General features: G+C 66.9%; 65 protein-coding genes and 1 tRNA gene (1 of these 66 only partly in view). 39 read left to right on the forward strand and 27 right to left on the reverse strand.

The genetic code is table 11. The features are described from left to right. Positions 1-553, forward strand: a 553-nt coding sequence (locus tag VSO01S_RS06150; RefSeq protein WP_218002319.1) for a hypothetical protein, incomplete at its 5' end; no start/stop codon positions are given. A gap of 27 nt (positions 554-580) precedes the next feature. Here VSO01S_RS06150 and VSO01S_RS06155 read toward each other — a convergent pair. Continuing rightward, positions 581-2,275 (reverse strand): magnesium transporter CorA family protein, encoded by a 1,695-nt coding sequence (locus VSO01S_RS06155; RefSeq protein WP_068640923.1) that lies wholly within the window; start codon positions 2,273-2,275, stop codon positions 581-583. 148 nt (positions 2,276-2,423) lie between these two features. On the opposite strand from VSO01S_RS06155, the gene VSO01S_RS06160 reads away from it, so the two are divergent. The 10 genes from VSO01S_RS06160 (at position 2,424) to VSO01S_RS06205 (ending at position 10,445) form a co-directional block, all read left to right on the forward strand. Further along, positions 2,424-3,110, forward strand: a complete 687-nt coding sequence (locus tag VSO01S_RS06160) for an RraA family protein (RefSeq protein WP_068640924.1) — start codon at positions 2,424-2,426, stop codon at positions 3,108-3,110. A gap of 29 nt (positions 3,111-3,139) precedes the next feature. Continuing rightward, entirely contained in the window at positions 3,140-3,811 is a 672-nt protein-coding gene (locus tag VSO01S_RS06165) for an amino acid ABC transporter permease (RefSeq protein WP_068640925.1), read from the forward strand. A 13-nt stretch (positions 3,812-3,824) separates the two neighbouring features. After that, entirely contained in the window at positions 3,825-4,478 is a 654-nt protein-coding gene (locus VSO01S_RS06170) for an amino acid ABC transporter permease (RefSeq protein WP_068640926.1), read from the forward strand. Positions 4,479-4,520: 42 nt separating this feature from the next. Beyond that, positions 4,521-5,321, forward strand: a complete 801-nt coding sequence (locus VSO01S_RS06175; RefSeq protein WP_068640927.1) for a transporter substrate-binding domain-containing protein — start codon at positions 4,521-4,523, stop codon at positions 5,319-5,321. A gap of 42 nt (positions 5,322-5,363) precedes the next feature. Beyond that, the gene (locus VSO01S_RS06180; protein WP_068640999.1) at positions 5,364-6,128 is read left to right on the forward strand and encodes an amino acid ABC transporter ATP-binding protein; all 765 of its coding nucleotides are present in this window, start codon (positions 5,364-5,366) and stop codon (positions 6,126-6,128) included. A gap of 21 nt (positions 6,129-6,149) precedes the next feature. Beyond that, complete coding sequence (locus VSO01S_RS06185) at positions 6,150-6,908, forward strand: sugar phosphate isomerase/epimerase family protein (protein WP_068640928.1); 759 nt, start codon at positions 6,150-6,152, stop codon at positions 6,906-6,908. Then, complete coding sequence (locus VSO01S_RS06190) at positions 6,905-7,870, forward strand: sugar kinase (protein ID WP_068640929.1); 966 nt, start codon at positions 6,905-6,907, stop codon at positions 7,868-7,870. The genes VSO01S_RS06185 and VSO01S_RS06190 overlap by 4 nt, the downstream gene beginning before the upstream one ends. Positions 7,871-7,876: 6 nt before the next feature. Continuing rightward, a complete protein-coding gene (locus tag VSO01S_RS06195; protein ID WP_068640930.1) occupies positions 7,877-8,869 on the forward strand; it encodes a 2-hydroxyacid dehydrogenase in 993 nt (330 codons plus the stop codon). 49 nt (positions 8,870-8,918) lie between these two features. Continuing rightward, a complete protein-coding gene (locus VSO01S_RS06200; RefSeq protein ID WP_068640931.1) occupies positions 8,919-9,980 on the forward strand; it encodes a LacI family DNA-binding transcriptional regulator in 1,062 nt (353 codons plus the stop codon). Between the two features lie 96 nt (positions 9,981-10,076). After that, positions 10,077-10,445 carry a nuclear transport factor 2 family protein gene (locus VSO01S_RS06205; protein WP_084241710.1) on the forward strand — a complete coding sequence of 123 codons (369 nt, stop codon included), beginning with the start codon at positions 10,077-10,079 and terminating at the stop codon, positions 10,443-10,445. Positions 10,446-10,466: 21 nt separating this feature from the next. On the opposite strand, the gene VSO01S_RS06210 is transcribed toward VSO01S_RS06205, so the two are convergent. Both VSO01S_RS06210 and VSO01S_RS06215 read right to left on the reverse strand, forming a co-directional pair. Further along, positions 10,467-11,345 carry a phosphate/phosphite/phosphonate ABC transporter substrate-binding protein gene (locus VSO01S_RS06210; RefSeq protein WP_153305147.1) on the reverse strand — a complete coding sequence of 293 codons (879 nt, stop codon included), beginning with the start codon at positions 11,343-11,345 and terminating at the stop codon, positions 10,467-10,469. A 119-nt stretch (positions 11,346-11,464) separates the two neighbouring features. Continuing rightward, the gene (locus VSO01S_RS06215; RefSeq protein ID WP_068640933.1) at positions 11,465-11,899 is read right to left on the reverse strand and encodes a hypothetical protein; all 435 of its coding nucleotides are present in this window, start codon (positions 11,897-11,899) and stop codon (positions 11,465-11,467) included. Positions 11,900-12,049: 150 nt separating this feature from the next. Between VSO01S_RS06215 and VSO01S_RS06220 the strand changes: the two genes are divergently transcribed. Beyond that, the gene (locus tag VSO01S_RS06220) at positions 12,050-12,463 is read left to right on the forward strand and encodes a group II truncated hemoglobin (RefSeq protein WP_068640934.1); all 414 of its coding nucleotides are present in this window, start codon (positions 12,050-12,052) and stop codon (positions 12,461-12,463) included. A gap of 20 nt (positions 12,464-12,483) precedes the next feature. Then, positions 12,484-13,713 (forward strand): NAD(P)/FAD-dependent oxidoreductase, encoded by a 1,230-nt coding sequence (locus tag VSO01S_RS06225; protein WP_068640935.1) that lies wholly within the window; start codon positions 12,484-12,486, stop codon positions 13,711-13,713. Between the two features lie 15 nt (positions 13,714-13,728). Here the strand turns inward: VSO01S_RS06225 and VSO01S_RS06230 are convergent, their stop codons facing one another. Next, positions 13,729-14,391 (reverse strand): Smr/MutS family protein, encoded by a 663-nt coding sequence (locus VSO01S_RS06230; RefSeq protein ID WP_068640936.1) that lies wholly within the window; start codon positions 14,389-14,391, stop codon positions 13,729-13,731. A 58-nt stretch (positions 14,392-14,449) separates the two neighbouring features. Then, positions 14,450-15,127 (reverse strand): RadC family protein, encoded by a 678-nt coding sequence (radC, locus tag VSO01S_RS06235; RefSeq protein ID WP_068640937.1) that lies wholly within the window; start codon positions 15,125-15,127, stop codon positions 14,450-14,452. 65 nt (positions 15,128-15,192) lie between these two features. Here radC and VSO01S_RS06240 point away from each other — a divergent pair, with 65 nt between their 5' ends. Genes VSO01S_RS06240 through VSO01S_RS06250 form a run of 3 tightly spaced genes read left to right on the forward strand, consistent with a single transcriptional unit; the run spans position 15,193 to position 17,589 of the window. Next, positions 15,193-15,657, forward strand: coding sequence for an FKBP-type peptidyl-prolyl cis-trans isomerase (locus tag VSO01S_RS06240; protein WP_068640938.1), 465 nt, complete (start codon positions 15,193-15,195; stop codon positions 15,655-15,657). Between the two features lie 16 nt (positions 15,658-15,673). Beyond that, positions 15,674-16,636, forward strand: a complete 963-nt coding sequence (gene ispH, locus VSO01S_RS06245) for a 4-hydroxy-3-methylbut-2-enyl diphosphate reductase (RefSeq protein ID WP_068640939.1) — start codon at positions 15,674-15,676, stop codon at positions 16,634-16,636. Beyond that, positions 16,633-17,589, forward strand: a complete 957-nt coding sequence (locus VSO01S_RS06250; RefSeq protein ID WP_068640940.1) for a threonine/serine dehydratase — start codon at positions 16,633-16,635, stop codon at positions 17,587-17,589. The genes ispH and VSO01S_RS06250 overlap by 4 nt, the downstream gene beginning before the upstream one ends. Before the next feature lie 146 nt (positions 17,590-17,735). Here the strand turns inward: VSO01S_RS06250 and VSO01S_RS06255 are convergent, their stop codons facing one another. Then, the gene (locus VSO01S_RS06255) at positions 17,736-18,137 is read right to left on the reverse strand and encodes a VOC family protein (protein ID WP_068640941.1); all 402 of its coding nucleotides are present in this window, start codon (positions 18,135-18,137) and stop codon (positions 17,736-17,738) included. Between the two features lie 81 nt (positions 18,138-18,218). Between VSO01S_RS06255 and serS the strand changes: the two genes are divergently transcribed. From serS to VSO01S_RS06295, 9 genes are all read left to right on the forward strand, one after another. Then, complete coding sequence (gene serS / locus VSO01S_RS06260) at positions 18,219-19,550, forward strand: serine--tRNA ligase (protein ID WP_068640942.1); 1,332 nt, start codon at positions 18,219-18,221, stop codon at positions 19,548-19,550. Between the two features lie 63 nt (positions 19,551-19,613). Then, a tRNA-Ser gene (locus tag VSO01S_RS06265) sits at positions 19,614-19,704 on the forward strand. 164 nt (positions 19,705-19,868) lie between these two features. Continuing rightward, entirely contained in the window at positions 19,869-21,245 is a 1,377-nt protein-coding gene (locus VSO01S_RS06270; RefSeq protein ID WP_068640943.1) for a tyrosine-type recombinase/integrase, read from the forward strand. 478 nt (positions 21,246-21,723) lie between these two features. Next, positions 21,724-22,035 (forward strand): helix-turn-helix transcriptional regulator, encoded by a 312-nt coding sequence (locus VSO01S_RS26625; RefSeq protein ID WP_245684128.1) that lies wholly within the window; start codon positions 21,724-21,726, stop codon positions 22,033-22,035. Between the two features lie 120 nt (positions 22,036-22,155). Beyond that, positions 22,156-22,389 (forward strand): hypothetical protein, encoded by a 234-nt coding sequence (locus VSO01S_RS06275; RefSeq protein WP_068640944.1) that lies wholly within the window; start codon positions 22,156-22,158, stop codon positions 22,387-22,389. Further along, entirely contained in the window at positions 22,386-23,987 is a 1,602-nt protein-coding gene (locus tag VSO01S_RS06280; protein WP_068640945.1) for a DnaB-like helicase N-terminal domain-containing protein, read from the forward strand. Before VSO01S_RS06275 ends, VSO01S_RS06280 begins: the two co-directional genes overlap by 4 nt. A gap of 124 nt (positions 23,988-24,111) precedes the next feature. Further along, positions 24,112-24,576: a hypothetical protein gene (locus tag VSO01S_RS06285; RefSeq protein WP_153305148.1), complete on the forward strand. Its 465-nt coding sequence runs from the start codon at positions 24,112-24,114 to the stop codon at positions 24,574-24,576. Between the two features lie 23 nt (positions 24,577-24,599). Next, positions 24,600-24,968, forward strand: a complete 369-nt coding sequence (locus tag VSO01S_RS06290; RefSeq protein WP_153305149.1) for an HNH endonuclease — start codon at positions 24,600-24,602, stop codon at positions 24,966-24,968. A gap of 198 nt (positions 24,969-25,166) precedes the next feature. Next, positions 25,167-25,406 (forward strand): hypothetical protein, encoded by a 240-nt coding sequence (locus tag VSO01S_RS06295; protein WP_153305150.1) that lies wholly within the window; start codon positions 25,167-25,169, stop codon positions 25,404-25,406. 177 nt (positions 25,407-25,583) lie between these two features. Here VSO01S_RS06295 and VSO01S_RS06300 read toward each other — a convergent pair whose 3' ends face one another. Further along, complete coding sequence (locus VSO01S_RS06300; RefSeq protein WP_068640949.1) at positions 25,584-26,033, reverse strand: carboxymuconolactone decarboxylase family protein; 450 nt, start codon at positions 26,031-26,033, stop codon at positions 25,584-25,586. Positions 26,034-26,189: 156 nt separating this feature from the next. Continuing rightward, positions 26,190-27,107 carry a sigma-70 family RNA polymerase sigma factor gene (locus VSO01S_RS06305; RefSeq protein WP_068640950.1) on the reverse strand — a complete coding sequence of 306 codons (918 nt, stop codon included), beginning with the start codon at positions 27,105-27,107 and terminating at the stop codon, positions 26,190-26,192. Between the two features lie 230 nt (positions 27,108-27,337). On the opposite strand from VSO01S_RS06305, the gene VSO01S_RS06310 reads away from it, so the two are divergent. The 5 genes from VSO01S_RS06310 to VSO01S_RS06330 are packed head-to-tail and all read left to right on the forward strand — an operon-like array spanning position 27,338 to position 29,730. Then, positions 27,338-27,625: a hypothetical protein gene (locus VSO01S_RS06310; protein WP_068640951.1), complete on the forward strand. Its 288-nt coding sequence runs from the start codon at positions 27,338-27,340 to the stop codon at positions 27,623-27,625. Then, on the forward strand, positions 27,622-28,755 hold the full coding sequence (locus tag VSO01S_RS06315; RefSeq protein WP_068640952.1) for a hypothetical protein: 1,134 nt from the start codon (positions 27,622-27,624) through the stop codon (positions 28,753-28,755). The genes VSO01S_RS06310 and VSO01S_RS06315 overlap by 4 nt, the downstream gene beginning before the upstream one ends. Before the next feature lie 9 nt (positions 28,756-28,764). Then, positions 28,765-29,223 carry a hypothetical protein gene (locus VSO01S_RS06320; RefSeq protein ID WP_068640953.1) on the forward strand — a complete coding sequence of 153 codons (459 nt, stop codon included), beginning with the start codon at positions 28,765-28,767 and terminating at the stop codon, positions 29,221-29,223. A gap of 58 nt (positions 29,224-29,281) precedes the next feature. Next, positions 29,282-29,473: a hypothetical protein gene (locus tag VSO01S_RS06325; RefSeq protein WP_068640954.1), complete on the forward strand. Its 192-nt coding sequence runs from the start codon at positions 29,282-29,284 to the stop codon at positions 29,471-29,473. Next, complete coding sequence (locus VSO01S_RS06330; protein WP_068640955.1) at positions 29,470-29,730, forward strand: sigma factor-like helix-turn-helix DNA-binding protein; 261 nt, start codon at positions 29,470-29,472, stop codon at positions 29,728-29,730. Before VSO01S_RS06325 ends, VSO01S_RS06330 begins: the two co-directional genes overlap by 4 nt. Before the next feature lie 5 nt (positions 29,731-29,735). On the opposite strand, the gene VSO01S_RS06335 is transcribed toward VSO01S_RS06330, so the two are convergent. From VSO01S_RS06335 to VSO01S_RS06350, 4 genes are all read right to left on the reverse strand, one after another. Beyond that, positions 29,736-30,491, reverse strand: coding sequence for a DUF1828 domain-containing protein (locus tag VSO01S_RS06335; protein ID WP_068640956.1), 756 nt, complete (start codon positions 30,489-30,491; stop codon positions 29,736-29,738). Continuing rightward, positions 30,488-30,958, reverse strand: coding sequence for a hypothetical protein (locus tag VSO01S_RS06340; protein ID WP_153305151.1), 471 nt, complete (start codon positions 30,956-30,958; stop codon positions 30,488-30,490). Before VSO01S_RS06340 ends, VSO01S_RS06335 begins: the two co-directional genes overlap by 4 nt. Before the next feature lie 78 nt (positions 30,959-31,036). Next, complete coding sequence (locus tag VSO01S_RS06345) at positions 31,037-31,285, reverse strand: hypothetical protein (RefSeq protein ID WP_153305152.1); 249 nt, start codon at positions 31,283-31,285, stop codon at positions 31,037-31,039. Positions 31,286-31,624: 339 nt separating this feature from the next. Next, complete coding sequence (locus tag VSO01S_RS06350) at positions 31,625-32,128, reverse strand: Lrp/AsnC family transcriptional regulator (RefSeq protein WP_068640959.1); 504 nt, start codon at positions 32,126-32,128, stop codon at positions 31,625-31,627. 91 nt (positions 32,129-32,219) lie between these two features. Here VSO01S_RS06350 and VSO01S_RS06355 point away from each other — a divergent pair, with 91 nt between their 5' ends. Next, on the forward strand, positions 32,220-35,840 hold the full coding sequence (locus VSO01S_RS06355; RefSeq protein ID WP_068640960.1) for an indolepyruvate ferredoxin oxidoreductase family protein: 3,621 nt from the start codon (positions 32,220-32,222) through the stop codon (positions 35,838-35,840). A 125-nt stretch (positions 35,841-35,965) separates the two neighbouring features. Next, positions 35,966-36,313: an antibiotic biosynthesis monooxygenase gene (locus VSO01S_RS06360; RefSeq protein ID WP_068640961.1), complete on the forward strand. Its 348-nt coding sequence runs from the start codon at positions 35,966-35,968 to the stop codon at positions 36,311-36,313. 34 nt (positions 36,314-36,347) lie between these two features. On the opposite strand, the gene VSO01S_RS06365 is transcribed toward VSO01S_RS06360, so the two are convergent. Both VSO01S_RS06365 and VSO01S_RS06370 read right to left on the reverse strand, forming a co-directional pair. Next, positions 36,348-37,085 (reverse strand): hypothetical protein, encoded by a 738-nt coding sequence (locus tag VSO01S_RS06365; protein WP_068640962.1) that lies wholly within the window; start codon positions 37,083-37,085, stop codon positions 36,348-36,350. Positions 37,086-37,202: 117 nt separating this feature from the next. Continuing rightward, positions 37,203-37,916, reverse strand: a complete 714-nt coding sequence (locus VSO01S_RS06370) for an autoinducer binding domain-containing protein (protein ID WP_068640963.1) — start codon at positions 37,914-37,916, stop codon at positions 37,203-37,205. Positions 37,917-38,213: 297 nt separating this feature from the next. Between VSO01S_RS06370 and VSO01S_RS06375 the strand changes: the two genes are divergently transcribed. After that, on the forward strand, positions 38,214-38,618 hold the full coding sequence (locus VSO01S_RS06375; RefSeq protein WP_068640964.1) for a DUF4902 domain-containing protein: 405 nt from the start codon (positions 38,214-38,216) through the stop codon (positions 38,616-38,618). 59 nt (positions 38,619-38,677) lie between these two features. Next, complete coding sequence (locus VSO01S_RS06380; RefSeq protein WP_068640965.1) at positions 38,678-39,271, forward strand: acyl-homoserine-lactone synthase; 594 nt, start codon at positions 38,678-38,680, stop codon at positions 39,269-39,271. Positions 39,272-39,362: 91 nt separating this feature from the next. On the opposite strand, the gene VSO01S_RS06385 is transcribed toward VSO01S_RS06380, so the two are convergent. Next, the gene (locus tag VSO01S_RS06385; protein WP_068640966.1) at positions 39,363-39,659 is read right to left on the reverse strand and encodes a hypothetical protein; all 297 of its coding nucleotides are present in this window, start codon (positions 39,657-39,659) and stop codon (positions 39,363-39,365) included. 155 nt (positions 39,660-39,814) lie between these two features. Between VSO01S_RS06385 and VSO01S_RS06390 the strand changes: the two genes are divergently transcribed. From VSO01S_RS06390 to VSO01S_RS28145, 3 genes are all read left to right on the forward strand, one after another. Then, the gene (locus VSO01S_RS06390) at positions 39,815-40,048 is read left to right on the forward strand and encodes a hypothetical protein (protein WP_068640967.1); all 234 of its coding nucleotides are present in this window, start codon (positions 39,815-39,817) and stop codon (positions 40,046-40,048) included. 292 nt (positions 40,049-40,340) lie between these two features. Then, positions 40,341-40,523, forward strand: a complete 183-nt coding sequence (locus VSO01S_RS06395; protein WP_068640968.1) for a hypothetical protein — start codon at positions 40,341-40,343, stop codon at positions 40,521-40,523. Between the two features lie 11 nt (positions 40,524-40,534). Further along, entirely contained in the window at positions 40,535-40,657 is a 123-nt protein-coding gene (locus VSO01S_RS28145) for a hypothetical protein (protein ID WP_281179807.1), read from the forward strand. Between the two features lie 14 nt (positions 40,658-40,671). On the opposite strand, the gene VSO01S_RS06400 is transcribed toward VSO01S_RS28145, so the two are convergent. From VSO01S_RS06400 to VSO01S_RS26630, 5 genes are all read right to left on the reverse strand, one after another. Next, entirely contained in the window at positions 40,672-41,175 is a 504-nt protein-coding gene (locus VSO01S_RS06400; RefSeq protein ID WP_068640969.1) for a CinA family protein, read from the reverse strand. Positions 41,176-41,248: 73 nt separating this feature from the next. Beyond that, positions 41,249-41,704: a VOC family protein gene (locus VSO01S_RS06405; protein WP_068640970.1), complete on the reverse strand. Its 456-nt coding sequence runs from the start codon at positions 41,702-41,704 to the stop codon at positions 41,249-41,251. A gap of 24 nt (positions 41,705-41,728) precedes the next feature. Then, the gene (locus VSO01S_RS06410; RefSeq protein WP_218002320.1) at positions 41,729-42,493 is read right to left on the reverse strand and encodes a DUF899 domain-containing protein; all 765 of its coding nucleotides are present in this window, start codon (positions 42,491-42,493) and stop codon (positions 41,729-41,731) included. Positions 42,494-42,527: 34 nt separating this feature from the next. After that, positions 42,528-43,007 carry an SRPBCC family protein gene (locus VSO01S_RS06415; protein ID WP_068640971.1) on the reverse strand — a complete coding sequence of 160 codons (480 nt, stop codon included), beginning with the start codon at positions 43,005-43,007 and terminating at the stop codon, positions 42,528-42,530. After that, positions 42,890-43,357 (reverse strand): ArsR/SmtB family transcription factor, encoded by a 468-nt coding sequence (locus VSO01S_RS26630; RefSeq protein WP_084241712.1) that lies wholly within the window; start codon positions 43,355-43,357, stop codon positions 42,890-42,892. Before VSO01S_RS26630 ends, VSO01S_RS06415 begins: the two co-directional genes overlap by 118 nt. 88 nt (positions 43,358-43,445) lie before the next feature. On the opposite strand from VSO01S_RS26630, the gene VSO01S_RS06420 reads away from it, so the two are divergent. After that, on the forward strand, positions 43,446-44,693 hold the full coding sequence (locus VSO01S_RS06420; RefSeq protein ID WP_084241713.1) for a formylglycine-generating enzyme family protein: 1,248 nt from the start codon (positions 43,446-43,448) through the stop codon (positions 44,691-44,693). Between the two features lies 1 nt (position 44,694). Beyond that, positions 44,695-46,131, forward strand: coding sequence for a surface-behavior sensor histidine kinase ShkS (gene shkS / locus VSO01S_RS06425; RefSeq protein ID WP_245684125.1), 1,437 nt, complete (start codon positions 44,695-44,697; stop codon positions 46,129-46,131). 81 nt (positions 46,132-46,212) lie between these two features. Here the strand turns inward: shkS and VSO01S_RS06430 are convergent, their stop codons facing one another. From VSO01S_RS06430 to VSO01S_RS06460, 7 genes are all read right to left on the reverse strand, one after another. After that, complete coding sequence (locus tag VSO01S_RS06430; protein ID WP_068640973.1) at positions 46,213-46,818, reverse strand: response regulator transcription factor; 606 nt, start codon at positions 46,816-46,818, stop codon at positions 46,213-46,215. A gap of 85 nt (positions 46,819-46,903) precedes the next feature. Next, positions 46,904-48,235, reverse strand: a complete 1,332-nt coding sequence (locus VSO01S_RS06435) for a tryptophan--tRNA ligase (protein ID WP_068640974.1) — start codon at positions 48,233-48,235, stop codon at positions 46,904-46,906. Positions 48,236-48,248: 13 nt separating this feature from the next. Beyond that, positions 48,249-48,920: a site-2 protease family protein gene (locus VSO01S_RS06440; RefSeq protein WP_068640975.1), complete on the reverse strand. Its 672-nt coding sequence runs from the start codon at positions 48,918-48,920 to the stop codon at positions 48,249-48,251. Between the two features lie 43 nt (positions 48,921-48,963). Next, on the reverse strand, positions 48,964-49,599 hold the full coding sequence (locus VSO01S_RS06445; protein WP_068640976.1) for an L-threonylcarbamoyladenylate synthase: 636 nt from the start codon (positions 49,597-49,599) through the stop codon (positions 48,964-48,966). A 20-nt stretch (positions 49,600-49,619) separates the two neighbouring features. After that, positions 49,620-50,549: a DMT family transporter gene (locus VSO01S_RS06450; protein ID WP_068640977.1), complete on the reverse strand. Its 930-nt coding sequence runs from the start codon at positions 50,547-50,549 to the stop codon at positions 49,620-49,622. A 19-nt stretch (positions 50,550-50,568) separates the two neighbouring features. Further along, complete coding sequence (locus VSO01S_RS06455) at positions 50,569-51,423, reverse strand: 3',5'-nucleoside bisphosphate phosphatase (protein ID WP_068640978.1); 855 nt, start codon at positions 51,421-51,423, stop codon at positions 50,569-50,571. Between the two features lie 89 nt (positions 51,424-51,512). Then, positions 51,513-52,167: the 3' portion of an AI-2E family transporter gene (locus tag VSO01S_RS06460; protein ID WP_068640979.1), read on the reverse strand. The gene runs 416 nt beyond the window's last position; 655 of the gene's 1,071 nt are visible here — the last part of the coding sequence; its start codon lies off the right edge, out of view — the gene reads right to left on this strand; it ends in the stop codon at positions 51,513-51,515.

Genomic DNA, 52,167 nt, shown 5'->3' on the forward strand with positions numbered 1-52,167 from the left:
TGCGCCCGCCGCAGCGGGTCCTGGCCCGGGGCCGAGTGCGGAAGCGGGTGTGGGTCCGGGTGCGGGTGCAGCGACGGGTGCAGCGACGGGTGCGGCCACGGCCACCGCCGACGCAAGTGCTGCAACGGCCACGCCGCCGCTCGCGCCGCCGCCGCTGACGCCGCCCGCGCCGGACGTGTGCAAGGGCGCATTGGTCTACATCCAGGTGTACGGCCAGTCGGCGCGCGAACAGGCGCGCGCCTTCCGCAAGCCATGGCGCGCGCTGGGCGCCACCGTGCCGCCGGTGGAAGACGTGCTCGAAAGCTCGCGCGCCGCCGGCCGCGCACCGCCGGCAGGCCACCGGCAGCCCACCATCCTCTATCACGATGGCGCGCAGATTCCGTGCGCCGAGGCCATGGCGCGCACGCTGCTGCCGCCGGTCACGCGCTGGGCGGTGCGGCCGCTGGGCGACTATGTGCAGGCCACCAGCGGCACCATCGAGGTGTGGCTGCCGCGGCCGGTGCCCACGGCATCGGTGCGCGCGCCAGGCAGCGGCACGGCCGAGGGCTACTGAGTGGGAGCGTGCCGACGGGCTGCGGGACTACTCCGCCCCGCGCCGCCACACGTTCACGAACGACGCGAACTTGCCGCGCAGCGTTTGCCGGTCGTCCGACAGCGCGTCGATGAAGTCCGACAGGCGCTTGGACTTGATCATGGTGTAGACCGTGAGCCAGGTGGTGAGCGCGCCCACCACGGCGAAGTAGGCCAGCTTCCTGCCCAGCGGCGCATCGGCCTCGGCCAGCAGGTTCATGCCCAGGAAGCCGGTGGTGATGGTGCCGATCAGCCCGAACAGCGTCACCACCGTGAGCCGCACCACCGTGTTGGCCTGGCGGCGCAGGCTGTCGGCATCGAGGTAGGTGTTCATGTCGCCGATGCGCTCGCGTACCTCTTCGTACAGGGCGTCGGTGCCCAGGTGGCGCGCGCACAGGTGCGACAGCGCCTTCACCTGCGCCTGCTGCGAGATCTCGTGGAACCAGTAGCGGTGCGTGAAGCGCAGGAAGCGCTCGAAGCTGGCGCGGATGGCCCGCTTGAAGCGCTTGACGCTGCTGGTGCTGCGGATGTCCAGGCGCTTCAAGGCCTCCACCAGCTGGTCGGAGAACATCAGCAGCGAGGCCTTCTGGAAATGCGCGATCAGGAAGAGCAGGAAGTGCTGGTGCCTGAACTGCGCCAGCACGCCGCGGTCGCGGCAGCCGTAGAACTCGGAGCGCGCATCGCCCACCACGATGAGCGCGTGGCCGTTGCACAGGTAGCGCGTGTTGGGCGCGGCACCGGCGTCCATCCAGAAGCGGTCGTAGCAGTAGCGGGCCTCGAAGTCGGCCAGGTGCTCCTCGCCGTAGGGAAGCTGGCCCTGACCTTCGGCCGCGCCGGTGACCAGGCCCAGCCGCACGAAGTCGGCCCGCGTGAGCTTGCGCGGATCGTCCAGCGCCAGGTAGGCCATCATCGGCATGCGGTAGTACTCGATCTGCCGGTAGCGCAGCGCGCCGGGCTCGTCGGTGTGCTCGGCCACCAGCGGCTGCATCACGTAGGCCCAATGCGATGCGGTGCGCGGCGCACGGTGCGTGGCCACGTGCCGCAGGAAGGCCTCGCGGTCCTGGGCGTCGGAGCGCGCCAGCACGCGGCCCTCGGCATCGAGCCATTCCGAGCTGCTCATGCAGTGCAGGGCGGCGCCGCTCGCGTCCCAGCCGGCGGGGTAGGCGCGGCCGCATCGATAGAGCATCTCCTGCGCCTGGGCCAGGGAGAGGTCGTTGCCGGCCAGCTCGACGTTGAGGATCACCACGTCCACATCGAAGAAGAAGTACAGGTCGATGTGCACCACCTCGAGCGTGATGGGTGCGTCGCCCGCGCGCGGCACCACGCGCAGCGCGGCGATGTCATGGCGGCGGAACACGCGCAGGGGCGACTCGATGACCGGGTCGGCGCCCGAGGCGCTCCGGTTGGCCCGGCCTTCGCCGTACAGGAACTGCTGCACGTAGGGCAGGAAGCTCACGAACTCGTTGTAGTGGCGTTCGTGAAAAGCGTCGCTGCTGCCGGTGTATTCGTCGACCACCTCGCGCCAGGGCGAGGCGTCGCCCAGCTCGCGCATCAGCTCGGAGGCCGGGCGCCCCTGCCGTTCTGCGTTCTGGCCGTGCATGAGCCGCAGCGGCCACAGCAGCACCTGCCGCAGGTGCCTGACCTGGGGAGCTGCCGTCTCTTCTTGCTTTGCTTCGGGCAGCGCCTGTGCGATCACGCTTTGCATCGGGCCAGTGTAGGCGTCCAATGCACGGGCTGCGCATCGGGGACAGCCGGTACGTAGAATCCCTAGGTTGGCTGAAACCGGTTTCAGCTACAGTCCGTGCCAGCGTCGAAGAGGCGCTCAAGGTATTTGGACGAACCGGAGACAAGCCATGTGGAAGGATGACGACGAGCTGTTCGGCCTCATGCGCCAGCGCCTGTTTCCGGCGGTGGTGGGCGACATCCTCGACGGCATGGGCTACCTGCGCCAGTTCCTGCATCCGCAGATCAAGCCGGTGGAGCCGCGCATGGTCATCGCCGGCCGTGCGATGCCCGTGCTCGAGACGCTGTGCTTCGACGCCACCAGCGAGCAGGGCAAGTCGGAGGTTGCGCGCATGCCCTTCGGCCGCCTGTTCGAGGCGCTGGACGACCTGAAGCCCAACGAGGTGTACGTGGCCACCGGCTGCGCGCCGCAGTTCGCGCTGTGGGGCGGCCTGATGACCACGCGCGCCATGCATTTGAAGGCTGCCGGCGCGGTGCTCGACGGCTATTCGCGCGACACCAACGAGGTGCTGGAGCTGGGCCTGCCCGTGTTCTCGTACGGCGGCTATGCGCAGGACCAGGGTCCGCGCGGCAAGGTGGTGGACTGGCGCATCGGCGTGGAGATCAACGGCGTGCGCATCAACCCCGGCGACATCGTCTTCGGCGACCGCGACGGCGTGCTTGTCATTCCGCGGGAGGCCGAGGAAGAAGCCATCCGCAAGGGCCTGGAAAAGGCAAGCACCGAGAACCGCGTGCGCGACGCTATCAACAAGGGCATGAGCACCGTAGAGGCCTTTCGCACATTCGGCGTGATGTAGCGCCTGCATTTTTCTTTCTCTCGTTTTCCATGAACTACCAGTTCCAGTTCGACGCGGTGTTTGCCGCCTGGCCCCTGCTGCTCAAGGGCACGTGGATCACCATCCAGCTCTCGCTGGTGGCCACGCTGCTGGGCCTTGTCGTGGCCATCGTCTGCGCATGGGGCAAGACCTCGGGGCCGGCGCCGCTGCGCTTCGTGATCAACGCCTACATCGAGATCATCCGCAACACGCCCTTTCTGGTGCAGCTGTTCTTCTTCTTTTTCGCGCTGCCGGCCATCGGGCTGCGCTGGTCGCCCTACACCGCGGCGCTCACCGCCATGGTGGTGAACCTGGGCGCCTACGCCACCGAGATCATCCGCGCGGGCATCGAGTCCATTCCCAAGGGGCAGATCGAGGCGGGCAGGGCGCTCAACCTCAAAGGCTGGGAGATCTTCCGTTTTGTCGTCATCAAGCCCGCGCTCAAGGCCATCTACCCGGCGCTCACCAGCCAGTTCATCCTGCTGATGCTCAGCTCGGCGGTGGTGTCGGTCATCTCGGCGGACGACCTCACCTCGGTGGCGGCCAACCTGCAGTCGCAGACCTTCCGCAGCTTCGAGATCTACATCGTGGTGGCAGCCATCTACCTGGCGCTGGCGCTGGCCTTCTCGGCGCTGTTCAAGCTGATCTACCAGCGCGCCTTGAATTACCCCGACCGTCGATAGGAGCCGAATCATCATGCGTACCTTCGGCTATCCCGAATTCCTCTTCATTCTCGAAGCAGCCAAGTGGACGTTGGCGCTGTCGGCCATCGCCTTCATCGGCGGCGCCATCCTGGGCCTGGTGATCGCGCTGGCGCGCACCTCGGACAACCGGCTGGCGCAGGTGCTGTCCACCGGCTTCATCCAGATCTTCCAGGGCACGCCGCTCTTGCTGCAGCTGTTCCTGATCTTCTTCGGCGCACCGGTGATTGGTTTCGACATTAACCCGTGGATCGCCGCGGGCGTGGCGCTGGTGCTCAACAGCGCGGCCTTCCTGGGCGAGATCTGGCGCGGCTGCATCCAGGCCATTCCGCGCGGGCAGACCGAGGCGGCGCACGCGCTCAATCTGAGCTATGTGAACCGCATGCGCGACGTGGTGCTGCCGCAGGCCTTCAAGATCGCGCTGCCGCCGACCGTGGGCTACGTGGTGCAGATCATCAAGGGCACGTCGCTGGCGGCCATCATCGGCTTCACCGAAGTCACGCGCGCCGGGCAGATCATCAACAACGCCACCTTCCAGCCGCTGCATGTGTTCACCACCGTGGCCGCCATCTACTTCGCGATCTGCTGGCCGCTGTCGCTGCTGGCGGCGCGCATGGAGCGCAAGCGGGCACGCGCGCTGGCTCGCTGAACGATTTCCCTTTCTTCCAACTTCCTAACGGAGACGATTGACATGACCGCATCGATCATCACGCGCCGTGGCGCAACCGCCGTCCTCGCCGCCCTCGGCCTGGGTGCTGCTCTCTTCAGCTCGGCCGCTTCGGCGCAGAGCCTGGCCGACATCAAGAAGAAGGGCGAGGTCACCATCGGCATGCTGGTCGACTTTCCGCCCTACGGCACCACCAACGCGCAGAACCAGCCCGACGGCTACGACGCCGACGTGGCCAAGCTGCTGGCCAAGGACTGGGGCGTGAAGGCCAACATCGTGCCCGTCACCGGCCCCAACCGCATTCCCTTCCTGCTGACCAACAAGGTCGACCTGCTGGTGGCTTCGCTGGCCGTCACGCCCGAGCGCGCCAAGCAGGTGACCTTCTCGCAGCCCTATGCGGCCGCCACCATCGTGCTGTACGGCAAGAAGGGCGCCAACATCAAGAGCGCCACCGACCTGAAGGGCGTGCGCGTGGGCGTGGCCCGCGCCAGCACGCAGGACGTGGTCGTGACCCAGTCCGCGCCCGAAGGCACCGAGATCCGCCGCTTCGACGACGACGCCTCGGCCATGCAGGCGCTGATGTCCGGCCAGGTCGATGCCATCGGCTGCTCGGTCACCGTGGCGGCGCAGATCGCCAAGCGCGTGCCCGCCGGCACCTTCGAGGAGAAGTTCACCCTCAAGCAGCAGGCCATGGGCATCGCCATGCGCCCGGGCCAGGACGACCTCCTGAAGAACGTGAACGAGTTCGTGCAGAAGAACACCGCCAACGGCGAGCTGAACAAGCTCTACCAGAAGTGGCTGGGCGCCGACTTTCCCAAGTTCTGACCCGTTAGCGAAAAGACGACTGAGCGAGAAGCCGCAATGACGATGACTCACACCCTTGGCACCGACATCATCCAGATGGAAGGGGTCAACAAGTGGTACGGCCAGTTCCAGGTGCTGACCGGCATCAACCTGTCGGTGCGCACCGGTGAGCGCATCGTCGTGTGCGGCCCCTCGGGCTCGGGCAAGTCGACGCTCATCCGCTGCATCAACCGGCTCGAGCAGGTGCAGCAGGGCCGCATCGTGGTGGACGGCATCGACCTCACGGCCGGCGGCAAGAACGTGGACGCGGTGCGCGCCGAGGTGGGCATGGTGTTCCAGCAGTTCAACCTGTTCCCGCACCTGACCATCCTGCAGAACTGCACGCTGGCGCCGATGCGCTCGCGCGGCCTGTCGAAGGCCGAGGCGGAAGAGGTCGCGATGAAGTACCTCACCCGCGTGCGCATTCCCGAGCAGGCCAACAAGTACCCCAGCCAGCTCTCGGGCGGCCAGCAGCAGCGCGTGGCCATTGCGCGTGCGCTGTGCATGACGCCCAAGATCATGCTGTTCGACGAGCCCACCTCGGCGCTGGACCCGGAGATGGTCAAGGAAGTGCTGGACACCATGATCGGCCTGGCCGAGGACGGCATGACCATGCTGTGCGTGACGCACGAAATGGGCTTTGCCCGCAGCGTGGCCGACCGCGTGATCTTCATGGCCGACGGCAAGATCGTCGAGCAGGCGCCGCCGGAAGAATTCTTCAAGAATCCCAAGGACGAGCGCACGCGCCAGTTCCTGGGCCAGATCCTGAGCTCGCACCACCCCCACTGAAACGCGTCGCAAGGAGCCGCCATGCCGCCTGTCCTGATCTCACTCACCGCCTACGGCGCCGCCGAAGTCGGCCGCCACGGCCAGCCCTGGTTCGCACGACTGGCCAGCGAAGCGGGAGCGGATGCCGTCGAGGTGCGCGGCGAACTGCTGCGTGACGACGGACTGCACGAAGAACTGGCCCTGCTGGCGCCGTTCACCGCCGTCTATTCCGAGCCCCTGCTGCTGTGGACGCCGGACGGCGAGCTGGACACGGGCGCGCTGGAGCGCGGCATCACGCGCGCCACGGCGCTGGGCGCGCCGCGACTGAAGATGTCGATCGGCGGCTGGGCGCGTGCCTCTGGCGATTCGCTCTTCGAGCTCAAGTCCATCCTGGCCGAGCACCCGGCCGTCGAACTGCTCATCGAGAACGACCAGACCGAAACCGGCGGCACACTGGGCGCGCTGCAGGCCTTCTTCGCCGCGGCCGATGCCGCGGGGCTGCCGCTGCCCATGACCTTCGACATGGGCAACTGGCATTTCGTCGGCGAATGCCCGCTGCGCGCCGCCGAGGCGCTGGCCTCGCGCGTGCGCTACGTGCATTGCAAGGGCGTGCAGCGGCTGCCCGCCAAGTGGGTGGCCGTGCCTATGGTCCAATCCGTGGCGCCGTGGCGCGCGGTGCTGCGTGCGCTGCCCGCCACCGTGCCCCATGCCATCGAATACCCGTTGATGGGCGACGACCTGCTGGCCGTCACCCGCGAAGAAATCGCGCACCTCCGGCGCCTGCGCGCCGCCGCCCCATGACCCGACTCTCTGCCGACCCTTCCGCCTTCGACGTTGCGTTGTTCGGCGAGGCCATGCTGCTGCTGGTGGCCGACCAGCCCGGCCCCATCGAGAACGCGCAGGCCTTCCACAAGCGCACCGCTGGGGCCGAGACCAACGTGGCCATCGGCCTGTCGCGCCTGGGCCTGAAGGTGGGCTGGGCCAGCCGGCTGGGCACCGACTCCATGGGCCGCTCGCTCATCGCCACCATGAAGGGCGAGGGCATCGACTGTTCGCACGTCATCTGCGACGAAACGCAGAAGACCGGCTTCCAGTTCAAGGGCCGCGTCACCGACGGCAGCGACCCGCCGGTGGAATACCACCGCAAGGGCTCGGCCGCCAGCCACATGGGCCCGCAGGATATTGACGAGCCCTGGCTGCGATCGGCGCGCCACCTGCATGCCACCGGCGTGTTCCCCGCCATTTCGGCAAGCGCGTTGCAGGCCGCGGTCAAGTCCATGGAAGTGATGCGCGCTGCCGGCCGCACCATTTCCTTTGACACCAACCTGCGGCCCACGCTGTGGCCATCCACCGAGGTGATGCGCGAGCAGATCAACCGCCTGGCCGCCATGGCCGACTGGGTGCTGCCCGGCATCGAGGAAGGGCTGCTGCTTACCGGCCACGACCAGCCCGAAGCCGTGGCGCGCTTCTACCGCGAGCGCGGCGCCAGCCTGGTGGTGGTCAAGCTCGGCGCGGCCGGTGCGTACTACGACGGCGAGGACTGCGGCACCGGCTTCGTGGCGGGCTTTCCGGTCGCGAAGGTCATCGACACGGTGGGCGCGGGCGACGGTTTCGCGGCCGGCGTGGTCAGCGCGCTGCTGGAAGGCAAGCCGGTGCCTGAGGCCGTGCGCCGCGGCGCCTGGATCGGCGCCCGCGCGGTGCAGGTGCTGGGCGATACGGAGGGACTGCCCACGCGTGCCGAACTCGACGCCGCAGGACTCTGAAGCGACATGAGCGACAAGAAGAAGGTCCTGGTCTTCCGCGAACTGCCCGACGACCAGCTCGCCCGCCTCATCGCCGTGCACGACGTGACGGTGGCCAACCCGCGCATCGCGGCGCAGAAGGCCGCGTTCGATGCGGCCCTGCCCGGGGCGCAGGGCCTGATCGGCTCCAGCTACCCCATCGACTCGGCGGTGCTCGCGCGCGCGCCCAAGCTGGAGGTGGTCTCCAGCGTGTCGGTGGGCGTGGACAACTACGAGCTGGCCGCGCTGCATGCACGCGGCATCCTGCTGTGCCACACGCCCGGCGTGCTCACCGAGACCGTGGCCGACACGGTGTTCGCCCTGCTCATGGCCACCAGCCGCCGCGTGGTCGAGCTGGCCAACCTGGTGCGCGAAGGCCGCTGGAACAAGAACATCGGCCCCGAGCTGTTCGGCCGCGACGTGCATGGCAAGACCCTGGGCATCCTTGGCTTCGGCCGCATCGGCCAGGCCCTGGCCCGGCGCGCAGCGCTGGGCTTCGGCATGCCGGTGCTCTACCACGCAAGGCGCCCGGTCGACCTGGCCGCGCAGGCGCCCGAACTGGCGGGCCGCGCGCAGCACGCCAGCTTTGCCGACTTGCTGGCCCGGTCCGACATCGTGGTGGCCATGCTGCCGCTGTCGGAGAGCACGCGCGGCCTCATGAATGCCGACGCCTTCGCGCAGATGAAGCCGGGCTCGATCTTCATCAATGGCGGACGCGGCGCCACGGTGCGCGAAGACGCGCTGCTGGCCGCGCTGGACAGCGGCCACCTGCATGCCGCTGGGCTGGACGTGTTCGCCACCGAGCCGCTGCCGCTGGATTCGCCGCTTCGCACGCATCCGCGCGTGACGGCGTTGCCGCACATCGGCTCGGCCACGCACGAGACGCGCCACGGCATGGCGGTGCTGGCCACCAGCAACCTGCTGCAGGCCCTGGCCGGCGAGCGGCCGGCTGCCACCTACGACACCGGCGCAGGCGCATGACGCCTGTCCCGGCAGGCCCAGACAGACAACAACAAGGGGGGAACCTGCAATGAGCACACGCACTTCCGTGCAACGCCCGCCGGGCCGCGCCACCATTGCCGACGTGGCGAAGAAGGCGGGTGTTTCCAAGGCCACCGTCTCGCGCTTTCTCAACCATCGCGAGCGGCTGCTGAGCCCCGACATCGCCGCCAAGGTGGAGGCCGCGGTGGCCGAGCTGGCCTACGCACCCAGCCCGATGGCGCAGGCCCTCAGCCGAGGCCGCTCGCGCCTGATCGGCCTGGTGGTGGCCGACGTGAGCAACCCCTTTTCGGTGGCCGTGCTGCGCGGCGCCGAGAAGGCCTGCCAGCAGGCCGGCTACCTGCTGATGCTGTTCAACCTGGGCAACGACGGCAGCCGCGAGCGCGAAGCCATCGATGCGCTGGCGCGCTACCAGGTGGACGGCTTCATCCTCAACACCCTGGGCCGCGGCGCCACGGCGGTGGATGCCGATGCGCTGCACGGCAAGCCGTCGGTGCTGGTCGACCGGCGGCATCCCGGCATGCGCGCGGACTTCGTCTCGCTCGACAACCCGGGCGCGATGCTGGGTGCCTGCGAGCACCTGGCGGCGGGCGGCTACAAGGAGCTGCTCTACATCTCCGAGCCCTCCAAGGGCGTGAGCTCGCGCCGCGAGCGCATTGCCGCTTTCGGCGACTGCGTGAAGGCCCAGGGCGCGCGCATGGCCGGCGAGGTGTTCGAATGCCATGACGACTCGCACCCCGACGCCCATGCCGAGCTGGACCAGGCGCTGCTGGCCCTGAAAAAGCGCGCCGTGCGCGGCCGGCGTGCGGCGGTCGTGGCCGGCAACTCGGTGGTCACGCTGCGCGTGGCGGCGGCCATGACGCGGCTGGGCTGGACTTTCGGCTCCGACCTGGGCTTCATCGGCTTCGACGAAACCGAATGGGCCTCGCTCGTCGGCCCCGGCCTCACCACCATCGCCCAGCCGACCGACGACATCGGCCATGCCGCCGCCAGCTGCCTCATCGAGCGGCTGCAGGGCTTCGAAGGGCCGCCGCGCCAGCTGCTGCTGCCGGGGCAGCTGATCGTGCGCGGGTCTTCGAAGGGCCAGCCCTAGCGTGGCGCGCATTCATTACGGAATGCAACGAAAGAACTAATTTCCAGAGGGCAGTCGCATAATCGCCGCGCATTGACGCAAGAACAGGGAGGCGCAATGGAAGAGCTATTGGCCGCTCGGGCCCGGTGGATCCGGGCCTACTTCGATGGCGACGTCGACATGCTCGACAAGCTGGAGGCAACCGACTTCAGCTCGACCTGCAGGCTGGGCAACCAGACCAAGAAGGAGCAGCTCGAAGGCATCACCTCCGCGGTGCGTGAAGGCTGCTGGTTTGCCGATGGCAGCACCGGCGAGGACCTGGAGCGCCACATCCACCTGCTGGGCGACATCGCCCTGGTCCACGGCGTCATCCGCACCGAGGCCTTCGGGCAGTTGCCGCCCTCGGTGGCCTCCACCGAGGTGTGGCAGCGCGCCGGGCCGCATTGGCGGGTGCTGCGGCTGCACTTCAGCGCGGCCAGGCGCTGAAGCGGTGCGGGTGGTGGCCGCTCAGACGCCGAGCCAGGCGGTGAGCGTCTTTTCCACTTCCGCCGAAGGCGCCACGAATGCGCTGTAGCCCGAGGCCGCCAGGGCCTTCCTGCCCGCATCGCTGCTCGACAGATCCAGCAGAGTTTCGCGGACCTGGGCGGTGGTGTTCGCATCCAGCTTGGTGGATGCCAGCCACTGCTTGATCGGCACTGGGCGCGATTCGGCGCAAGTCTTGCCGCCGCTGCCCTTCCAGGCCTTGATCACGCCGGTCGAAGCTGTGGCGCCATAGGTGGTGAAGCCGTTTTGCACATAGAAAGGCACGGCGTCCTGGTAGCGCGTGTTCGACAGCTTGACGCTGCCCTCCGCCAGGCCCTGCTCCCGCAGCATGGCGCGGGTGATGACGCTGGTGATGGAGTCCGGGTCGGGCGTGACCAGGCTCTTGCCGGCGACTTCCTTCCAGTTGGTGATGGGCTGCGCGTCCTTGCACAGGAAGGAGACCTTGTAGTCGGTGTAGCCGGCGGTCCAGGCCACGCTCTTGTAGCGGCCCGACTTGGTGGCCTCGAAGGCCAGGTGCGCCGGGTGCAGGAACACCAGGTCCACCTGCTGCGCCTGCATGGCCGCGCGCGAGGCGTTGTAGGTGCTCAATATCTTGATGGAGACCGGCTGCTTCAGCGCCTTGCCCAGGGCATCGGCAATGGGGGCGAACTTGGCCTCGATCTCGGGGTCGGTCGCGCGGTAAGTCACGCCCTCCGTCACGCCGATCACCAGGCCCTGGGCCGAGGTGGCGGCGCTGGCCAGCAGCAGCGCCGCCAGAAGCGGCAGGCGGCTGCCGGTGCCAGGCAGCGCCTTGGAATGCGTCATGGGGAGCGGGCGCTGCGCGCGCGCGTGGCTGTCTTGCATCTTGTCTCCGGATCTCTTTGTTCTGCGTGGAAATCTGCTCGCGGACGGGGCGCCGCGCCGCTGTGTGTCCAAGGTCTACGGGACGGTCTTCGGCCCGGTGAGCGGGCGCCACCGGCCGCTCAGGAAGGCCGGCCAGGGCTCATGTCCATGAAGTCGGTCGCCGGAAATTCGCGGGCCGCGACGGCCCCGGCAGGGGCGGCCGGCTTGCCGAACTCCATGAAATCGGTCGGTGCAAAAGCCAGGTCGCGGCGCTGCTGGGCGTGGGCGGCCTGGCGGCGACGGGCCTGCTCGCGCAGGCGAGCCAGGTCGGCGCGGACTTCTTCCAGCGTGCGCATGGCCTGGGTGGTGGCTTGCGTGGCGGCGGGGTCGGTCGCCACCATCGGCTCCACCACGATGGGGACCAGGCCGGTCGGAACGGCGGGCCGGGCCGCGTGCGCGCGCAGCGGCATTTGACCCGGACGCGCCTTGACCGCATCCGCCGGTTTGGCGCGGGGCGGAAAGACCGGCTGGTTCAGGATTCGAATGATCGTGCCGAACAGTTGCGAAGCGTCCATGGCGGGCCAGACCCAAAGTTTTACCAAATGTTAATTTGAGTTTCAGGAAGTGCAAGAAATGGTCCGGCGTCAATCCCTCAACCTGTCAACAAATGCACGAAACGCCGTGGCCGCCGGCGGGGATTGGGGTCGAGGCGATACTTCGGACTTATGCAGATTGAAGAAAAGCCGCCCTTCGACACCCCCTTCGAATGGATCGGCGGCGAGCCCAAGGTGCAGGCGCTGGTCGACCGCTTCTATGACCTGATGGAACTGGACCCGGCCTATGCGCGGCTGCGTGCCGTGCACGGCCCATCGCTCGAGAACGCGCGGCAGCGCCTGTTCTGGTTCCTGTGCGGCTGGCTGGGCGGACCGCAGCACTACACCGACCGCTTCGGCCACCCCATGCTGCGGGCGCGCCACCTGCCGCAGAGCATCGGCGGCCACACCATCGGCATCAGGGAGCGCGACGAATGGCTGGCCTGCATGGACCAGGCCATGGGCGAGACGGGCGTGCCCGAGGGCTTGCGCGAACGCCTTCGGGGCAGCTTCTTCCAGACCGCCGACTGGATGCGCAACCGATAGAAGAACCCCAGGAGATTTCCGTGAACCCCATCGTCATCATCGGCGGCGGCCATGCCGCAGCCCAGCTGTGCGCCGGCCTGGCCGAGGCCGGCCAGGCCAGCCGCGTCCATCTCGTGTGCGAGGAAGCATGCGAGCCCTACCACCGGCCGCCGCTTTCCAAGACCTTCCTCAAGAGCGCCGACCAGGCCATGCAGCCGCACCGGCCGGCCAACTGGTTCCAGGATTCGGGCATCCACCTGCACCTGGGCGATCCGGCGGTGGCGCTCGACCGGGCGGCGCGCACGGTCACGCTGCGCTCGGGCACGGTGCTGCCTTTCGAGCGGCTGGTGCTGGCCACCGGCAGCCGGGCCCGGCGCCTGCCTGCGCTGGGCGATGCGGCGCTGGACAACGTCATCACCCTGCGCGCGGCCGACGAGGCGCAGCGCCTGCGCGAGCGGCTGGCGCAGGCGCAGCAGGTCACGGTGCTGGGCGGCGGTTTCATCGGCCTGGAAGTGGCGTGCACGGCGCTGGCGCTGGGCAAGAAGGTGCGCGTGGTCGAGGTGGCGCCGCGGCTGCTGGGCCGCGCCGTATCGCCGGCGCTGTCGGAACATGTGCTGCAGACGCATCGCGCGGCCGGCATGGACATCGTGCTGGGCGCCAGCGTTGGCGGTTTCCAGGCCCAGGGCGGCCGCCTGGCCTCGCTGGAAGTGAATGGCGAGAGCCAGCCGGTCGACCTGCTGGTGCTGGGCATCGGCGCGGTGCCCGAGACGGCGCTGGCGCAGGCCGCGGGCATCGAGTGCGCCGACGGCGTGGTGGTGGATGCGCACATGCAGACCAGCGACCCGGCCGTGCTGGCCGTGGGCGACTGCACGCGCTTTCCGGACCGTCGCGGCGGCGGCGGCGCGCTGCGGCTGGAGTCGGTGCAGAACGCCAATGACCAGGCGCGCACCGCGGTGGCCACGCTCACCGGCGCGCCGCGCGCCTACGACGCGCTGCCATGGTTCTGGTCGGACCAGGGCAGCCTGCGCTTGCAGATGGCCGGCCTGGTGCCGGCACAAGGCACGCCGGGCATGGTCACCGTGCGCCGCCCGGGCCCGAACGAGACGGCGTTCTCGCTGCTGCACTACGTGGACGGGCAACTGGTGTGCGTCGAATCGGTGAATGCGCCGATGGACCACATGATGAGCCGCAAGCTGCTGGAGGCCGGCAAGAGCCCGGCGCCCGAACAGGCGGCGGATGCGGCGGTGCCGCTCAAGAGCTTCCTGGGCTGAACGGCGCGGCCTGCCTCAGCGCGCGCCGGGCGCCAGCAGCACCAGCAGCGCGCCTGCGCCGCCTTCGGCCGGCTTGGCCTGCACGAAGGCCAGCACCTCGCTCTTCTGGATCAGCCAGCGCTGCGTCTTGACCTTGAGCACCGGCTGCCGGCCCGGCGAGCCCAGGCCCTTGCCGTGCACCACGCGCACGCAGCGCACGCCTTGCTTGCTGGCGTTGCGGATGAATTGCGACAGCGCCTCGCGCGCTTCGTCGCTGCGCATGCCGTGCAGGTCGATCTCGCGCTGAAGCGACCATTCGCCGGCGCGCAGCTTGCGCGTCACGTCGGTGCCGATGCCGGGGCGGCGGAAGCTCATCGCGTCGTCGGCGTCCAGCAGCGTGGTCACGTCGAACTCGTCGGACATGGCTTCGCGCAGCACGCGCTGCTCGTCCAACTGGTGCTGCATGGGAATGGGGGCCGGTGGCTCGGGCGTGAGCGGCACCGCATGCTTCTGGTCGCCGCGCAAGGGGCGGGTGGCGCCGACGGCGCGCGCGAAGAGGTTCTGCTCGGCGTGGCGCTTCTTCTGCGCCGCGGCGCGGGCGGCCGCTTCGGCCGCTGCCTTCTCGCGCTGTTCGGCCAACTGGCGGGCCACGCCCTTCAGATCGGCCAGGGTCTTGATGGTGGGTCCTTTCGATGCCATGGAACGCATCCTACGGGAGGGGAATGGCCCTGCGCCGAGCCCTTGCGCGATTTCCCGGCTACAGCAGGCCGCGCTCGGCCATGGAGAGGGCCGCCCCGCGCGCCACGATGACGTGGTCCAGCACCCGCACGTCCAGCAGCGCCAGGGCGGCCTTGAGCGCCTGCGTGAGCGCCTCATCCGCCCGCGAGGGTTCGGCGCAGCCGCTGGGGTGATTGTGGGCCAGCACCACGGCGGCGGCATGCAGGTGCAGGGCGCGGCTGGCCACTTCGCGCGGGTAGACGCTGGTCTGCGTCAGGCTGCCGCGAAACAGCTCCTCCATGGCGATCAGCCTGTGCTGCGCATCGAGGAACAGCACGGCGAAGACCTCGTGGCTGCGCGCGCCGATGGCCAGCTGCAGGTAGTCCTTGACGGCGCCGGGCGAGTCGAAGGCGGGGCGCTGCTGCAGGCGCTCGGCCAGGGCGCGGCGGGCCAGCTCCAGCACGGCGGCCACTTCGGCGCGCTTGGCGCTGCCGCCCAGGCCCTTGACCTGCGCCAGGTCGGCGAGGCTGGCGTGCAGCAGGCCGGACAGGCCGCCGAAGCGATCGAGCAGCTCCTGCGCCAGCTGCAGTACGTTCTTGCCGGCCAGGCCCGTGCGCAGCAGCAGGGCGAGCAGTTCGGCGTCGCCCAGGGCGGCGGGGCCGCGCGCGATGAGTTTCTCGCGCGGGCGCGCCTCCAAGGGCAGATCCTTGAAAGACATGGTGCTTTGGGGCCTTTGACCCCCCTCCCTAAAATACCGGGTTCAGTTTATTCGGACTCCCCACCTTGTCTGCGCCTACCTCCGCCGATGCCGCCGTCGTGACGCCCGGCTCCTTTCTCACGCTGCACTACCGGCTGTCGGGCCCTGCGGGCGATGTCATCAACACCTTCAACGACAAGCCGGCCACGCTCTCGCTGGGCAACGGCGAGTTGTCGCCCGCGGTCGAGCAGCGCCTGCTCGGCCTGGCCGAAGGTGCGCACGTCACCTTCGAGCTGCCCGCCGGCGAGGCCTTCGGCGAGCGCAACCCCGAAATGCAGCAGTGGGTGGCGCGCAGCCTGCTGGCCAGGATGGGCGACCCCGACGAGCAGTACGCCGTGGGCGACGTGGTGCAGTTCCCCACGCCCGACGGGCAGGGCAGCTATGCCGGCGCCGTGATCGAACTGAACGACACGGCGGTGCGCTTCGACTTCAACCATCCGCTGGCCGGCCAGCCCGTGACCTTCGAGGTGCGGCTGATCGGCGTGCTGTGACCGGGGAGGCGATCCCATGAGCGTCAACGAGATCATCCTGGCCGAGCCGCGGGGCTTTTGCGCCGGCGTGGACCGCGCCATCGAGATCGTGGAGCGCGCCATCGCCAAGTTCGGTGCGCCCATCTATGTGCGCCACGAGATCGTGCACAACACCTATGTGGTGAACGAGCTCAAGTCCAAGGGCGCGATCTTCATCGAGGAACTCGACGAGGTGCCCGAGGGCGCCACGCTCGTGTTCAGCGCCCATGGCGTGAGCAAGGCGGTGCAGGCCGAGGCGCGCGAGCGCGGCTTTTCCATCTTCGACGCCACCTGCCCGCTGGTGACCAAGGTGCATGTGGAGGTGGCCAAGCTGGCCAAGGAAGGCTACGAGTTCATCATGATCGGCCACAAGGGGCACCCCGAGGTGGAAGGCACGATGGGGCAGCTGTCCAGCGGCATCCACCTGGTGGAAGATGTGGAAGACGTGGCCCGCGTGCAGCCCGCGCAGACCGAGAAGCTGGCGGTGGTCACGCAGACCACGCTGTCGGTCGACGACGCGGCCGACATCTCCGCCGCGGTGCGCGCGCGCTTCCCCAAGGTGCGCGAGCCCAAGCAGCAGGACATCTGCTATGCCACGCAGAACCGCCAGGACGCGGTGAAGGTGCTCAGTCCGCAGGTGGATGTGTTGATCGTGGTGGGCAGCCCCACCAGCTCCAACAGCAACCGCCTGCGCGAGCTGGCGCAGCGCCTGGGCACCGAGGCCTACATGGTCGATTCGGCCGAGGAGCTGCAGGCGTCGTGGTTCGATGGCAAGACGCGCGTGGGCCTCACCGCTGGCGCTTCCGCGCCCGAGGTTCTGGTCACGCAGGTGATCGAGCGCATCCGCGCTCTGGGCGCCGTCTCGGTGCGCAAGATGAGCGGCATCGAGGAGACCATCAAGTTTCCCCTGCCCAAGGGCCTGAAGCTGGACGAACAGCACACGCCGGGGCACATCTCGTGAGCGCCGCCGGCTGGCGCACGTCGATCGATGCGGCAGCGGCGCGCCTGCGCGAGTCGGGCCGCGGCTTCGTGCGCGAGACGCCGCTGTGGAAGCTTTCCGGCGCGCTCTTCGGCATTGCGCAGCCGGGCGTCGAGGTGTGGCTCAAGCTCGAGCATCTGCAGGCCAGCGGCAGCTTCAAGGCGCGCGGCATGATGAACCGGCTGCTGTCGCACGCCATCCCGCCAAGCGGCGCCATCGTGGCTTCCGGCGGCAATGCCGGCATCGCCACGGCCGGCGCGGCGCAGGCGCTGGGCGTGCATTGCGAGGTGTTCCTGCCCGAGGTGTCGTCCGAGGCCAAGCGTGCACGCCTGCGTGCGCTCGGCGCGCAAGTGGTCATCGGCGGCGCTGCCTATGCTGACGCGCTGGCCGCCTGCCTGGCGCGCCAGCGCGAAAGCGGCGCGCTGCTCACGCATGCCTACGACCAGGAGGAAGTGGTGGCCGGCGCCGGCACGCTCGGCCGCGAGATCGAAGGGCAGGGCGGCCTGCCCGACAGCGTCTTGGTGAGCGTGGGCGGCGGCGGCCTCATTGCCGGCTTGGCCGCCTGGTTCGAGCGCCGCAGCCGCGTCGTCGCGCTGGAGCCCGAATTGGCCCCCACCTTGTTCCGCGCCCGCGAAGCCGGCGAGCCTGTGGACGTCGAAGTCAGCGGCATCGCCGCCGATTCGCTGGGCGCCCGCCGCATCGGCAGCTTTGCGTGGGAACTCACGCAAGCCCATGTGCGCGACGCACTGCTGCTGCCCGACGCGGCCATCCGCAGCGCCCAGCTGTGGCTGTGGAAAGAACTGAAGCTGGCCGTGGAACCGGCAGCCGCCTTGCCCCTGGCCGCCCTGCAATCCGGCGCCTACCAGCCCCGCCCCGGCGAAAAGATCTGCCTGATCATCTGCGGCGCCAACGTAGACCCCGGCACCCTCAACTAACCCGACGCACCCGCGACCGCGGCAAAGCGAAGCGAGCCGCAAAACACCAGTCCCGCACCAAGGATCCGGCTTTGCCGGTCCTTAGGTGGGGTCTCCCCCTCGGGGGGTGGAGTTACACGACCGAAGGGAGTGAAAAGCCGGGGGGCTCAATGTTCGCAATTGACCATCCAAGGCACGCCGAACTTGTCCACCAGCATGCCGAACCCCTTGGCCCAGAAGGTTTCCGCGAACGGCATGGTCACCTTGCCACCGGCCGACAGCGCGTCAAACAAGCGCTTGCCTTCTTCCACGCTCTTTCCTTGCACCGAGAGCGTGAAGCCTTCGTAGCCCTTGTGCGGCATGCCGGGCGGCATGTCCGAGGCCATCAACTGGTGGCCGCGCGCCTCGAGCGTGGCGTGCATGATCTTGTTCTTGTAGGCGTCCGGCGTGTCCTTGCCCATCGGGCTTTCGGCAAAGGTCATCGAGAAGGTGATCTTGCCGTCCAGGCATTTCGCATAAAAAGACAGCGCCTCGGCTGCGTTGCCATCAAAGCTCAGATACGGTTGCATTGCGTTGACTCCTCTGGGGATTGAAAGGAAAGACGAGGCGCGCATCCTATCCCCAGTGCGCGCCAACCTAAAATCAGACGCATGCTCGATATCACCCTGTTACGCAAAGATCTGGCCAGCGCCGTGGCCGGCCTCGAAAAGCGCAAGACGCCCCAGCCCTACCTCGACGTTGCGGCCTTCACTTCGCTCGAAGCCGAGCGCAAGCGCCTGCAAACCCGTACCGAGGAAATCCAGGCCAGGCGCAACGCGCTGAACAAGCAGATCGGTCCGCTCAAGGCCAAGGGCGAATCGGTGGATGCGCTGATGGCCGAGGTCAATGCGCTCAAGAGCGAGCAGGAATCGTCGTCTGTACGCCTGGAGCAGATCCAGCCCGAACTGCAGACGCTGCTGCTGGCCGTGCCCAACCTGCCGCATGCCAGCGTGCCGGTGGGCGAGGACGAGCACGGCAACGTCGAGGTGCGCCGCTGGAGCCCGCAGGGCGGTGACGGCGCCGCCGCCACGCCCCTGGGCTTTGCGCCCAAGGACCATGTGGAGCTGGGCGGCCCGCTGGGCCTGGATTTCGAGACCGGCGTGAAGCTCGCCGGCTCGCGCTTCACGGTCATGAAAGGGCCCATCGCCCGCCTGCACCGTGCGCTCGCGCAGTTCATGCTCGATGTGCAGACGCAGCAGCACGGGTATACCGAGTGCTACGTGCCCTACATCGTCAATGGCGAGACCCTGCGCGGCACCGGCCAGCTGCCCAAGTTCGAGGGCGACCTGTTCGCCGCCAAGAAGGGCGGGCAGGAAGGCGAGGCGCAGCCCGACCACACGGCGCTCTACCTCATCCCCACCGCCGAAGTGCCGCTGACCAACTTCGTTCGCGACGAGGTGGTGGCCGAGAGCGCGCTGCCGATCAGGCTCACCTCGCACAGCCCCTGCTTCCGCTCCGAAGCCGGCAGCGCTGGGCGCGACACGCGCGGCATGATCCGGCAGCACCAGTTCGACAAGGTCGAGATGGTGCAGATCACGCATCCCGACAAGAGCTACGAGGCGCTGGAAGACATGACGCGCCATGCCGAAGCGGTGCTGCAGGCGCTGGAGCTGCCTTACCGCGTGGTGCTGCTGTGCACCGGCGACATGGGCTTCGGCTCTGCCAAGACCTACGACCTGGAAGTGTGGCTGCCCGCGCAGGACACCTATCGCGAAATCAGCTCGGTGTCCAACTGCGAAGCCTTCCAGGCGCGCCGCCTGCAGGCGCGCTTCAAGAACGCGCAAGGCCGCAACGAGCTGGTCCACACGCTCAACGGTTCGGGCCTGGCGGTGGGCCGCACGCTGGTGGCCGTGCTGGAGAATCACCAGCAGGCCGACGGCTCGATCAGGGTGCCTGTCGCCCTGCGGCCCTATCTGGGCGGCGTGGAGTTTCTGAAGGCCTGAACCCGGTGCTTGCAGGGCATGCAAAAAGCTCTGCTAGAATCATGGGCTCGATAGACACACACCGGAGAGGTGGCAGAGTGGTCTAATGTACCTGACTCGAAATCAGGCGTGGGTTCATAGCCCACCGAGGGTTCGAATCCCTCCCTCTCCTCCAGAACAACCCGCCTCGTGCGGGTTTTCTTTTGCCCAAAGCCCCGCAAACCCGCATGAATACTGGGTCTCGGGGCTTTTTTGCGTCCGCACCGGTCCGCGCGCGTTCTCCAAGGTTCATAATCTATACATAGGAAGAAACGTAGGAACGAACGTAGGAGCACCATCATGGCTATCGCCAAGCTCACCGTGGCAGAGATCAAGGCGCAGATGAAAAAGCCGGGCCGCCGCTTAATCGGAGACGGCGCGGGCCTGTGGTTGCACAAGGGAGCCGCGCTCGGCGTGGCCAGTTGGGTGTTCAGGTACGAGCGCGGGGGTAAGGTGCGCCACGTGGGTCTCGGGCCGCTGCACACCATCTCGTTGGAGATGGCCCGCACCAAGGCGCAGGAGGTCCGTGCGGCACTCTTGGAAGGCCGAGACCCGGCCGAGGAACGCGCCACCCACAAGCGCACCGCCACCTCGCGCGCCGCCCGCGCCGCTGCCCTGGGCAAGACTTTTGAGGAATTGGCGCTTGAACACATCGAGCGCAACGCGCCCGGGTGGGCCGAGAAGGCGAAGAAAGCCGCCTTGGCCGCAGGCAAGGAGCCGCCCAAGAAGGGCAGCGAAAACCAATGGCGCCAAAGCCTCACCGAGTATGCGTTTCCCATTCTTGGCCGCCTGCGCCCCGACGAGATTCAAACCGAGGATGTGCTGCGCGTGCTCCAGCAAGAGACCACCGCACGCGACGGCACCAAGGGCACCTTGTGGAACACGAAGAACGAAACCGCCGCACGGGTGCGCGGACGTATCGAGAACATCTTGGACGCGGCCATGGCGCGTGGCGTGGCCGCCAAGCGGCCCAACCCTGCGGCCTGGACCGGAGCCCTGGAGCACCTCCTGCCTGCAAGAGCGAAGGTCCACAAACCCGTGCCCTTCGCGGCGCTGGACTGGCGCGAGATTCCCAAGTTCATGCGCGACTTGCGCAAGCGCCCCGGCGATGGTGCGCGGGCGCTTGAGGTAGCCATCTTGACCGGCGCGCGTACCAACGAGGTGGTGGGCTTGAAGTGGTCGGACCTACACGACCTGCAAGGCGAGGAGGCCGCGTGGTTGCTGGCCGATGCTGCCATGAAGATGGGCGAGCGCCATGCGGTGCCGCTGCCCGCGCGGGTGGTGGACATACTCACCGCGCAGCCTCGGCGCCCGGATTGCGCCCACGTGCTTGCGGCGCAAAAGAGCGCAGATGCACCATGGCTCGCGCTGGGTGAAAACGCCATGCTCGCCGTCCTCGATGAGATGAAGGTGGCCGCCACCGTGCATGGCATGAGAGCCGCATTTCGCACCTGGGTCCTGGAGAACACCACCTTCAAAAAGGAACTCGCCGAGCTTTGCCTCGCCCACACCACTGGCGAGTCCGACGCCGAAAGGTCCTACATCCGAGGCAGTGCCTTCGATCAGCGCCGGGAACTATTGGAAGCTTGGGCCCATTACTGCGAAGGCCTGCCGCCCGTGGACCCCCACGTTCGAGTCCCTGCCAAGCGCGGCGCAAAGCTGACGGCAGTGGGTTAGGTAAGTCGGCTCCCGGGGGTCGCCCTGGCGGTATTGAATTGCAACGAACGTATGCGAACGTTTGCGAATTTCCAAAGAGCGGATTTTCTGGTGTTTTGCTCTTTGAGCCGAGAAGAATTGGCCTGGAGATGAAATTTCCATGCCAAAGTGAGTGACTGCTCCGGCGAATTGCGTTTGCACACGCGAGAGTGAGGGCTCTAGATGTTGGTCAATTGAATGGCTGGTAATGACACTCGTAGACATTCGTTTTTGGCTTGGTGAACAGTAGGGGGCAAAAGCTAAATTCTCCGAATGTCTGTAAGGTTCGCTCAAGTCCACAGAAGTACGGAAGTTAAAAAACAAAAGCCTCGGGTTTTCCTATTGATCTAGTGGTGGGTCTGAAAATAATTTGGCGAGTCTCTTCAATTGGAGGGCGCACCAAATGCAATTCAATCAAGCCATATTGGCTCCTGGCTCGGCAAATTCGGGGCAACGCTTAATGCGCTTGAGTGAGGTTTTGGCCCTCACGACGTTGGGCCGCACCGCCTTGTTTGCGGCGGTGGCGGCAGGGACATTTCCTCCGCCGCGCAAGCTGACCGGCAGCGGCCGGGCCGTCGCCTGGGTAAGTGGGGAAGTGGACGCATGGATGTGCTCGCGCCCCCCATCTACTGCCAATGGGTGGCAACCACCCGAGCGGGCGGTATCGGCCACGGCGCAGCCCAAGACTCTGAGCAAGCACGGGCGCCCTATTGGAAGGCCACCGAAATCCCGGACCCCGGAGACCACCGGCAGCGGCGCCGCCGCTGGATGACAAACGGGCCGGGGCTCTCGCCACCGACCCGCCGCCAACTTCGCGAACCATTTCCACGCGCAAGTCTAGGCAGCGACCGCGAGAGGTGCAACCCGGCCCTCCAACCCCCTGGAGGGAGCCATGGCACCCAACACTCAGTCCGAGCACGCCCGTGATGGCCTGGACCTCTTGGTGGACATCCGAGATGCCCGCCGCCGCATCGCGCTGGCGATGTCGGCCTTGGAGGACCTGCGCGGCAATCCGGTAGTGGACCTCGCGGCCATCAACCGCCACCGCCGCCTCCTGGGCGCGGAATTGCGGGCGGCCTGGATCATCGCGCGGGACATCTTGGCCAGCTGCGGGAGGCGCGGATGAATGCGCGCGATGTCACCGCCGAGGCCGACGCGGAAGGGGATGGCCTGCGGGTGCCACCGCACGACAACGATGCCGAGTGCGGGGTGCTCGGCGGCTTGCTCATGGACAACACGGCATGGCCCGTGGTGCGCGACAAGATCAACGCCGCCGACTTCTTTCGGCATGAACACCGCCTCATTTTTGTGGCCATCTCTGCTTTGTTGGAGTCCGGTGAACCCGCCGATGTCATCACGGTATATGCGCGGCTCCAACACGACGGCCGTGCCGAGGAGGTCAATGGGGTCTCGTATCTGGACAAGCTGGCGCAATACCGGCTCGCGCCGGACCACCTGGGCGCCTACGCGGACATCGTGGCCAAGTGCGCCACTCAACGTCGCATGGTCGCCGCTGGCGACGCCATCACCGCCCTTGCGTTCAATCCACAGGGCCGCGCATTGGCCGAGATCATGGGCGAGGCCCGGGGCCTCGTGGAACGCGCCGCCAATGGCCAGGTGGTGGCCTCCACGCCCTGGCGTTGGGCCGAACCCGCCCGCGTGGACCTCACCGCCGTCGCCGTACGCGGTGCACCCGAACGGTTTTGGTTCCGGCGCGACTGGATGACCACCGGGCCCATGCTCCTGGCCGGTGCGGGTGGCATGGGCAAGTCATTGCTCGTGCAACAGGAGGCCACCTTGGGCGCCATGGGCGCACCCTTCTTTGGGCAGGCCTGCGAACCGTACAAGAGCCTTCTGTGGTGCTGCGAGGATGATGTAGATGAACTGGAGCGGCGCCAATTGCGCATCTGCCAGCACCACGAGGTGGACTTGGCCAAGTTGGCCGACACCGGCCGCTTGCTCATCGAGTGCCGCAAGGGTTCAGACAACGCACTCATGGAGGAGTTGGGCGGGCGCCTCCTGCCCACGCCGCAACTCGCGCTCCTACGCGAGCAAGTCAACGATTTGGGCGTGGAGGTCCTGTGGCTGGACAACGCCGCGCATGTGTTCCTCGGGGACCATGACAACCGCGTTGCTGTCACCACGTTCGTCAATGCGTTGGGCGCCCTGGTGGGGGGCCGTCCCTTCATGGTGGCCATCGTGACCCACCCGGCGCGCGCCAGAGATTCCGAATGGAGCGGCTCGGTGGCTTGGGAGGCCGCCGTGCGCATGCGCTGGTTCTTCGGGGACAAGCTGCCCGACCAAAAGGATGCGGACGCAGAGGGCTCCGCCAGCAACGTGCGGTTCCTTGCCCGCCGCAAGACCAACTACTCTGCGCGCGACTACGCCCGCTTCATTACCCGCGAAGGCCTCTTGGTGCCCGACATCGCGCCCACCAGCGGCCTCCTGTCTGCGCTCACTGACCGGCACACCGAGGACCTCGTGTTGCGTGGATTCACCGCGCTGGAGGCCATCGGAGTGCGCACAACGGATGGCGTCACAAGCCCCGACTTTTTGCCGCGCCAGATCATGGCCAAGGGATGGGCCGAGGGCCTCACCAAGAACGAATTGAGCCGCGCCATGAATCGCCTCATGGGCCGTGGCGTTCTGGTTCGGGCAGTCATCGGCCAGCACGCCAACCGCTCCCAGAAGTACGGCCTTATTCGCAAGGACTCCGCCCCATGACCTGCACAAACTCCTGCACAAATTCGCGCCCAAACTATCCAGCACACCCGCACAAACTTGCGCACACACACATCCCCCCTTTAGGGGGGTGTGGTGAGTGTGTGCAGATTGTTGGAGTGCGTGCATGACCAAACCCACCAATGCCCGCCGCTCCCTGCGCGAGATGGCCGCGTTGTGGGGCCCTTCGTCCACGCCATCACCGACCACCGAAAGGAACAACGCCATGGACCACCCCTCCATCACACGCACCCCAGACGGCGATTACTGGATGTCCCCCGGAGCCATCCTCTGGCAAGGTGCGCTTACCGCCTATGCGCCCCTCGGCAGCAAGCACGGCAGTGAATCCCCCGAGGGCCGCGACAATGCCCGCCGCTTCGTCATGTCAGTGCTCGCCGCCGCCCGAGAGGCCGGAATGCCCGCCGCTGCCGTGCGACAACTGCAACGGGTCGCCGAGCGGGTCACCAACCACGCGAGTGACACTCGCAGCATGCGTGAGCTATTGGCCCACTGCGAACGGGCCGCCGCGCATGTAGCGCGCCCAAAACTTCTGGAGTTGATCGTCACCGCCATGAAAGGGGATGAGTCGTGAAGCTACTCAAGCCCTCCTTGCCCATGCTGCGCTCCAACCTGCCCACCCTGGACCACGAGAACGTGGGTGGTGTGCAGTCCAAGCGCCTGCGTGGCGGGAACCTCACGGCCTTGCGCCGCCGCATGTTGGCCGCCTCTGGCCAACGGTGCCAATGCGAGGAGTGCCAAGCCTCGGGCCTGCCCATGGCCCTCACCATGGCCACCATGGAGTTGGATCATCGCGTCCCGCTCGCCCTCGGTGGTGGGCATGAGCTATCGAACCTGCGCGCGGTCCACGTCACATGCCACCGACGCATCACCGCCGAGCAAGCGCCCATCCTGCAAGGCCGCACCTGGGCCGATGCGGTGGACATGCCACTGAGCAAGCCCTCCGACTTCGATGTGTGCGGATGATCGGCGCTGCATTAAAAGAACGCGTTTAAGCCGGGGGACCCCTTCGAGCTAGCGCGAACGGCTCGGGACCGGGCGATTGCTGCCGGGCGTGCCGCTACTTCTCCGTTTTCTTGGTGCCCTTGAAATTCGGGCGCCCGCGCGCGAAGAATGGGCTCACTTAACCGCCGCTGATCGGCGTTGATCGAAGGGAAAACGACGATGACCGCAAGACGACGAGTGGACGCCACGGTGGCAACGCCTGGGTTGGACTACCTGCGCGCGGTGCTCGCGGACCCGCGCAGTACGAAGGCCCAAAAGCTCAAGGTGGCCTTGGTATTGGCGGCCAGCGAGAAGGCGCGCATCACCCGCGCGTTTGAGCCCACCAAGAAGGAGCGGGAGGTGGCTGCGGCCAATGCGCCCTCGGACTGGGACGCCCTGCTCACTCCAACAAAGCAATGAGCCCCTTTGGACCTCCTGGCCGCCCGGTTCCGGATCGGGTTGTGGCATGCTCCGACCGGCCGTTGTCGGCCAGAAGCGGACCTACGGCAGGAGGTCGCGGTTTGTCCGTTTAAGGTGCGCCGCAGCAGCCCTCCGAGGCCAGCGACGCTGGGTTGGCGCACCTGCTTTACGCTGACATCAGGCCTTTGCCCGTGGCTTCAAGCGGAAGCTGATCCCCATGCGGTTGATCGCGTTCATGGCGGCGATGGTCAGCGTCAAGTCCACCAGGTCTTTCTCCCCGAATACCGCTGCAGCTGCTGCATAGGCCTCGTCAGATGCATGCGTCTCACTGACGCGCGTCACTTCCTCGGACCAGGCCAGCGCCGCGCGCTCCTGCTCAGTGAACAGGTAGGCGGCTTCGTGCCACACGGGGACCAGCACGATTTTCTCGACGGACATACCTTCCTTGATGAGATCCCGCGTGTGGATGTCGATGCAGTGCGCGCAACCGTTGAGCTGCGAGACCCGGAGAAAGACGAGGTGGACGAGTAGGCTTGGCAGGCTCGTTCCAGTCGTGACGAAGTGGTGAAGGCCGCCCACGGCCTTTGCACCTTCGGGCGAGACGGCGAACCAATTTGCGCGCTGCATACGTTGCTTTCCTTTGCTGTGAGGGGTTACGCGGGCCACACATTGCGACCCACTGCCTGTAAGACGTTTGAGCAGCAGCAGTTGTGACAGCGCGCACTGGCCTTTTATGGCTGTGCGAGCCGACAGCGCTTGAAAAGTAAGAGGCGAGCTAATTCTCTAGGCCATCTGACGTTGTCGATGCGCCAGATGCTCCAGATGGTGGAGTTTCTCGGGGTTGCGCTGAAGGCGCACGCGAGCGATTCGACCGTCCTGGATCTCGAACATCTGGACGGAATCCAGAGCATCCCCAACGTAGCGGAGAAGCGCCCATTCGCCGTTCAACCTTGTGAGGTCGAATCGCATGTTCGTGCCGTGGCGCAGTTGCGAAGCCAAGTACATCTGAGCGATGCGCCGCCCGCCTACCAGCGGCTTTGCAAGCCTTGGAACAATGTCACCAAAATCGCTCAGGAACTGAGCTTCTTCCGCGAGCAATGCTTGAATGTCCGAGAAGTTTCCCTTTGAGATGGCCTGGACCAGGCGTTGCAACAGGTCCAACTGCTCCTGAGGTCGAGGCGGGGCTTGGTTGCCAATGGAACTGCGGGCTTTCGCAACGCGTTGTTTGGCCCGATGAACGACTTGCCGAGCGGCAGCCTCGCTTTTGCCGATGGCTGCCGCGATTTGGTCATAGTCGGCGTCGAACACTTCCCTCAGCAGGAAGGCGGCCCGAGACTCGGGCGAAAGGCAATCCAGGAGCACAAGAAACGCAAAGGAGACATCGTCTGCCAGCTCGCGCGCCTTCTCGGGCGTTGTCGGCTCCTCCATCAACAATGGCTCGGGCAGCCATAGGCCTGGATAGGCCTCGCGCCGTATCTTTGCCGTGCGGAGGCGGTCAATTGCCATCCGAGTGGTCACAGTGACAAGCCACGCCTCTGGCTTGGCAACTTCTGCGCCGGACACTTCGACTTCCTCATGCCAACGAAGCCAAGCGTCCTGCGCCAGGTCCTCAGCCTCTTGAACAGAAGCAAGCATGCGATACCCAATGGCCACCAGCCTTGGGCGCAGGCGTAAGAAGAGTTCTTCATTGGCGATGGACATGGTGAGAGAGTCTAAGCAGGCCCGATTCCGGGGTAATACTGCCACCCCGCAAGAAGCTGATCGGCAGCTTCGGGCCCGGAGCGGACGGAAGCCCATGAGGCCTTAACTTCCACCGACAGGCTGCACCCCTGTTTGCTGATCTGCGCGCGTAGGCGTACCCTTCGCCCGACGCGGACCGCAGAGCCCGCTCGGGACTCACCTTGAGGGAACCACCCCCAAGGAGCCCTGACATGCCCGATGAAGTTCTTGACCGTCCGCCCCGCGCCATTGCCGGCGCTCCCACGCCTCCCAAGAAGCCCATCACCGGTCGCGCTGGTGATGGCGGTGATGACCGGGAAGGGTTCCGGCTCTTCTTCAATGCGCTGGTGCGCTGGTACATCCACACACCCAAGCCCGAGCGCCTGAACCTCCCCAAAGGCGCACCGTACAGCGTGCTTGTAGAGCACATCAACGCGGCGGTTGCGGAGCGCGCCGCGCGCGAGGCCGCGATGGCCAGCGTCCGGAGGGTGCAGCCATGAGCGCCGCCACCGTCCTGGCGCCGCGCGCCAATGTCGTTCAAGCCCGTGATGTGGCCCGCGAGGCTACCCGCATGGCCATCTTGCGCGCCATGGGCGTGATGGGCTTGGCGCAAGCCCAAGGCCAGAGCCTGGAAGCCACGTTGGCCGCGAGCGTGAGCGAGGCCGAGATGGCGCTCACCCGCGCGGCCATCGGCTCCATCAATCGCAGTCCGCAGGGACCAGCCGTGACCACGGACCCGGAATGGGCCGGACTCTTGGCCGAGCCGAGCGTGGAGGCCTTCGTCTCGCTTTGGGCCGATGTGGGCATCGTGACCGCGCGGGCGCCGCTGCGCCGGTTCGTCTTCAACGGAAAGGCGCTGAAGCTGCCAATGCGCACGAACATGGGGCCACCCAACTTGGCGGCCCACTGGCGCAGCGAAGGCAAGGGCATCCGCGTAGGGGCCATGCGCGTGGGCACGCAAGTGCTCGCGGGCCAATCCATGGGCATCTTGAGCACCACCACGTTGGAGATGCTCAACGCGGCCGGGCCCGGTGTGCTGGATGCGGTGGTCCGCGCGGCCATCGTCATCGACTCGGCCACCGTGTTGGAGGCCACCGTGTGGAGCACCGACCCGGCCACCGGTGACGTGCCCGCAGGCCTGGGCAACGTACTGCCCGCCAACACGGCCATCTCCTCGGGCGCCACTGCCGACGCCATCACCGCCGACCTCCTCGCGCGCCTTGGCGCATTGATCGCGGCGGGCTATGGTTCGCCCTCCACGTTCCTGGCCATGAATCGGCTCAACGAGGCCGCGCTCTATGCCAAGCTGCCCGAGATGCAGGCGCGCGCCACCGTGCTGGGTCTGCCGGTGTACGCGAGCGCCGAGATGCCGATGGACACGGTGTTTCTCGTGGATGGTGGCGCCGCGTGTTTCGGCGCGGACCCAGTACTCATCGAGACCTCGCAAAGTACGCTCTTGCACGAAGAGGGTGATGCAAATGCGGTGGCCGAGAACCTCGGCGCGGCCACGGCCCATCCGCAAAGGAGCGTGTGGCAAACCAACGCACTGTCCTGGCGCGGAACACTGAGCACCGGTTGGTGGGCACCACCGGGCGCGGTGCAAGTCCTCACGGGCGTGGCCTGGGCGTAGGAGGCGGCCATGATGATCCACTACAACGCCGAACGCATGTTGGGCGCCGCGACGGTCACCAAGGGCCGCATCCGCCGCGAAGGCGAGTTTTTGCGGGTGACCTGCCCTAATGGATACGAGTTGAACGTGGCGGGCCACCGCCCAGACATCGCCGCGCATCTGGCCGGAGGCGGGCCGATGTCCTGGCCGCCGCGTCCTGGTGATCCCACCATTGGCCCGTCGCCCGCAGCGCGTACCGATAAGCGGGCAGTGCCGCGCAAAGGCTTCACGTTGCGCGAGGTGGAGATGCTCGGGGACATGCTCAAGCCGGTGTTGCGTCCATTGCTGGAGGCCCACGCCAAAGCCACGCGTGGTCCCGCCAAGGCGCCGATGACCAAGGCGCAGGCCATGGCCCGCATCGCGGGCATTCAAGCCGCCGTGGCCGTTGCCGAGGCCCGCGCCGCCGCCGCGTTGCGGATGGCCACCTGATCGGTCCATTTTTGGACGTATCTCCGGCGACGGTATTCCGGCCGGTGGGAGAACCACCATGGCCAGCACCGACACCACCGGCCGCTCCGACTCGCAACGCCGCCGCCCCGGCCGCATGGAACGGCTCGTCACACCGCGCCCGCTGCTGCACCCTTCGCGCATCTTGGAGGCCTCCAAGCGGTTCTCCGACATCACCGTGGCCAAGGGCATCACCAAGGCTGTCTCGGGCGCCACCAAAGGGCCGCGATGAGCACCGGCAAGCCGGTGGCGCGCAAGGTGCTGGAGGCCCCCGTGGAGCGCGCCCACAGCACCGAGCCGATGACGTTGCAGGAGGTGGGCGAGGCCCTTGGTGTCACGCGCGAGCGGGTGCGGCAGATTGAGGAACGGGCCTTGCGCAAGTGCGCCACGCTCCTGGCCGAGCGCGGCATCAGCGCGGACATCTTGGACGATGAGTTGGGCGCCACTGCCAGCTTGCTGGCCACGATGAGCCGCAACATGCGGCGGTGATTTGCCTATTGGACGCTGGGAGCCGAATGCAGCGCCAACCGCTCTAGCGAGCCAAACGGGAGCACTTTGGCCACGTTCTGCAAGATGGCCGCCTCCCGCTTGGCGCCCTCGGGGTCCGCCCGGTCATCCACCACTACGAGCAGCGGTAGCGCCGCGTTGTCGTGCGCGGACCGGATGTCCACCAACCGCCTAAGCACCGCGCTGGCGGACCGGGGGTTAGGCGTAGCCACGGCCACGCCCTGGCCATCAAACAAGAAATCCAGCCGATGGGGCTTGCCACTGATGCCGGTGAACTCTGGGTTCTCGGTGATCGTTGCCGTAGGCTTCCAAGCCCGCAAGGCCGTGGCCACCTCATCCACCAAGAAGGTCACATCCGTGCTCGCTCCCTCTTGATCCTTCTCCCACCGACACACCTCCAGCATCGCGGCCATGTACCGGCCGAAGGCATCCGCCGCCTGAGCCTCGGGCGCCCATGCCTCCATGTCGCCTTGGTCCGAGAACGTGGCGCCGTGGGCCTGCGCAGCCGTGGTGAGAAACCGGGTGTGCCTGCCGTCTTCCAACCGCATGCCCCGGCCCGTGAAGTGCATGACGGTGTGGCCATCATCAAAGAACCGCACCTGTCCGTTGGCCATCTCCACATAGACCGGCACCGCATCACCATCGGCAAACCGGAAAGGAGTAGACACGTGCGCCACCATCCCGCCTTCATCGAGCGGGGTGCAATCGAAACCCAACAGTGTGGTGAGGTGGGCGCAAATCATGGCTTCCCCTTGGGAGATGTCAGCTTAAACGTTTCCGGGTCTTCAATGGGTGGCTTGAATGTAATGTTGGCCCGTTGGCAAAAGTATTGCAGAGCCTCCTCAAAATCCCACCTGGCCCAATCGGCGCGGCCCTCCTCCCGAGCGGTCCCGATGTGCTCGTGCGCATGCTCGTGCAAATTCTTAGGCCGGTGGGCCGTTGGCGTGATGTGCAGTTGGTACACCCGCAGCAACCCGCCGAGATGTGTCTGAAACAAGGTGAACTTGAAAGTTCGTTGCTTGGTCTTGGGTGACCTCGCAACCTGCAACCAGACTTGAAAGCCCCCGAAGGAGCCGTCCGCCTCTACAAGTCCGCATTCCATGGAGTACATCCATGGCAAGACCTTGTTGGGCTTCCAGTCCGGCGCGTCCTGGCACTCGCGCGCGGCCTTCAATAGTTCTCTTGCCTCTGCCTCGGGTACGTCGTTCAACGGCGCGGCCTCGTTGGGGGGTGGTGGTGCGCGATGGTAACGGAGCCGAGCCGCCCCAAAAGCTGGGGGAAGCCGCCATCATGTAGATGCCCCCTCGGCCGTCTTGATCTTGGCGGCCAGTGGCACGCACCACCACGATTGCCGGTAGCGGTCGCCCTTGCTCTTGGAGCCCCGGAACACTACATCGTCGCCCGACAGGAGCACGCCGCCGCCTGCGATCTTCACTAGCCGCGCCGCGTACAAGCGGGCAACCTCCTCACCGGTCTCCACGTGGTGGAGAACCGCATGCACCTCGGCCGTGCCCTGGCCACGATCCACTGTGAGCACGCCCGAGCGGCCACGCATGTAGAAGAGGTCCCCCGGTTTCTGTAGGGTGCCTCGTATTCGGAGCGGATAGACAGTGCAAAACACTGTACAAGAATACAGTGTTTTGGGTGTCTTTTGAGGTGTTCTTAAACGTAGGAATAAACGTAGGAAGAGATGGGTGACTTTTTTGAAAAGTCCGTTTCATGCGGGTTCCAGGCCGATTGTGAGGGACTCCCTCTCCTCCAGGTATCGGTCCAAGGCAGTCCGCCAAGGACCACGAAACCTTCAAAAAGCCCCGCCAGTCGGGGCTTTTTTGTGCGCGGATCTTCAGCGGCATTCTTCGGCAGCCAGGGCTCATGCCTACTCGCGCGAGCGCTGCGCGGGCTTGAACGCCACCGGCAGGCTGCCCTCGGACTTGATCTCGCGCAGCACGATGGCCGAGCGCACGTGCGTCACGCCGGCCTGCTCGAACAAGGTCGTGTGCAGGAACCGTTCGTAGTGCTTGATGTCCGGCACCAGCACGGTGAGGATGTAGTCGGCCGGCCCCGTGGCCGAGACGCAGCGCACGATCTCGGGGCTGGCCTCGATCACGCGTTCGAAGTCGCGCACTTTGGACTCGTGGTGCCGGTCGAGGTTGACCTCGGTGACCGCCGCCAGGTTCAGGCCCACCTTCTCGCGATCGATCACGACGGTGTAGCCGCGGATCACGCCGCTGGCCTCCATCTCCTTGATGCGCCGCCAGCACGGGGTGGATGACAGGCCCACCTTGTCGGCGATCTGCTGGACCGTCTGGCGGGCGTCGCGCTGCAACTCCAGGAGGATCTTCAGCGAGTAGTTGTCCAGAGGAATGGAATCTTCGTTCATGAAGCGATCCGAGGTGAATCTTCTCGAACTTAGGGTCTGTTCTCAAGGAAAGGAGAGGATATTTCTCATTGGCGAGAAGAACAATCCTTGAATGAATTGCTTGGCGGCGGCGCCTTCCGCTTCATCTTCGTCTGCCATTCAGCGGCCCGGCTACCAGCTGTCGGACAGCCTGTGGGCGCACTCGGGCGCCATCTTCCTCACCGGCACCCAGGCGCTGGTGCGCGTGCTTCTCATGCAGCGCGAGCGCGACGCGGCGCGCGGCTGGCGCACGCAGGGGTTCGTCAGCGGGTACCGGGGCTCGCCGCTGGGCATGGTCGACCAGGCCATCTGGAAGGCCGGCCCGCGATTCGAAGAGGCGGGCATCCGCTTCGTGCCTGCCATCAACGAGGAACTGGCCGCCACGCAGGTGCTGGGTACCCAGCGGGTCGAGTCCGATCCCGAGCGCACCGCCCAAGGTGTGTTTGCCATGTGGTACGGCAAGGGGCCGGGCGTGGACCGCGCCGGCGACGCGCTCAAGCATGGCAATGCCTACGGCTCGTCGCCGCACGGCGGGGTGCTGGTGGTGGCGGGCGATGACCACGGCTGCGTGTCTTCCTCCATGCCGCACCAGAGCGACCAGGCCTTCATGGCCTGGAGCATGCCCGTCTTGCAGCCCGCCTGTGTGGCCGAGTACCTGGAGTTCGGCCTGTACGGCTTCGAACTCTCCCGCTATTCGGGCGCATGGGTGGGCATGGCGGCGCTGTCGGAGGTGGTGGAGAGCGCCGGCACGGTGGACCTGGACCGCGTGCACGCGCGTGTGGATGCCTGGCGCGATGCCGACACGGTGCGTCGCATCACAGGCCACCGCGCGCCGGCCGACGGGCTGCACTATCGCTGGCCGGATCTGCCTTCCCTGCGCATCGAATCCCGCCTGGCCGACAAGCTCGAGGCGGTGGCCGCCTTTGCGCGCGTGAACAGCATCGACAAGCGGCTGATCGACAGCGAACGGGCCAAGGTCGGCATCGTCACCTGCGGCAAGGCGCACTTCGACCTGATGGAGGTGTTGCGGCGCCTGGAGGTCACGCCCGAATCGCTCGCCGCCATCGGGGTGCGCCTGTACAAGGTGGGCCTGAGCTTTCCACTGGAAAAGACGCGCATGCTGGACTTCGCCCAGGGCCTGCAGGAGATCCTGGTCATCGAGGAAAAGGGCGCCGTGGTCGAGACCCAGATGAGGAGCCTTTTCTACAACGCGCCTTCCGGGCTTCGCCCCGCGCTGGTGGGCAAGCTGGACCGCGAGGGCCGGCCCCTGGTGCCGGCACTGGGCGAGTTGCGGCCTTCGCGCCTGATCGAGCTGGTGGCGCACTGGCTGTCCGAGCACTTTCCGGGCAATGCGGAGCTGGGCGACCACTTCCAGCATGTGCGCGACTTCATGCCGCACGAGCTGTTGTCCAACGAAGCGGATGCGGTCAAGCGCCTGCCGTACTTCTGCGCCGGCTGCCCGCACAACACCAGCACGCGGGTGCCCGAAGGCTCCACGGCTCGCGCCGGCATCGGCTGCCACTTCATGGCCAACTGGATGGACCGCAGCACCGCGGGGCTGATTCAGATGGGCGGGGAGGGCGTGGACTGGATCTCGCACGCCATGTTCACGCGCACGCCGCATGTCTTCCAGAACCTGGGCGACGGCACCTACTACCACTCGGGCTACCTTGCGATCCGGCAGGCCGTGGCCGCGCGCGCCACCATCACCTACAAGATCCTGTTCAACGATGCGGTGGCCATGACCGGCGGCCAGCCGGTGGACGGCATCATCAGCGTCGATGCGATCGCCCGGCAGGTGGAGTCCGAAGGCGTGAAGCAGGTGGTGGTGCTCAGCGACGCCATCGAGAAGTACGAGCCGATCCGGCATCGGTTTCCGCAGGGCACGGAGTTCCACGACCGCAGCGAGCTCGACGCCGTGCAGCGGCGCCTGCGCGAGATCGCCGGCGTCACGGTGCTGATCTACGAGCAGACCTGCGCGGCCGAGAAGCGCCGGCGCCGCAAGAAGGGCGCACTGCCCGATCCGCCGCGGCGCCTGTTCATCAACCAAGCGGTCTGCGAAGGGTGCGGCGACTGCAGCGTGCAGAGCAACTGCGTGGCGGTGCTGCCGCACGAGACCCGCCTGGGACGCAAACGACAGATCGACCAGACGAACTGCAACAAGGACTATTCCTGCGCCAAGGGCTTCTGCCCGAGCTTCGTGGGCGTCACGGGTGGCGCCCTGCGCAAGAAGATCGGGGTGCTCGCGGCCGGACGCGACGCCTTCGCGCGGCATGTCGATGCCTTGGCGCACCCGGCGGCGCATGCCTGGACGGCGCCCTACGACCTGCTTGTGACCGGCGTCGGCGGCACCGGCGTCGTCACCGTGGGCGCGGTGATCGCGATGGCCGCCCACCTGGAAGGCAAGTCGGCCAGCGTGCTCGATTTCATGGGCTTCGCCCAGAAGGGCGGGGCGGTGCTGAGCTTCGTGCGCCTGGCCGATACGCCGCAACGCCTGAACCAGGTGCGCACCGATACGCAACAGGCCGACGCCATCCTGGCGTGCGACGTCGTCGTGGGTGCGACGCCCGAGGCCCTGCAGGCCGTGCGGCGCGGGCGCACCCGCATCCTGGCCAACACGCATCCGATCCCGGTGGCCGAATCGCTGCACAACCCGGATGCGGACCTGCGCATCGAGCAGTTGCTGGAGAAGATGCGCTTCGCGGCGGGGCCCGAGCAGGTACAGACCTTCGATGCGCAGTCCCTGGCGCAGGAGTTTCTCGGCGACACCCTGGCCGCCAACATTCTTGCGGTGGGGTACGCATGGCAGTGCGGCTTGATTCCGTTGAGCCTGGAGGCACTCACGCGTGCCATCGAACTCAATGCGGTGGCCGTGGAGACCAATCTGCTGGCCTTTTCCCTGGGGCGCCTTGCCGCCGCCGAACCAGCGGCCGTCGACGGATTGCGTGGCGGCCTCGAGGCGCAGGCGCAAGACGAGTCGCTCGACGCATTGATCGCGCATGCCCGTGCGCACCTCACCGCCTATCAGAACGCCGCCTGGGCGCAGCGCTTCGAGTCGCGCATCCGGGCGCTCGCGCAGCGCGAGCAGTTGCTTGCCGGCGGTGATCGCAGCCTGCCCGTGTCCCGCAATGCAGCGCGCAGCCTGCTCCGGCTCATGAGCTACAAGGACGAATACGAGGTGGCGCGCCTGTACAGCGCCAAGGACTTTCGGGCGCAGTTGGCCGAGCAGTTCGAGGGCGAGTTCAAGCTGGAGTTCTACATGGCGCCGCCGCTGCTGTCGCGGCCGAAGAACGGGCAGCCGCCGGCCAAGATCCGCCTGGGCGCCTGGATGCTGCCGGCCATGAAGTGGCTGGCGCACGGCAAGCGGCTGCGCAGCACGGCCCTGGATCCCTTCGGACACACGGCGGAGCGCCGCCTGGAGCGCTCGCTCATCGAGCAGTTCGAACGCCGGCTGGACGAACTGGCCTCTGAACTGTCGGCCGACAACCAGAGCCTGGCAGCGCAGATCGCCGCCGTGCCGTTGACGATCCGGGGGTACGGGCACGTCAAGCTGGCGAATCTCGTCCTGGCGCGCGGCCGCGAGGCCGAGTTGATGCACCGCTTCCTGCCTGACCGCTATCCGCGTCCGGCCGCCGGCACGCAGGCGGGGCAGATTCGTGGAATTGCCATCACCGCGGCGCATCAGGCGACCTGAGCCAAGAGGCTTGACGCGTCCGCTGTCACTTGGGCGTTAGGCGGAACCAGACAGGTAGGCCATCTTCGAATACAGTGATTGCGGCGCAATTTGCAATGTCGCTTGTTGCCGGCCGATCAAGACGGATGAGCCCCATACTTCGAACCTGGACGTTCTGGATTCATGCTTCGCTGCGCGAAGAGTGCCGGCTGCACCTGGAGGCGACCAAGCTGCCCGAAATGCGGTCGCAGCCCGGAAACCGGCGCGCGGCGGCTGTGTTCAGGGATCTGGAGGACGGTGCGACCGAGGTCGTGGTGATGTCGATCTGGGACTCGATGGCCAGCATCGAGGCGTTCGTGGGCAAGGACCTGCTCGCACCGACGATCGACCCGGGCGATCGCCCCAAGCTGTTCGATCACGAACCGCAGGTGCGGCACTATCCCATGCGCTCGATCGACGACGTGCCCGCGCAATTGCGCAAGCTGGGGCTTTGATCTGGGAGCGGCCGCAGCCGCCTGAATTGCCGGGTTACAGGGCGCCGCAAAGCGCCACGGCGTAGGCGGCGTCCCCGCGGGCGTCGAAGCCCTGCTTGGCGGGAAGCCGCAGGTCGACGGCGCCGCTGGGCGCGGCGCCGCGATCCATGGTGTTGGCAAAACGGCGCACGACGCCCTTGAGGGCTGCATCCACCGTTTGCTGGGCGGAGCGCCGGCGCACGATGACCCCACGGATGCGGTTGCGGTCGTGCTGCACCAGTGCCTGGTGGTCGCCTTCCACCACGCACAAGGTGCCATCCTCGGATTTCAGGACGTTCTGGAAGCGCTTCCAGACCGTTGCCACCGAAGGTTTGATGGAATCCAGTTCGCAGCCGCACTGAACGGCAAAGTCCGCGAGTTCGACATGCAGCGCGGAGGAAATGCACGACACCAGCTGTCCGCCGTCCGGTGCGGGGTCCGAGAAGCTGAAGGACACGTCACGCGAATCGGTGCTGTAGAGCTGCTCGTAGTGGGCACGGGCGTAGGCGTAGCGGCTGTCGGGGTCGACCCAGGCCGGCGACCAGGGCAGGACGAAGTATTGCGCCTCGGTCGGCCCCACGATCCAGGAAAGTGAGCGCGGCACCGGCGCTTCCTGCACCCAGCCTCGCAGCGCATCCATGGCGGCGGGACGTTCGCCCCCGAAGAACTGGAAGCTGGCCTTTCGGGAGACGCTGGCACGCCCCCAGACGCGTTTGACCTCGCAGGCAATCAGCGCGCCCGGCGCCAGATGCACGCGAATTTCAGCGCCACTGAGATACCTTGCGAGTCCCATGCGCGAATTGAACTGCGTTTGCAGGCGGCGCACAGCTCACAGAATTGATAGGTCCGCGATGGCGCGCGGCAAGGCAAGCTAGTTGAGCAGTCCGGAAAGCAGGGCCTGCACCACCGCGGCCGTCTTGTTGGCCGCTCCCAGCTTGTGCACCACGTTCTTGATGTGAAAGTTCACCGTCGGCACCGAAATTCCCAGGATCGCACCGATGTCGGCGGCGGTCTTGCCGTCTGCAGTCCACTTGAGGACCTCGATCTCGCGTGGCGTGAGGGGGACCTCGGGCTGCACGGCGTAGCGCGGCTTCATGAGGCGCGACAGCGCCAGGTGCGCGGCTTGCACCAGCCAGCGCATTTCGCTGTCCTTGGCCGCGAGTTCCTGGTCGCTGAGCAGTTCGGTCGAGCGCGACAGCGTCAGCATGCCGCCCACGCCGAAGCCGTCCAGGCTCGACTGGGCCCAGCCCACCCGCAGGCCGTGCTCGCGGGCTTCTTCCCACAGCGAACGTGCGGAGGCAAAGACCTCGTCCGTCCACACCAGCGGCCGCTGGCTTTGCTGCCCGTGCCGCACGCTGGGGTCCATCTGCAGGTAGCCGGCCGCCAGGTAGCGCGCCTGCCAGGCGGCGGGGTAGTCGTTGAGCGTGATCACCTTGGGGTTGGAAACCGGCACCGCCAGGCGCAGGCCATAGGCACAGTGCTCGAAGCCCAGCCGGCGCGCCTCCGCCTGGAGCGCCGCGAACACGGCTTGCTCGCTGGACGCGCGATCCAGTGCTGTCAGCAGGTTCTCAGCAGATGGCTGCATGACGGACCCGCGTCCAGGCGAATGAGGTCTGTCGCCCGAAATGTGGCATGGCAGGCTCGGTGGGGTGTCGACGTGTTGGTGATCGAAATGAAACCCTGAGTGTTCAATTTACATGAATCGGGTCCGTCTGACTCGGGCGCAGTGCGGGCTGTGCTAACCAATGTGAAGAATTGTGCAGGGAAGCCGTCGGCCCTCACCTTTTTTTGAGGAGGACGCCGGGCCGTGATCCGCGATGAAATATTTGGAGGGCGTTGCGCGCGCTAGCCCTCACATGCCAACCGTAGGAGGAAATTGCGTATGAGGATCGTGTCAGCCGACGGATACCTGCGGCTCCAGACGCAGGAACTGGGCAGCATTTCGCTGCAGCACCTCATTTCCAATGTCGACGACGAGGTCATCGACCCGGTCCAGCGTTGCGGGGCTGCCACAACCTTGTCGGGCTACACGGAGTGGGTCAGCCCGGCCGTGCCGGCGCTCAGCATCGGCTGGGACTGGGAGTGGCGAGGAACCCCCGGCCAGTCAGAGGTTGTGCGGCTGGGCCTTCCGCGAACCAACATCCTGGTGGTGTCGGAGTCCAGCGTGCCCATGACCTGGGAAGACAGCCTGCAGGTGCTGGCCCACTTCATCGACGCCATCGATTGGCAGCGTGCTGCGCTCGACGCCGCGTTCCGGGCCGGCACGGGGTCGACCTACAAGAACTGATAGTTCCGTATGCATGCGCGGAAGGCTGAAATCTCCCGATACAACTCGGGATTAACCAAATGGAAGTACTCGCCGGCCGCCCCCATGAACTGACCCCTCAACTGCTCGAGAGCGTCGAGCGGTACCGCTACAAGGTCTTCGTCGAAATGCTGGGCTGGCAACTGGACACGCCGCCCGGCCTGGAGCGCGACCAGTTCGACCATTCGGGCACGCTTTATCTGGCGGCGCGCGATGCGCAGCAGAACGTGATCGGCACCGCGCGCCTGCTGCCCACCACCCAGTCCTACCTTCTGGGAGACGTCTTCCCGCAGTTGATGGGAGGCGCGGAGCCACCCAAGGATCCGTTGGTGTGGGAGCTGTCGCGGTTCGCCGCCGTCGACTTCACTGCCACCGGCACGGGGGCGCTCGGGCAGTTCTCGTCGCCCGTTGCGGTTGGTCTCCTGGAGAAGGCGATCGAAGTCGCGGCAGCGCAGGGCGCGCAGCGGTTGATCACGGTGTCCCCGTTGGGCATCGAGCGGCTGCTGCGCCGCGAGGGCTTCAGGGCGCACCGCGCCGCGCCTCCGCAGATCATCGACGGGCATCCCATCTTTGCCTGCTGGATCGACGTGACGCCTCGCTGTCCGCCGGTGGCACGCCGCGAGATGGCGCACTGACATCGTTCTTCCAGCGCCGGATCTCGAGCGCAGAAATAGAAAAAGGGCCTCGCAGGCCCTTTTCTATTTCTGGCGCTTCACTTGAGCAGGCTCATTCGAGCTGCGTGAAGTCCGTGTCGCCGCTGTGCGGGCGCGCCAGCCATTCGGACACCCAATCTTCCACGCGCTTGTTGACGCGTGCCACCGCGGCGGCACGGTCCTGTCCGCACAGCGTGAGCACCAGGCGGCAGCGCATCTCGGAGCCTTCCCACACTTCGGCCACGCCGCCGAACTCGCCGGCCGCGTCGGGGCCGAGCTTCAGGTCTAGGCGCCAGCCCGTGGGTAGAACAGCGCACGCGTCGTCTTGTTGCGCCTGTTGCTTGTCGTAGTGATCTTGGTTTTCTTGCAATGGGATTCCGTGCTCTGGATGGGGAGGCAACCGCAAAGCTTACGCGAGTTGGGCGGTGGCAAGTCAACCTCCGCGGAATGGACAAGCTTGCATGGCCCGGCGGATGGCCGCAGGATGGTTCTTCACGGCAGCCGCCGCGAAAGGAGACTCGGGCCATGCCCATGGAACTGCTCAGACGCCTGGCCGACCAGGAACTGCCCGCGGCGCTCTATGCGCCCGCCGATATCGATCGGTTGCGAGTACTTCGCGCAGCCGGCTTGGTCACCGCTCTTATTCCGCCGGTCGAGACGCTGGAAGGCGGCGCGCAGGTGCACAAGGCCGCGCAGGTGCTGTGCATCACGCCGAAGGGGCGCCGCGCACTTGCCGATGAAACCGAAGTTGCCGGCTGACGTTTCCCGGCGGCCCCTGCAGCCCGGCAGCGAAGAGCCGCCGCCCGAGCCGGTGCCCGGCCAGGACGACCCCGATCCCCAACCGAAGGAGCCGACCGGCCCTTCCACCGAAGAAGACGCGCAACCCCAGTTGCGCGGGTCTTGTCAGCCGATTCCGACGCCCGCCGACACCCTCTTGGCGGACAGCCGTTGAACCCGGCGGCTGACGGTTCGAGCCGCTGCCAGCCGGTGCCGGAAATTGCTGGCCGGGCTTATACCTTGCATACGGGATCTTCCCGAGCAGGAGACAGCCATGAAAGGGCACGAGAACAACAACTGGGAACAACAAGAAGCGGATCGCATGGGTTGGCGCTATTGCTACGAATGCGTCTCTCCCAGCTCCGGTTCGAGGCTGCGGGTGACCGGCGAGGCCGAGGCGTACTTCTGGTACTTGCTGGGCTACCAGGTGCACCGGATGCTCGAGCGCGCACCGTGAGGGAGCCGATCATGTTCATCCGTCTCGCGGCGGTGCCGGCCGCACCTGATCGCCGGCTCATCATTGCCTGTATCCGGGCGTGCATCTGGGCGGATGTGGAGGGCCGGCCTTTCTGCCGACTGCCCTGGAACTGAATGCGTCCTGATGCTCAGCGGTGAAGACTGCGGTGGTGCTCGACCAGGGCGTCCAGCGCGTGCTCGGCGGCCGCTTCGCGTACCTCGTTTCTTTCGCCGCTGAACACGCGCGTTTCGGTAAAGGCCTGTTCGGTGAGCGGGCCGGTGCGGAACACCCAGGCAAAGCACTGGGTGCCGGGTTCCAGATCCGCTTCACCATCCGGCACCTCGGCAACGCCTGTGTTCGCGATCGCCACATTCGCGTCGCTGCGGGCGAGGGCGCCGCGTGCCATCTCGAGTGCCACCGCTTCGCTCGTGAGTCCGTGCGCATCGATGGTGGCCGGCTTCACGCCCAGGTGCTTGAACTTGGCCTTTGGGCTGTAGGCCACGAAGGCGCTTTCCAGCACGGCGCCCGCGCCGGGAACGTCCGCCAGGCGCGAGGCGATCAGGCCGGCAGTGCAGGATTCGGCGGTGACCAATACCAGGTGGTGTGACTCGAGGTAGTCGGCAACCTGCTGGCCGTCGAGGGCGGTTTGCATGGGGCGCTCCTTTGCGTGCAGCTCTGGAGCGCGACCTTATGCCCGGCGGCCGTGCCGGACCTGTCGGACGATATCAAACCCCGTCGTAGGCGGCCTGCAGCGCCGCGATGTCGATCTTGCTCATCTTCATCATGGCCTGCATGGCACGGCCGGCCCGTGCCCTGTCCTTGTCTCCCAGCATGCGGCTCAGAATGCCGGGGATGATCTGCCACGACAGGCCGAACTTGTCCTGGAGCCATCCGCAAGGCTGGTAGCTGCCGCCTTCGCCCAGGCGGGACCAGTAGTGGTCGACTTCCTCTTGCGATTCGCAATGCACATACAGCGAGATGGCCGGGGAGAACTGGAACTGCGGCCCGCCGTTGAGCGCCATGAACGACTGCCCCTCGAGCTCGAAGGACGCACCCATCATTTTGCCGTCGGGGCCCGGCATCAGGCTGGTGACGCGCGCGTTCCTGAAGATCGATGTGTAGAAGTCGATGGCGTCCTGCGCATTGCCGTCGAACCAGAGAAATGGGGTGATCATCTGCATGGCTGTTCCTTGCTGCCGGCCGGTTCAGTGGCAGCAGCCGTGCTGCGATGTCGCTTGCGGCTGCGGCTCGTATTCGTCGTGGCGGCGCACCCAGCTGCTCATCTTCGGGCCTTGCGCCGGCTCGCGGCGCCCCAGCGGCGTCATGTCGAGCAGGGCGTAGGCCGGCAGCAGGGCCTCGCCCCCGCGGCCGAAGGACGAGTAGCTGTGGAACACCTCGCCCTGGTCGTTGCGGATGAAGGCGCTCAGGCCCGAGGCCTCTTCGCCCCAGGGCGCCTGGCGCTTGAAGTTGTAGTCGACCTCGCCGGCCGCCACCTCCTCTGGGCGGAAGGACACCTTGAAGTCGTAGTTGAAATCGCTGCCGTGCGACGACACCCACGGAATGTTCCAGCCCATGCGTGAGCGGTAGCGGGCAATTTCTTCCAGCGGTGCGCGCGACACGGCGACCACCGACACGCCGTGGTGGCGCAGGTGCACGAGCACGCCGTCGATGTGGTCGATCAGGAAGGAGCAGCCGATGCAGCCCGCCTCGTCGCCCGGCGCCAGCATGAAGTGGTAGACGAGCAGTTGCTCGTTCTCGCCGAACAGGTCGATCAGCCGCTGCTGGCCTGCGGACGTGCCGAAGCGGTAGTCCTTGTCGATGCGCACCCAGGGCAGGGCCCGTCGTTCCTCGGCCAGGCGGTCGTGGGCGCGGGTGAGTTCCTTCTCGCGCGCCACCAGGCGGCGGCTGGCCTCGATCCATTCGTCGCGGGATGCGACACGGTGCGGTTGCTTGTCGATGCGCATGTTCATGGCGTGGGTCCTTTGGGTGAAGTGATCGAGAGGTTCAGGCCGCGTTGTCCGCGCTCGACCCGAGAAAGCGTCCCAGCTTGTCGATGGTGGGAAGCCAGCCGCCCTCGTGGTCGTCGCGTTCGGCCTGGTCGAAGAACTGCTCGTGCAGGAAGTCCATTCGGGTGCCAGTTGTGGTGGGCACGAGCAGTACCGTCACCAGCGACTCGCGCTCGGGCGAGTCGCGCCAGGTCCAGGTGAACACAAGCTTTCGGGCATGCACCACTTCCTTGTAGATGCCGCTCACCTCATGTTCGTTGCCATTGACCAGGCGAAACGCCACGCAGAAGCTGCCGCCCACGCGCACGTCGGTGCGCGCATGGATCACCGAGTTGTCTTCGCCCGGGCCGAACCAGACGCTCAGCGCTTTCGGGTCGGTCCAGGCGTGCCAGAGCTGCTCCGGCGCGATGTCGGCGTAGATCCGCTGGATGCGGAGGATGGGGCGCTCGCGGGCGGCGGCAGCGGCTTCTTCGGCCATGGTGTCAGCTCCTTCTGGTGGTAGAGGAATCGACCCAGCGCGTCGAAGCGCTCGGTCCAGAACTTCTCGTAGCGCGACAGCCACACGGCGGCCTCCTGCAAGGGCTGCGCGGAAAGTTCGCAGCGAACCACGCGGCCCTCTTTCGCGCGGGCAACCAGGCCGGCGTCTTCCAGCACGCGCAGGTGCTTCATGAACCCCGGCAGCGACATGCCGTGGGGCTGCGCAAGTTCGGACACGCTGCGCTCGCCTTCGCCAAGCGCCAGCAGGATGTCGCGCCGGGTGCGGTCGGCCAGCGCGGCAAAGATGCGGTCGAGGTCGACGGATTCGCCAGGATCGGAAAACTTAACCATTGAGTTCAGTATTGACGCGTTTCCAGGGCCTGTCAAGGCGAAGGGGAACTGCGTGCCAGGAGTGGCACGCTCTTGCTACAGTGCGGGAATGAGTCGAAGCAAGTCCCGTCCATCCGCCAGCAAATCCGCCCCTCAGGCGCCCAAGCCGACCGTCGCGCCGGCACCGCAGCCGTCCGCGGGCAGGCGCTTGTGGCTGGTGGGGGCGGTGGTCGTGGCCTGCGCCGCCGCGGGTTATGGCGGCGCCATGCTGCTGGCCGACAGCGGCGGCAAGAAGGCACCGCAGCTGCGCATTGGCGACGGCCGCATCGGACCCGAAGGCATGGCCTGGGTGCCCGGTGGCGAATTCCTGATGGGCAGCGACAGCAAGCAGGCCCAGGCCAATGAAAAGCCCGCCCATCCGGCGCGCGTCGGCGGCTTCTGGATGGACCGCCAGCACGTCACCAATGCGCAGTTCCGCAGGTTCGTCGAAGCCACCGGCTATCGGACCACGGCGGAGCTGCCCGCGGATTGGGAAACGCTCAAGGTCCAGCTGCCGCCCGGAACGCCGCGTCCGCCGGACAGCGCGCTGGTCCCGGGCGCCATGGTCTTCGTCGGCACGCCCGCCGTGGTGGACTACAGCGACGTGACACGCTGGTGGCGCTATGTGCCCGGCGCCGATTGGCGCCACCCGCAAGGCCCGGGCACCAACATCGACGGCAAGGACGACCATCCCGTGGTGCAGGTCAGCTATGCCGATGCGCTGGCCTATGCGAAGTGGGCGGGCAAGCGCCTGCCCACCGAGGCCGAATGGGAATTCGCCGCGCGCGGCGGCCTGGAGCAGGCCACCTACGCCTGGGGCGAGGAATTCACGCCCGACAAGCAGCAGATGGCCAATGTCTGGCAGGGGCAGCAGGACCGTCGCTTTCCGGTGGTGAGCGCCAAGGCCGGCGGCGCCGCCGGCACCAGCCCTGCGGGCACCTTCCCGGCCAACGGCTACGGGCTGTACGACATGACGGGCAATGCCTGGCAGTGGGTGTCCGACTGGTATCGCGCGGACCAGTTCGTGCGCGAGGCCGCCAGCGGCAAGCTGGCCGACAACCCGCGCGGCCCGCAGGACAGCTTCGACCCCAGCGAGCCGGGCGTGCCCGTCAACGCGCCCAAGCGCGTCACCCGCGGCGGCTCTTTCCTGTGCAACGAAGACTTCTGCATGAGCTATCGCCCGAGCGCACGGCGCGGCACCGACCCGTACACCAGCATGTCGCACATCGGCTTCCGCCTGGTCATGGACGACGCGGCCTGGAAGGAACGGCAGAAGCAGGCGGCGGCGTCGGCCGCGCAGCCGGCAACGGGCGGCTGACGTGCGCGGCAGCTCCGCATTTGCCGGCCTGGGAAATTCCTCCTTCGCCAGCCTGACGCCCGCGCCCGCCACGGCGGACGAGGCCGAGCCATGGGTGCGCGGAGAACTCATCCGCAGCCTCATGCGCGCGGCGCGCGGCTCCTACCTGCTCGCCGCGGCGCTCATGCCGGCCATGATCGGCCTCAGCTGGGGCTATGTGCCCGTCTGGCAGCTGTTCGTGTGGCTGGTACTGGGCCTGATCGCCACCGCCTTCCGCGTGTGGGGCGAGCGCGTGTACGCCTCGCAGTACGCCGCACGCGACTCGTCCGCCCAGCAGCAGTTCATGGAGCGCTACCACCCGCTGTGGAGCGGCAGCGCCTTTGTCTGGGGCCTGTCGGTGCTGATCTTCTTCGAGCGCACGCCGCTCATGAACCAGTTCATGAGCTGGCTCATCGTGGCGGGCGTGGCCACCTTCCCGCTCAATGGGCTGTCGCTGCATCCGCCGCTGTTGCGCCGCTATGTCAACACGCTGTTCCTGACCATGATGGCGTGCGTGGCGCTGCGGGTCACGCAGATGGATCTGAGCAATCCGCACTTCAACTACGGCTTCCTCGCATTGCCGCTGCTGCACTGGTGGATGCTGCTGCGCGCCAGCCGGCGCATCCACGAGACGGCGCGCAACAGCTTCGAGTTGCTCTATCACAACCACATCCTGATCAACTCGCTCACGCAGCAGCGCCAGGCAGCGGTGGCGGCGGTGGCCATGAAGAACCGCTTCCTGGCCAGTGCCGCGCACGACATGCGCCAGCCGGTCCTGGCGCTGTCGCTGTACGCGGACTGGCTGCGCAACGAGCCCGAGCTGGTGCAGGACATCGCGCCCAAGATCGTGCGCGCCACCCATGCGGTGAACGCGCTCTTCGACTCGCTGTTCGACCTGGCGCGCATCGACTCGGGCCAGGTGCGGCTGCACATCGAGCGGGTGGACGTGAAGCAGCTGCTGCACGACCTGGAGCTGCAGTACCGCCCGGTGGCCGAGGCCAAGGGCCTGAGCTTCCGGGTGCATGCAAGAAGCGGCACCGTCCTCACCGACCCCATCCGTGTGCGCCGCATGATCGGCAACCTGATCGCCAACGCCATCAAGTACACGCCCGAAGGCGGCGTGCTCATCGCCTCGCGCCAGACCAGCGAAGGGCTGCGGGTGGAGGTGTGGGACACCGGCATCGGCATCGCCCGCGAGCACCTGCGCGACGTGTTCCTGGAGTTCTACAAGGTGGCCGACCATGCCGGCACGTCGGACGGCTTCGGGCTGGGCCTGGCCATCGTGGCGCGCCTGTCGCATGCGCTGGGCCATCCGGTCAGCGTCCGTTCCCGCCTGGGGCGCGGCAGCGTGTTCCGGGTGGCGCTGAACGATGCCGACGAGATGCAGGCGCAGGCGCGCATCACGGGCGCGGTGGGCTAGGCTGGTTCGCTCATCCAAATGAAAACGCGCGCCGATGGCGCGCGTTTTTTTCTTGGCGGCGAGCTTGCGCCGCGCGCTCGATCAGGTGTTGCTGCTCATCAGCAGACCGTGGTTGCGGGCGTGGTGCAGGGCTTGCGTGCGGCTCTTCACGCCCAGGCGGCGGAACAGGCGCCACAGGTGCACCTTCACCGTGTGCTCGCTGATTTCGAGCTGGGTCGCGATCTCGCGATTGCTCATGCCCTTGTCGAGCATGGCGATCAACTGCGTCTGGCGCTTGGACAGCTTGCCGCTGCTGGCGGGGGTGGCTTCCTCGCGCTCATCGTCGGCCTGCAGCAGGCCGCGCAGGGCGGCGGTGAGTTCTGCGGAGCCGGCCGACTTCTCGATGTAGATGTCGGCGCCGGCCTCGATGCAGGCTTCTTCCATGTCGCCTGCCGGCGAAGCCGAATACACCGCGATTGGAATGCCCGGATAGCTGTTCTTGACGGCCAGCACGCCAGAGACGCCGGTGGTGTCGGGCAGCTTGAGGTCCAGGCAGAAGAGGTCGGGCGTGCCGTGCTGGCGCACTGCGGCAGCCAGGCGGTCCAGGCGTTCGAGTTCGACGATGTTCTCGGCCGGACGCAGACGGCGCAGCACCATCACGATGGCGTCACGCATCAAGGGGTGGTCGTCGATGACGTAAATGCTCATGCTTCTTTTCTACTCTCATGCACCGCTGCTGGCTGAACCCTGCTCTTGTGATTGTTCTCGGGCGCGGTGCGCTTGTCCTATCCCTTTACTGATCGCCTGTTGGGTTGGCGAGCGCTTCCAGCACTTTTACTGCAGATAGCGCAGTTTGATTGTCGACGGGTTCCAGTAAATCTGCGTAGGAATTCACGAAATCGCGGGGTGTTTGTTGCATCCCGCCAATAACAAGGCCCGCTTCTTGCGGTGTCTTGAAGCCGCGGCTTTGCAAAAGCGTACTTCCTTGTTCATCCAGCAACTTGAAGTAGAACATTCCGTCTCGTTCCCGATACTGCTTGAAGCCCGCCTTGCTGGATTTGGCCGCCTTGGCCGCCTTGGGGGCGGCAGCTTTTGCGCCCGAGGCCAGGCTGCGCAGGCCCACGGCGTGTCGCAAACGTGACATGAGCGGCCGCGAAATCGCCCGGGCCTTCTCGGCGCCGGCCAGCAGGATGGTCTCGATCTGGGACGGGTCGGCCATCAGCGCTTCGTAGCGCTCACGCTTGGGCGCGATTTCACGGTCGATCCGCTCGAACAGCATCTGCTTGGCGTCGCCCCAGGCGATGCCGTCCGCGTAGGCGCGGCGCAGCGCCTCGGTCTCTTCCTCGCTGGCAAAGGCCTGGTAGATCTGGAAGAGGGCGGAGCCTTCCGTGTCCTTGGGCTCGCCCGGGGCGCGCGAGTCGGTCACGATGCCGGCGATCAGCTTTTGCAACTGCGCGCGCGGGGTGAAGAGCGCAATGGTGTTGTCGTAGCTCTTGCTCATCTTGCGGCCGTCCAGGCCCGGCAGGAGCGCCACCGCGTCGTCGATCTCGGCCTCGGGCAGCACGAAGTGCTCGCCGTACAAATGGTTGAAGCGCTGCGCGACGTCGCGCGCCATCTCCAGGTGCTGGGCCTGGTCGCGGCCCACCGGCACCTTGTGGGCGTTGAACATCACGATGTCGGCCGCCATCAGCACGGGATACATGAACAGGCCCGCGCTCACGTCGGCGTCGGGGTCCTCGCCGCGCGCCTCGTTCTTGTCGACCGCGGCCTTGTAGGCGTGGGCGCGGTTGAGCATGCCCTTGGCGCTCACGCAGGTGAGCAGCCAGGTGAGTTCCGGAATTTCGGGAATGTCGGACTGGCGGTAGAAGGTCACGCGCTGCGGATCGAGCCCGCAGGCCAGCCAGGTGGCGGCGATTTCGAGCGTGGAGCGCTGGATGCGCGCCGGCTCGTCGCACTTGATGAGCGCGTGGTAGTCGGCCAGGAAGTAGTAGCTCTGCACGTCGCTGCGCAGGCTGGCCTGCACCGAGGGGCGCACCGAGCCCACGTAGTTGCCCAGGTGCGGCGTGCCGGTGGTGGTGATGCCGGTGAGGTAGCGGGTGACTTTGGAGGAAGACGACGAAGTCATGGCGAAAAAAGCTTCAGCGCAGCAGCGCCGCGAAAGGGGTCAGCAGGAAGTTGATGGCCTGGTAGCCGAAGTCCATGAGCGGGCGCAGCCACCAGTTGCCCACCACGCCGGCAATCACCAGGCCCATGACGATGAAGAAGCCATAGGGCTCGATGCGCGCCAGCAGCTCTTGCGCGCCGCCGCGCGGCAGCAGGCCGGCCAGCACGCGTCCGCCGTCGAGCGGCGGCAGTGGAAAAAGGTTGAAGGCCCACATCACCAGGTTGACCAGCACGCCGGCCTGGCACATTCGCACGAAAAATGGCTCCTGGATGCCCACGGCCAGCAGCCCCACCAGCAGCAGCGCCCAGAGAATGGCCTGAACGAAGTTGGAGGCCGGACCCGCCAGTGCCACCCACACCATGTCGCGCTTGGGGTGTCTGAGATGCCCGAAGTTCACCGGCACCGGCTTGGCATAGCCGAACAGGAAGGCGCCCGAGGTCGCGAAATACAGCAGCAGCGGCATCGCAATGGTGCCGATCGGGTCGATGTGCTTGATCGGGTTGAGCGTGACCCGGCCCATCATCCACGCGGTGTTGTCGCCCAGGTAGCGGGCCGCATAGCCGTGGGCCGCCTCGTGCACGGTGATGGCGAAGATCACGGGCAGGGCGTAGATGAGGACGGTTTGAACGAGTTGATTGATATCCACCCTCGAATTGTCTCAGAGCCCCGCAGGCGCTCCTCCGACGGGGCTAGAGGCCCAGCGGGGCGAGGGCGCCGCGGCCCTGGCGGATGACCACCGGGTCGCCGCCTTCGCCCATGGGGGTCAGGTCGACCACGGTGGTGGGCTCGGAGGGGCAGGCGCCCGCGTCGATCACGCCGCCGATCTGCTTTTCGAAACGCTCGCGGATTTCCTGGGCGTCGTTCAGGGCCTCGGTCTCGCCGGGCGGGATGAGGGTGGTGGCCAGCAGCGCCTCGCCATGGAGCATGAGCAGTTCGCTCAGCACCGTGTGCTCCGGCACGCGCAGGCCGATCGTCTTGCGCTGCGGATGGCTCACCCGGCGCGGCACTTCCTTGGTGGCTTCGAGCAGGAAGGTGTAGGGCCCGGGCGTGGCGGACTTGAGCAGTCGGTACTGCTTGTTGTCCACCCGCGCATAGTTGGCCAGCTCGCTCAGGTCGCGGCACAGCAGCGTGAGGTGGTGCTTCTCGTCGACCTGGCGGATGCGCCGCAGGCGCTCCACCGCGTCCTTGTCGTCGAGGTGGCAGGCCAGCGCGTAGCTGGAGTCGGTGGGCACGGCAACGATCTCGCCGCGCGCCAGCAGGGCCGCCGCCTGCTTGAGGAGGCGCTGCTGCGGGTTGTCGGGGTGGACTTCGAAAAACTGGGCCATGGTTGCTGCAGTCTACGGAATCAGGACTCGGCGGGTTCGATGGGCACGCGGCGTTCCTTGACCGTGAGCCAAGCGCCGGCGGCGCCGCATACCGCGATCAGGCCGATACCCATCAGCGAGACAACGTCGGGCACGCGCGCGAACACCAGCCAGCCACCCAGCATGGCAAAGCCGATCTGGGCATAGAGATAGGGCGTGAGCGTGGAGGCCGGGGCGCGCTGGAAGGCCAGGATCAGCATGAAATGTCCCACGGTGCCCATGAAGCCCATGAGGCACAGCAGCGCCCACCAGTGCCACGACGGCAGCGCGGTCCACGCAAAGGGCAGCAGCAGCGAGCAGATGATGGCGCCCACCCAGCCGCTGTAGAAGTTCATGGTCAGCGGATTCTCGGTCTGCGCCAGCTTGCTGGTCAGCACCTGGAACCAGGCGTTGGTGGCCACCAGCCCCAGCGGCAGCAGCGAGGCCCAGCTGAAGGCATCGCCGCCGGGACGCAGCACGATCAGCGTGCCCACGAAGCCGCCGGCGGTCAGGCCCCAGCGCAGGGGCGAGACGGTTTCCTTGAGGGTGGTGGCCGCCAGCAGCGTGACCACCAGCGGCACCACCAGCACGATGGCGGTGAATTCGGCCATGGGCATGTAGCGCAGGCTCAGGAAGGCCAGCACGCTGGAGGCCATCAGCAGCGCGCCGCGCAGCAGGTGGAACCTGGGATGCGCGGTGCGCAGCACCGCGAGGCCGTGGCGCGGCAGCAGCACCGCCGCCATGGCGGCCGCCTGGAAGGTGTAGCGGAACCAGACGCCCATGATCACCGGCACTGCCGCGGTCGACACCTTGGTGGCCGTGTCCAGCGTGGCGAAGCAGGCCGTGGCCAGCACCACCAGGCCGATGCCGGCCAGGATGCGTTCGGATTCGAGGTCGCGCGTGCCCTTGGGTACGGGCTGGACTACGCTCATCGAGCCGGGCCTCCGGCGTTCACCGGACGCGGCTTTCCAGCAGTTCCCACACCGGTTTCAGGTTGCCGGGCAGCCAGGGCAGTTGACCGAGGTCGCAGTGGCTTTCGTCGGGGCTGTGGAAGTCGCTGCCGCGCGATGCGGCAAAGCCGAACTCGATGGCTTTCTCGGCGTATTCGACGTATTCGGGCGGGCTGTGGCTGCCGGTGACCACCTCGATGGCCTGGCCGCCGTGGGCCTTGAATTCGAGGAAGAGCGCGTACTCTTCGTTGGCGGTGAACTTGTAGCGGCCCGGGTGCGCAATGACGGCGAGGCCGCCGGCGTCGTGGATCCAGCCGATGGCGTCCTTCAGGTTGGCCCAGCGGTGCGGCACGTAGCCGGGCTTGCCTTCGGTGAGGTACTTGCGGAATACCTCGTTGGTGTCCTTGCACCAGCCGCCTTCGACGAGGAAGCGCGCGAAGTGGGTGCGCGAGATGAGCTCGGGGTTGCCGACGAACTTGAGGGCGCCTTCGTAGGCGCCATGGATGCCCACGCGGGCCAGGCCCTCGGACATTTCCTGTGCGCGGCGCCCGCGCCCGCCCCGGGTGTCGTACAGGCCCTGCTTCATGGCGGCATCGTCGGGGTCGAAGCCCAGGCCCACGATGTGGACGGTTTCGTTGGCGAAGGTGACGGAGATCTCGGTGCCGGTGAGGTACTTGATGCCGTTGGCCTTGGCGGCGGCTGCCGCGCGGTGCTGCCCGCCAACCTCGTCGTGATCGGTGAGCGACCACAGCTCCACGCCGTTGGCGGCCGCGCGTGCCGCCAGTTCCTCTGGCGTGAGCGTGCCGTCGGACACCACGGAGTGGCAGTGCAGGTCGGCATTGAGGATCGAGGTCACCGGGCGATCTTATTCCTTCCGGCCCTGGCCTGCCGGAGGCCGGCCATTCCTGTTCGCAGCCCTGTGGGCAGGGCTTCGTGGCGGCAGCGTCAGACGGGCGGCGTGTCGCTGCGCCCCGCTTCGGTCGCGGCAAACACATGCCAGGCCGCCATGAACATCGCCGCAATCACCGGCCCGATGACGAAGCCGTTGATGCCGAACAAGGCCAGCCCGCCCACGGTCGACATCAGCACGATGTAGTCGGGCATCTGCGTGTCCTTGCCCACCAGCACGGGGCGCAGGACGTTGTCGATCAGGCTGATGACGAACACGCCGATCAGCGTCAGCGTCACGCCCTGCCAGACGCTTCCGGTGGCCAGGAAGTAGACCGCCACCGGCCCCCAGATCAGCGCCGCACCCACCGCCGGCAGCAGCGACAGGATGGTCATGACCACGCCCCACACGAGTGCCCCCTGCACACCCAGGCCCCAGAACGCCAGGCCGCCGATCAGGCCCTGCACCACTGCCACCACGATGTTGCCCTTGACCGTGGCGCGCACCACCGTGATGAACTTGTCCAGCAGAAAGTTGGCGTGCGGCCGGGCCAGCGGCAGCGCGTCGCGGATGGTGGCCGACAACTGCCTGCCGTCGCGCAGCAGGAAGAACAGCATGTACAGCATCAGCCCGAAGCTGACGAGGAACTCGAAGGTGTTCTGCCCGACGGCCAGCGCGCGCGTCGCGATCTGCTGGCTGGCCGCAGCGGCG

The organism is Variovorax soli NBRC 106424, from assembly GCF_001591385.1.
Taxonomy (GTDB): domain Bacteria; phylum Pseudomonadota; class Gammaproteobacteria; order Burkholderiales; family Burkholderiaceae_C; genus Variovorax; species Variovorax soli.

Bases quoted from the DNA above. Each gene is read 5' to 3' on its own strand.
- VSO01S_RS06155 (WP_068640923.1), bottom strand. From the start codon at position 2,275: ATGCAAAGCGTGATCGCACAGGCGCTGCCCGAAGCAAAGCAAGAAGAG.
- VSO01S_RS06160 (WP_068640924.1), top strand. From the start codon at position 2,424: ATGTGGAAGGATGACGACGAGCTGTTCGGCCTCATGCGCCAGCGCCTG.
- VSO01S_RS06165 (WP_068640925.1), top strand. From the start codon at position 3,140: ATGAACTACCAGTTCCAGTTCGACGCGGTGTTTGCCGCCTGGCCCCTG.
- VSO01S_RS06170 (WP_068640926.1), top strand. From the start codon at position 3,825: ATGCGTACCTTCGGCTATCCCGAATTCCTCTTCATTCTCGAAGCAGCC.
- VSO01S_RS06175 (WP_068640927.1), top strand. From the start codon at position 4,521: ATGACCGCATCGATCATCACGCGCCGTGGCGCAACCGCCGTCCTCGCC.
- VSO01S_RS06180 (WP_068640999.1), top strand. From the start codon at position 5,364: ATGACTCACACCCTTGGCACCGACATCATCCAGATGGAAGGGGTCAAC.
- VSO01S_RS06185 (WP_068640928.1), top strand. From the start codon at position 6,150: ATGCCGCCTGTCCTGATCTCACTCACCGCCTACGGCGCCGCCGAAGTC.
- VSO01S_RS06190 (WP_068640929.1), top strand. From the start codon at position 6,905: ATGACCCGACTCTCTGCCGACCCTTCCGCCTTCGACGTTGCGTTGTTC.
- VSO01S_RS06195 (WP_068640930.1), top strand. From the start codon at position 7,877: ATGAGCGACAAGAAGAAGGTCCTGGTCTTCCGCGAACTGCCCGACGAC.
- VSO01S_RS06200 (WP_068640931.1), top strand. From the start codon at position 8,919: ATGAGCACACGCACTTCCGTGCAACGCCCGCCGGGCCGCGCCACCATT.
- VSO01S_RS06205 (WP_084241710.1), top strand. From the start codon at position 10,077: ATGGAAGAGCTATTGGCCGCTCGGGCCCGGTGGATCCGGGCCTACTTC.
- VSO01S_RS06210 (WP_153305147.1), bottom strand. From the start codon at position 11,345: ATGCAAGACAGCCACGCGCGCGCGCAGCGCCCGCTCCCCATGACGCAT.
- VSO01S_RS06215 (WP_068640933.1), bottom strand. From the start codon at position 11,899: ATGGACGCTTCGCAACTGTTCGGCACGATCATTCGAATCCTGAACCAG.
- VSO01S_RS06220 (WP_068640934.1), top strand. From the start codon at position 12,050: ATGCAGATTGAAGAAAAGCCGCCCTTCGACACCCCCTTCGAATGGATC.
- VSO01S_RS06230 (WP_068640936.1), bottom strand. From the start codon at position 14,391: ATGGCATCGAAAGGACCCACCATCAAGACCCTGGCCGATCTGAAGGGC.
- radC (WP_068640937.1), bottom strand. From the start codon at position 15,127: ATGTCTTTCAAGGATCTGCCCTTGGAGGCGCGCCCGCGCGAGAAACTC.
- ispH (WP_068640939.1), top strand. From the start codon at position 15,674: ATGAGCGTCAACGAGATCATCCTGGCCGAGCCGCGGGGCTTTTGCGCC.
- VSO01S_RS06255 (WP_068640941.1), bottom strand. From the start codon at position 18,137: ATGCAACCGTATCTGAGCTTTGATGGCAACGCAGCCGAGGCGCTGTCT.
- serS (WP_068640942.1), top strand. From the start codon at position 18,219: ATGCTCGATATCACCCTGTTACGCAAAGATCTGGCCAGCGCCGTGGCC.
- VSO01S_RS06270 (WP_068640943.1), top strand. From the start codon at position 19,869: ATGGCTATCGCCAAGCTCACCGTGGCAGAGATCAAGGCGCAGATGAAA.
- VSO01S_RS26625 (WP_245684128.1), top strand. From the start codon at position 21,724: ATGCGCTTGAGTGAGGTTTTGGCCCTCACGACGTTGGGCCGCACCGCC.
- VSO01S_RS06275 (WP_068640944.1), top strand. From the start codon at position 22,156: ATGGCACCCAACACTCAGTCCGAGCACGCCCGTGATGGCCTGGACCTC.
- VSO01S_RS06280 (WP_068640945.1), top strand. From the start codon at position 22,386: ATGAATGCGCGCGATGTCACCGCCGAGGCCGACGCGGAAGGGGATGGC.
- VSO01S_RS06285 (WP_153305148.1), top strand. From the start codon at position 24,112: ATGACCAAACCCACCAATGCCCGCCGCTCCCTGCGCGAGATGGCCGCG.
- VSO01S_RS06290 (WP_153305149.1), top strand. From the start codon at position 24,600: ATGCTGCGCTCCAACCTGCCCACCCTGGACCACGAGAACGTGGGTGGT.
- VSO01S_RS06295 (WP_153305150.1), top strand. From the start codon at position 25,167: ATGACCGCAAGACGACGAGTGGACGCCACGGTGGCAACGCCTGGGTTG.
- VSO01S_RS06300 (WP_068640949.1), bottom strand. From the start codon at position 26,033: ATGCAGCGCGCAAATTGGTTCGCCGTCTCGCCCGAAGGTGCAAAGGCC.
- VSO01S_RS06305 (WP_068640950.1), bottom strand. From the start codon at position 27,107: ATGTCCATCGCCAATGAAGAACTCTTCTTACGCCTGCGCCCAAGGCTG.
- VSO01S_RS06310 (WP_068640951.1), top strand. From the start codon at position 27,338: ATGCCCGATGAAGTTCTTGACCGTCCGCCCCGCGCCATTGCCGGCGCT.
- VSO01S_RS06315 (WP_068640952.1), top strand. From the start codon at position 27,622: ATGAGCGCCGCCACCGTCCTGGCGCCGCGCGCCAATGTCGTTCAAGCC.
- VSO01S_RS06320 (WP_068640953.1), top strand. From the start codon at position 28,765: ATGATGATCCACTACAACGCCGAACGCATGTTGGGCGCCGCGACGGTC.
- VSO01S_RS06325 (WP_068640954.1), top strand. From the start codon at position 29,282: ATGGCCAGCACCGACACCACCGGCCGCTCCGACTCGCAACGCCGCCGC.
- VSO01S_RS06330 (WP_068640955.1), top strand. From the start codon at position 29,470: ATGAGCACCGGCAAGCCGGTGGCGCGCAAGGTGCTGGAGGCCCCCGTG.
- VSO01S_RS06335 (WP_068640956.1), bottom strand. From the start codon at position 30,491: ATGATTTGCGCCCACCTCACCACACTGTTGGGTTTCGATTGCACCCCG.
- VSO01S_RS06350 (WP_068640959.1), bottom strand. From the start codon at position 32,128: ATGAACGAAGATTCCATTCCTCTGGACAACTACTCGCTGAAGATCCTC.
- VSO01S_RS06355 (WP_068640960.1), top strand. From the start codon at position 32,220: ATGAATTGCTTGGCGGCGGCGCCTTCCGCTTCATCTTCGTCTGCCATT.
- VSO01S_RS06360 (WP_068640961.1), top strand. From the start codon at position 35,966: ATGAGCCCCATACTTCGAACCTGGACGTTCTGGATTCATGCTTCGCTG.
- VSO01S_RS06370 (WP_068640963.1), bottom strand. From the start codon at position 37,916: ATGCAGCCATCTGCTGAGAACCTGCTGACAGCACTGGATCGCGCGTCC.
- VSO01S_RS06375 (WP_068640964.1), top strand. From the start codon at position 38,214: ATGAGGATCGTGTCAGCCGACGGATACCTGCGGCTCCAGACGCAGGAA.
- VSO01S_RS06380 (WP_068640965.1), top strand. From the start codon at position 38,678: ATGGAAGTACTCGCCGGCCGCCCCCATGAACTGACCCCTCAACTGCTC.
- VSO01S_RS06390 (WP_068640967.1), top strand. From the start codon at position 39,815: ATGCCCATGGAACTGCTCAGACGCCTGGCCGACCAGGAACTGCCCGCG.
- VSO01S_RS06395 (WP_068640968.1), top strand. From the start codon at position 40,341: ATGAAAGGGCACGAGAACAACAACTGGGAACAACAAGAAGCGGATCGC.
- VSO01S_RS28145 (WP_281179807.1), top strand. From the start codon at position 40,535: ATGTTCATCCGTCTCGCGGCGGTGCCGGCCGCACCTGATCGCCGGCTC.
- VSO01S_RS06400 (WP_068640969.1), bottom strand. From the start codon at position 41,175: ATGCAAACCGCCCTCGACGGCCAGCAGGTTGCCGACTACCTCGAGTCA.
- VSO01S_RS06405 (WP_068640970.1), bottom strand. From the start codon at position 41,704: ATGCAGATGATCACCCCATTTCTCTGGTTCGACGGCAATGCGCAGGAC.
- VSO01S_RS06410 (WP_218002320.1), bottom strand. From the start codon at position 42,493: ATGAACATGCGCATCGACAAGCAACCGCACCGTGTCGCATCCCGCGAC.
- VSO01S_RS06415 (WP_068640971.1), bottom strand. From the start codon at position 43,007: ATGGCCGAAGAAGCCGCTGCCGCCGCCCGCGAGCGCCCCATCCTCCGC.
- VSO01S_RS26630 (WP_084241712.1), bottom strand. From the start codon at position 43,357: ATGGTTAAGTTTTCCGATCCTGGCGAATCCGTCGACCTCGACCGCATC.
- VSO01S_RS06420 (WP_084241713.1), top strand. From the start codon at position 43,446: ATGAGTCGAAGCAAGTCCCGTCCATCCGCCAGCAAATCCGCCCCTCAG.
- VSO01S_RS06430 (WP_068640973.1), bottom strand. From the start codon at position 46,818: ATGAGCATTTACGTCATCGACGACCACCCCTTGATGCGTGACGCCATC.
- VSO01S_RS06435 (WP_068640974.1), bottom strand. From the start codon at position 48,235: ATGACTTCGTCGTCTTCCTCCAAAGTCACCCGCTACCTCACCGGCATC.
- VSO01S_RS06445 (WP_068640976.1), bottom strand. From the start codon at position 49,599: ATGGCCCAGTTTTTCGAAGTCCACCCCGACAACCCGCAGCAGCGCCTC.
- VSO01S_RS06450 (WP_068640977.1), bottom strand. From the start codon at position 50,549: ATGAGCGTAGTCCAGCCCGTACCCAAGGGCACGCGCGACCTCGAATCC.